The organism is Acinetobacter sp. PK01 (genome assembly GCF_022819285.1).
GTDB classification, from domain to species: domain Bacteria; phylum Pseudomonadota; class Gammaproteobacteria; order Pseudomonadales; family Moraxellaceae; genus Acinetobacter; species Acinetobacter tandoii.
Genome location: NZ_CP094643.1, coordinates 115,343 through 173,013, shown reverse-complemented (window position 1 = coordinate 173,013; position 57,671 = coordinate 115,343). Strand labels below are relative to the sequence as shown.

Sequence of the window (57,671 nt, the reverse complement as noted above, 5' to 3'; positions counted from 1 at the left end):
GTGTGCCTGTTCAGGAGGAATCAAATCGTTTTTCCAATCTGAAATCATCTTCATGGCTTTCGCGATTAATTCTTTGCTTTCCGCACCCGACATATTATCGCGGTGCATTAAGTCCATGAGAATACGCTTACAGTCATCAGCATCTAAAATAGAAAAATTGGCTTTTAATGGCGTATTTTTAAGTTCTAAACGTAATAAATTCAGACCAAAGGTATGGAAAGTAGAAACCGAAAGACCTTTCGCTTCTTCACGTGACAATAACTTAGTCACACGCTCTTTCATTTCACGCGCTGCTTTATTGGTAAATGTCATTGCCGTAATACGGTATGCAGGAATACCACAATGCTTAACCAAATAAGCTATTTTACGCGTAATAACCGAAGTCTTACCCGAACCAGCCCCTGCAAGTACTAACAAGGGCCCTTGAGTATATTTCATGGCTTCAAGTTGCTTGTCATTTAACTGACTTGCCAGTGACATAGTCTTTCCTCTTTTTGATCCGAGCTAGATTATAGACATCAAATACCCAGATGCCTAACCTAAAATGACGATTCTCTGTTCATAAAAAAAGCCACCTAAAGGTGGCTTTCCCGAAACTCAATGATTTCTAAGCAAACAAAACTTCAATTATTTTGTTTCATACACTGTAATTTCTACACGACGGTTTTGTTCACGGCCCGCAGCAGTATCATTGCTCGCGATTGGTGAAGAAGAACCATAACCACGCGCAGTCATACGTGAGCTTGCAATCCCTTGAGAAGATAAGTAGTTCAATACAGAGTTTGCACGGTTTTGAGATAATGGGTTGTTAATCGCATCAGTACCAGTGTTGTCAGTATGACCATGAATAACAAGTGCAAGTTTGTTCGCTGTACCATCTTCACGTAAAACACGCGCAACATCATTCAATGCTGTTTGGAAACGTGGTTGAATAGTAGAAGAGTTTGTTGCGAAAGTAACGCTTGGCATTACAAGATTAATCGAACCATCTTTGTTACGATCTACATCAACGCCAGTACCCGCAAGTTCTTCACGAAGACGTTTTTCTTTTTTGTCTAATAAAAGACCAGCACCGCCGCCCACTACAGCACCAATCGCTGCTGCTTGACCCATTTTATCTTTGTCTGCATTTGAATAAGCAAGACCTGCACCCAATAATGCACCTAGACCTGCACCGATTGCCGCTTTGTCATATTCCATTCCTGTGCCAGTAGATTGACAACCTGAAAGAACCAACGCCCCTGCTACTGCTGATGAAATTAATAGTGCACGCATGACATGCCTCCATTTGTGTGTTTTGTTTATGCCTGAAATAGTCGCTGAAAAAGAAGACTTAGACCATTGATTTTTTGTTAATAATATCGCGTGTGGTTACATTTTGTAATAATTAATTTCAATTTTGAATGTGCATTCATCACAATCCCTTCATGTTTGATCAATCATGAAGGATAATTTACCAAACAGAACGCTTGTTTTATTTTCAGAATTTGCAACTATATTCAACAACGATAATGGATGATTTTACTTAGGATTATTTTTTATATGTCATCTCAAGCAAACAAACAACCCATATTAAAAAAAATCACACGTGGACTCACTGTTGGCTCTGTCATGACAGGCAGTACTTTTTTTCATGGACCACCAGTACTTGCACTCGGTTTAACCAAATTATTTAAACAATCGCAAAAAGTCGATAAAACCAATATTCAAATTACCAATAGTTGGTTAGGCGTGAATAACTGGCTCATTGATCACGTTCTACCCCATCTAAAATGGGATATTACGGTCGATGAAAATCTCGACTTGAGTATGCAAGGTCGTTATTTAATGACTTGCAATCACCAAAGTTGGGTCGACACGACAGTAAATCAATATTTTGGACTGACACGAATGCCACTGACACGCTTTTTTACCAAATGGGAACTGATTTTTATTCCCTTTGTTGGACAAGCCTTCAAAATTTTGGGCTTCCCGATGATGAAGCGACATACCAAACAAGAAATTGAAAAAAATCCTGAGCTTAAAACCCGAGACATGGAAGAAGCACGCAAAGCCTGTGAACAATTATTAAGCCAACCTTTTACACTACTAAACTATTTAGAAGGTACTCGATTTACCCCTGAGAAACACAAGAAACAAAACTCGCCTTACCAAAATCTTCTTAAACCCAAAGCTGGCGGACTTGCATTGGCTTTGAATATTTTAGGTGATCAAATTGATGCGCTAGTGGATATGACCATTGTTTATCCTGATGGTGCACCAGGTTATGGCGAATTCTGGCTAGGTGAAGTGGGTCGTATTGCGGTGAATTTACGTAAAATCGAAATTCCTGACTGGGTTCTAGGTGGAAACTATGAAGATGATGATGAATATCGTGCACAATTCCAAGCATGGGTTGCTCATCTCTGGACTGAAAAAGATCAGTTAATTAGTCAAATGAAAGCGCAATATTCAACAACTGCTGAAGTGAGTACGGTGTAATCCTATGAGGCAGAACAAGTCAGTACCCAAATCAAAATATCATCGTGTCGATCCACAGAGCTTGTCATTCAAACTCTATCTGATCTATGACACCTTCATGGTATTCCTGATCATTTTTAACTTGTTCTGCTTAGCTGCCAATTTTTTCTTGATGAGCAATATTGGTGGTTGGTTCCTAAACTCGATTCATTTAGATGAAGTGCTCAATTTTTATCGTACTCATCTCCATCCATGGGTGATTACCACCGAAGCTTGGTTTATTTTGTTCTTAATTACTGAGCTTTTGGTACGTTGGGTGATTGCGGTCATTTATCGCCACCATCGTCGTTGGTTTTTTTTCCCTTTTATTCATTGGTATGAAATTCTAGCCATTATTCCACATCTGCGTTTTCTACGTTTATTCCGTGCAGGGATTATCATTTTTCGTCTGCATGAATTAGGCTATAACGTCATTCCCGAATCAATTCAGAAAAGAGCCAAATTTTACTACCGTGTAATCATGGAAGAACTGTCTGATCGTGTAGTCATTACCGTATTAGACGGCGTGAAGCATGAACTGAATACCAGCTCAACTCATAGAAAAATTATTCATGATTTAGTCGATCATCATCGTACCCTATTTGCGCAAGCTTTAGCTGAACTGTTACAAGAGTCACTGGCGACGGAACTACAGCAGCGTCAGAGCTTGATTGCTCAAAATATTGGTGCAATTGTAAATCAAGCCATTGAGGATACGCCTGAACTTACCCAGCTGTTACGTTTAATTCCTATTGTTGGTGGACGAATTGAACATCAAATCCAGAGCATTGGGCAGCGTTTAGGAGAAAATATTACCTATGGTATTTTAGAACCGTTAGTCTCTGGAAGCCCTGAACAGCCTAATCATACCTATAAGCTGATTGCTGAAAAAGTCAGCGAATTAAATATTGATAATGAGGCATTGGAACAATTGGTTGAATCTGCTGTATATGAAAGTTTGGATGCTATTCGCAAGCAAGTGAAAGTAAAACAATGGTTAGAAGACCTTGAAAAGCTCGATCAAGCTAAAGAATAAGCATTAAGATAAAAAAGTTACAAACTTGGCTAGAGAATTCAAAGAATTTGTTCTAGGATTTGCTCTATTTACAACATCGCTTCGGCATAAAACCAATAGCTTCGAAGTCTTAAGGATAAAATATGGCTGATATTCGGATCACCGGTAGAATGGTTAACTTTAGTAGATTAACCTTCGACACAAATGACCATAATGCCATTCGTCAACAACTGACCCAATTACTTCAAGACAGCACAACTCATGGTGCGCTTGTTATTTTAGACAGTACCGTTGAACAAGAACTGATTGCCCTGATTCAACTACTGCTTGACTTAGATTTACAACCTATGGCGGTAATTGAAGGTTTATTGGGCGATGAAGCACGTGCCATTCAATTTCCAGTACTCCCTGCCGACAGTAAATCATTACAACGTATTAAAGCCACTCAAGAACAAGTGGTTGAAACTGTTGTCCAAGCACCCGAAGCAACAACAGAAAATACGCAAAAAGTAGCACCATTTCCGCGTAATATTGGACATATTACCTCGTATCACGATGAAATCTTACGTACAGGTCAATGTTTAGTGCAAGATCATGGCGATATTATCGTCAATGCAGGTATAAATAGTGGTTCAGAAGTAATTGCTTCAGGAAATATACATATTTATGGTAGTGCTCGTGGTAGAGTTATCGCAGGTGCTGGTGGAAACAGTGCTGCTCGCATTTTTTGTCACTCACTTGAAGCTGAATTGGTTTCAATTGCAGGGACATATTGTGTCGCCGATGATATTCCACCCCATGTCTTAAAGAAGTCTGTACATATTTATTTAAATGAAAACCAAGAGCTGGAATTTAAAGCTCTGGAATTTTAATGTATAAATAAACACCAAAACCCCGCTAATTAAAGGGGGGATTTACCATAACAGGAGTGGATTCGGTGGCGAAAATTGTTGTCGTAACATCAGGCAAAGGTGGCGTAGGAAAAACTACGACCAGTGCATCTTTTGCAACAGGTTTAGCCCTTCGTGGTCACAAAACTGTTGTTATTGATTTTGACGTAGGTCTACGTAATCTTGACCTCATTATGGGCTGCGAACGTCGTGTTGTGTATGATTTTGTGAATGTTTTAAATAACGAAGCACGATTACAACAAGCACTTATTCGTGATAAAGATATTGAGAACTTATACATTTTACCTGCATCACAAACGCGCGATAAAGATGCGTTAACCGATGAAGGCGTTGCACGTGTAATGGACGAATTATCTCAAGAATTCGATTACATTATTTGTGATTCTCCTGCAGGGATTGAGCGTGGTGCTATTCTAGCCATGTATCATGCAGATGAAGCGATTATTGTGACCAACCCTGAAATTTCTTCAGTACGTGACTCTGACCGCATTATTGGCATGCTAGACAGTAAAACTAAAAAAGTAGAACAGAATGAAGGACGTATACGCAAACACTTGTGTATTACTCGTTTTAATCCTGAACGTGCAGACAAGCAAGAAATGCTCACTATTGATGACATTTCAAAAGACATTTTACGTGTACCTACACTGGGTGTCGTGCCTGAATGTAAAAGCGTTTTACAAGCCTCTAACGAAGGTAAACCAGTCATTTTGTTCCAAGATGCAGAAGCTGGACAAGCTTATGAAGACTTGGTTGCACGTTTCCTTGGTGAAGAACGTCCTTACCGTCACATCACAGTCAAACCTAAAGGCTGGTTAGCACGATTATTTGGAGCGTAAATATGGCAGGATTCTGGAGTAAATTATTCAGTAGTGATGACAAACCATCTAGCGCACAAATGGCGAAAGACCGTTTGAAAGTCATTGTTGCGTCTGAACAAGGCTTAGGTAAACGCTTAAGCCAAGATAAAATTGACCAAATGAAAAAAGAAATTATGCAAGTGGTCAATCGTTATGTGCGTGGAGTGGATGAAGAACATATCCAAATGTCTGTTCGTTCTGAAGCCAATATTGAAATGCTAGAGATGAATATCAATTTGCCTGAAGAGCGATAATCTGAAATCTGATTAGTCAAGCAAATTGATTCAAGGCAAAATAGCATCAGCTATTTTGCCTTTTTAGTTTGAAAAGAATATACCAAGGAGTTTGCAATGGCATTATCTCAGCCAGCAACGTTTAATGAAGAATGGTCGGATGAGCGCGTTTTTGCCTATTTAAATCAGCTTCCTCCTACAGGAGTTAATGCCGACTTTCATGTTCTTTACCACGCATTCAAACATATGCGCCCAACGGACTACGAGCGCTTGTTAACTCAATTCGTTGCAGATGGTCGCAATGTCAATGCAACCAATCCTCAAGGTCAACGTATTCATGATGTAATTGCTGAATACCCACGCCAACGAGATGGATTCTTAGAAGTCTTGGCAAAATTTGCTTAAGTCTTAAAGCCTACCTCGTGTAGGCTTTTTTATGCTCTGCTTATAAATGAACTAGAATAATAGCCCCATCAACAATGGAAAGGTCAACGCAAATAAAAGTGTTTGCAAACTAATAATAGCTGCCATGAGTTGACTATCACCATTAAAGAATCGCGTTAGAATATAAGATGCCGACGCCGTAGGTAAAGCAAAGAAAACCACCAAAATCGCTATATGTAATGGTGCTAAGCCGAAGCTTTGTGCCACAAAATAAGCCAGTATAGGTACTCCAAGTAACCGCGATACACTATTCAACATAACACGCCCGAAATCTGGTTTGAGCTGACTAAATTGTAATGCAGCCCCGACAGAAATCAGACCTAATGGCAGACTACTACTTGCCAACAATTTCAATAATTGCGATATACCTTCTGGCATCAACAAGCCAGAACAATTAAATACAATACCGAATAGACAAGCGGTAATGAGCGGATTCTTTACAATCGACATCAGCGTAAAACGCAACTGCCCCTGCGCACTTTGGGTAAATGAGCAAACCGAAATAATATTGACCAATGGAATTGCCACAGCAATGATCATAGAGAACAATTGCATGCCTATCGAACCAAACATTAAACCCATCAATGAAAGCCCAATATAGGTATTGAATCGAATCTGGCTTTGGATATAAACCCCGAAACGAAGAACTGGAATGTGGAAATAAAACTTCAGTCCCCATAACAACAGACTGATTAGAATAATGAGTATGCCCAGTACAATATAAAGCATGACAACCGAACCTAAATCTAGCTTTACACTCGAAAGATTGCTAAACAATAAAGCTGGGAAAAGAATGTAATAATTTAATTTTTCAGAGTTTGCCCAAAATGCCTCCTGCAAAAAACCTGTCTGCTTAAACACATATCCCATCCCTATCAGAAAAACCAACGGAAACAGTGCCATGATTATGTTCATTCATTTCTTCCAATTGCTGCACATCAGTCAGCTTTGACTCATTTTGGAAACAGAATATAATCCTTATTCTCCCTCATAATAAAATGAGTATTTGCTCATACCCTCAAATGACTTTTAGCCAACTTGAAATCTTTTTACTGGTTGCTAAACATCAAAGTTTTAGCAATGCAGCCAAACAACTCGGAATTTCTCAATCTGCGGTTTCACATGCCATAAAAAGTCTAGAGCATTTTTGGCGTGTACAACTGTTTAGCCGTGAACAAAATAATGTAGTCCTCACCGAGATTGGACAGCAACTTCGTATCAATGCGCAGGAAATTTTAAATACAGCACAAGTCATGCAGCAGCAAGTTGCTGCGACACATGGCCTACAACAAGGCAGCTTAAGAATTGGTTCATTTGGCGCATCTGCATCGATTCATCTACTGCCTGAACTACTGCAAGCTTTTAGGACTGAGTACCCTCAAATTGAAGTTTTTGTGGAAGAAGGCACCGATGATGAAGTCACCCAATGGATTTTAAACCAACAAGTGGATGTCGGATTTGCAGTTTTACCCAACCATCAATTGGATACTTTTCCATTGATTAAAGATATTTTTATTGCCCTTATTCCGAACTCCTACCCCATTGCGCAAATGAGTCAGGTAGATATTACTCAGTTAAAACACTACCCTTTTATTTTGACCAAGGCGGGCAGCCAGACGCATATTGAAAAACTGCTTAAACAATATGACATACAGCCCAAGATTCAATATCAACTCTCACAATTATTAACCATTCTAAATATGGTCAATCAGCATGAAGGCATTTCGATTGTGGCGGATATGGCCATGACGCCAGAGCTGCTTGCACTGCATCCGAATGTGGTGAAACGTCCTTTGCTACCGAATACACAACGTGAAATCGGGCTCGCCGTCCGCAATCAAAAGCTGATCAGTCCTGCCACACGTGCCTTTATTGAGCTGGCTCAGACTATGTTCTATGATTAAATTCAAGCGCATAAAAAAGCCTGCTCTTAAGCAGGCTTTTTAACAGATGAGCACTAGGCGAGAATATCCCGCTTACCATTCGCCCCCATCGCACTTACAATGCCACTTTCTTCCATTTGGTCGATAATACGTGCCGCTCGGTTATAACCTAGACTGAATTTACGCTGTAGTGATGATGTCGAAGCTTTTCGTGTTTCTAAAACAAAAGCCACACATTGATCATACAAGGCATCTCGATCTGAACCGCCATCACCCTCTTCAAACCCACGTGACGTCGGCTCCTCATCATATGGAGTCAAAATTTCATCAACATAATCAGGGTCGCCACGTTCACGCCATGCATCACAAATACGGTTGACTTCATCATCAGAAATAAAAGCACCATGCACACGTTCAGGTTCAATTTTACCTGGACCTAAAAACAGCATATCGCCATGACCCAACATGTCTTCCGCGCCACCGGCATCGAGAATGGTGCGAGAGTCAATTTTACTATTAACACGTAATGCAACACGAGTCGGAATATTGGCTTTAATCAAACCTGTGATTACATCAACCGAAGGACGTTGTGTTGCTAACAGCAAGTGAATGCCCGCAGCACGTGATTTCTGTGCCAAACGGGTAATCATTTCCTCGGCTTTTTTGCCCACCTGCATAATCATATCGGCAAATTCATCTGCCACAATCACAATCGAAGGTAAAGGCGTTAAACGTGGTGCGCGCTCACCCACAACAGAATCACTGGCCTTCCATGTTGGATCAATCAAGTCTTCCCCGTTCGCCAACGCTTCTTCCACCTTACGGTTATAGTCCGCAAGTTTACGAATTTTAAGGAATGACATGAGCTTGTAACGACGTTCCATTTCATTTACACACCAATTCAATGCATTAACTGCATCTTTCATGTCTGTCACAACAGGAGTAAGTAAGTGTGGAATGTCATTATAGTTAGCCAATTCCAACTGCTTCGGGTCAATCAAAATAAGACGTAATTGGTCAGGGGTATATTTCAATAGCATCGACAAAATCATCGAGTTCACAGCGACAGACTTACCTGAACCTGTGGTGCCTGCAACCAGCATATGTGGTGCTTTACCCAAATCGGTAATCACTGGATTGCCTGAAATATCCTTCCCCATCGCCATGGACAATAAGCCCGCTGGGTCACGATAGGCTGGCGTTTCTAGTAATTCAATTAGACGGACCATTTCACGTGCACTATTCGGTACTTCAATTCCAATATATGGCTTACCTGGAATTACTTCGACCACACGTACCGAAGCCATCGACATGGATCGCGCCAAGTCCTTCGAAATATTGGTGACTTTGGATGCTTTGACCCCTGGGGCTAAATCCAATTCAAAGCGCGTCACGACTGGTCCTGGTTGTGCCTCGACCACTTTGGCTTTGACATTGAACTCTTGCAGTTTAATTTCAAGTAATTCCGAAAGACGTGCCAATTGTTCAGCCGTGAAATTGACTTTTTTATTCGGATCAACACGATCTAGCAAATCCAATTCTGGTAGCGTAGATAAATCACGACGTTTTTGGGCAACCTGCATAGCACGAGACATTGGGCGTCCCGCAGCATCCGTCAATGCTGCATCAAAGTCAAAATCATCTTCTTCTTGAGGTTTGCCAGCAGTTTCTTGCCATGCTTCGATGAACGCCTCTTTAGACAATTCAGCCTTAGTCTGCTCAATAAAACGCTCTGGTACTTCTATAGCAGTCTGCTGTATCGGTGTTTTAACAAAGGCTGATGATTGAGCGTAGGAAGATGCTACACGTGGCTCATCTACTGTGGCTGTCTGTTGTTCTTCTGCATCAAAATCGTCCAGAAAACGATCTAATTCATCGTTCAACATATGCGCCTTTGTTGCCCCAGCAGCAACACCTACCGCAGTAGAGATACTCGAAATTGGAGCTTCTGCAACGGCAATATCAGGAATTGCGGTAGCTTGAATAGTTTGAACTTCGCTACGTTGGAATGGACTATGTACATCCGAAGCTGCCTTACCACTAGGTACAGCAGCAAGTAGCTCATCAAAAATCTCATCATCGTCCCAATCAAGATTACTTTTGACTGGTTTCGGAGAAGATTCTATCTGAACATCAACGGGATATTGACGCTCTACTACCGAATTGAAATCATGCTTAGGAACCACAGTTTCATCTTCAGCAGCTTTTAATAATGCTTCAATGTCTTGTTTATGTAGTTGATCATTATTGGTATTTAAGGCACGCCAAACTTCACCTGTCGCAATGGTGCGCTGGCTATCTTGTTCAAGTTGATGTGCTTTGGCGATAGTTTTTTCAAACTCTTCATCGTCGTCTAAATCGAACTCAGTTGGTTGATTCAATTGAGACTCTTTCTGCACCATATCATCAAACAAACGCTCTGCTGCCACACCTGCAATAAATGGTTGTTCTACAGAGGCTTGAGATGGTTTGCTATGATCCGATTCTGTTTGATCAGCAACCTTGCTTGGAGCAACTGCAATCACCTGTTTTTTGACTTGAGGTGTGGTACGATCAAAATCAGATTCGCTCTCGGGCACGTTTTTATAAAATAAATCTTGTAAATACGCAGGTGTAGCTCGCAAGGTATCCCACGTTTTGTTCCACTTTACCCCAAAGGCCAAAGTAAACAACACTACCCAAAACACCACTAAAAACAGTGCGGCACCATAAATGGTCAGCAGTTGACTCAGACTTTGCCCCAACTCATAGCCAATAATCCCACCAGAAGCATTGGCTAAAGTATCTGCAGGTACTTCCCAAAATAAAAATAAGAGTGTTGCCGTTGCCAACAAAATGAAAAACTGAGCAGCATAACGAAATGGTCGGTTCAAAAAGCTACGTGGCCACCAAACCTGAATCGCTTCAATAAATAAGAAAAGTGGGATGAGTAAGCTTGCCCAACCTAAAAATCCAAACAATAAATCTGAAATCCATGCTCCAGCGACACCGCTTGCATTGGAAACCTGTTGGGTGTCACTCGAAATATGCATCCAACCTGGATCAAAAGGTGTATAAGTGACTGTTGCAAGGAACAGATAAATCCCAAATGAGACTAAAAATAACGTCATCATTAAGCGCTGTGCATAAGCACCTGACACCGCAGCCATACTCTGTCCTGTAAGCATTTTTTCATTCATGTTTTTTTGGAAAACAACCTGAATTTGTTTCTTAATAAAACCTGATATTATGCACCTGTTCACGTAAAAAAGATGCAAGATTATGAGGGCTTGTTGTTAACTTTATTCTATATAGCTCAAATCGATTTGTATGATCAATATTACCCACATTGAACACACACAACTGTTATACACTTTCACGTATAATTTCATAAATTTTGAAAGAAAAAAAGGATGTCGCGAATGAGCGCTCGTCACTCACGATTAATTATTTTAGGTTCTGGTCCTGCAGGTTACAGCGCTGCAGTTTATGCTGCGCGTGCCAATTTAAAGCCAATGCTGATTGCTGGCTTGCAATTGGGTGGTCAATTAACCACAACGACCGAAGTCGATAACTGGCCAGGTGACCCAGAAGGTTTAACAGGTCCAGCGTTGATGGAACGTATGCAAGCCCATGCAGAACGTTTTGGCACAGAAATCGTGTATGACCACATTAATGAAGTTGACCTCAGTGTTCGTCCATTCGTCCTTAAAGGCGATATGGAAGAATTTACTTGTGATGCACTGATTATCTCAACGGGTGCAACTGCACAATATTTAGGCTTAGAATCTGAAGCAAAATTCATGGGGCAAGGCGTGAGTGCTTGTGCAACTTGTGATGGTTTCTTCTATAAAAACCAGAAAGTCATGGTGGTTGGCGGCGGTAATACCGCAGTCGAAGAAGCCCTCTACCTGTCTAACATTGCTTCACACGTGACGCTTGTGCATCGTCGTGACAGCTTACGTTCAGAGAAAATTCTACAGGATCATTTATTTGAAAAAGAAAAAGAAGGCAAAATTAGCATTCTTTGGAACAATCAAGTTGATGAAGTTTTGGGTGATAACACAGGTGTAACTTCTGTACGCTTAAAATCAACTGTAGATGCAAGTACACAAGATATTGATGTCCAAGGTTTATTCGTTGCAATTGGTCACAAACCGAATACGGGGATGTTTGAAGGTCAACTCAATCTACGTGATGGCTATATTCAAGTGCAAAGTGGTACCTCTGGCAATGCAACAGCAACATCGGTTGCAGGTGTATTCGCAGCAGGTGACGTTGCAGATAGTATTTACCGTCAAGCCATTACTTCAGCAGGTTCGGGCTGTATGGCTGCACTTGATGCTGAAAAATATCTGGATGCTCTAGGTTCATAATCCTTTGCATCTACGATGAAAACCGTCCGAAAAGGGCGGTTTTTTTATGTATGATAGCGTAAAGAATAATCCCTGAATTTAATCATGCAGCATACTTTAGCACCTTCTGAATATTTATTTCCCGATCCCATAAACTCAGACCCAGAAGGACATGGACTGATTTGCATAGGTGCTGACCTCTCCCCTTCTACGCTTTTTGAGGCCTATACACACGGTCTTTTTCCATGGTTTTCTGAAGGTGAACCTATTTGCTGGTGGTGTCCCGAGCCACGCTGCATTATTCGACCTGAGCAATATCATCCGAGTAAATCCTTGCTGCGGAATATGAAAAAGCATGACTATAAAATTACCATTAATCATGCTTTTGAATCGGTAATTCGCTCCTGTGCCCTGCCTCGCAGTTATGCAAATGACACGTGGATTTCCGAAGATATCATTCAAGGTTATTTAGGTATGTTTTCAGCAGGTTATGCCTATAGTGTGGAAGTATGGGAACAAGATCAGCTTGTCGGTGGGCTGTATGGAGTAAACATTGGCAAGGGCTGTTTTGGTGAATCCATGTTCAGCACACGAACTGACGTGTCTAAAATGGCATTTTATACCCTAATGTTACTTGGGCAAGAAAACCAGTTACCTTGGATTGACTGTCAATTGGTTAATGATCATTTACTCAGTCTTGGTGCTTGTACGATTTCTCGACAAGCGTATTTAAATTCGTTACAAGATATTATAAAACAACCCCCTATCGATTGGAAAAAGTATCAAGAGGGTGTATTTTCAAGTAAAAGAATAGCGTTATCTTCGCAATTAATCGAATGAAAACAATAGAGGGATCTTTATGAATTCATATCACCCGAAGTCCCTGTTAAATGATTTACAGTACTATATTACGCCACCACATGAATGCAGTTACCTTGAAAAGAAATCTGCTCGCATGGTTTTTCTAGATCCAGCCCATCGGATTGATGTGGTCACGTTGTCTGAACTTTCACGTGTCGGTTTTCGTCGTAGTGGAGACTTTGTTTACCGTCCTGAATGCCATTTGTGCCGTCAATGCTTGTCTTGCCGCGTTCCCGTCCAAGAGTTTCAAATGAACAGCAAGCAAAAAAAAGCTTGGAAACGCAATCAAGATCTCACAGTCAAAATTACTCAACCGAAAGATGCGAGTGATGTACATTATGCGTTGTATGAACGCTACATTCGTGAACGCCATGCCGACGGTGATATGTTCCCCCCTAGCTATGACCAGTTTGAAAAATTTCTGATTCATACCTGCACTGAAAGTTTTTTTCTGGAACTGTGGAAAGATGAGCAGTTGCTCTGCGTTTCGACCTGTGACCAACTTGATGATGGTGTGTCTGCGGTATATACCTTTTTTGATCCCAATGAAAATCGTCGTTCATTAGGGGCTTTTGCCATCATGAAACAAATCCAATATGCGCAACAACAGCAATTGGACTATGTTTATTTGGGTTATTGGGTGCCCCATTCCAATAAAATGAATTATAAATCGCAATACACGCCTTTAGAATTATTGCTTGATGGACAGTGGCGTCGTATCAACCGCTCACTCAGTGCAGAAGAAATCCAACTTTTGGGAAACTCATTAATGACCACACTTCCTTCAGGATGGAATAATTCAATCATTAAATAGATGTATTATTTTGATGGAGTTTATTCACTCCATCAAAGAATGCTTTGAATCATAATTTAAATAACTGAGAAAAATCGTCAGTACATGCTTTAACCATAATAATCGCATGTTCACGCCCATCATTCGGGCATGGATAATAATTCTTACGTAAATCGATCTGATGAAAACCAGATTTTTCATACAGTGCAATCGCAGCTTGGTTGCTTTCACGCACCTCTAAAAAAATTTGCACAGGTTGATTCTTAAGTAATGCAATTGACTCATCTAACAGCCGATATCCTAACCCTTTACCCTGCTGATTGGGATGAATAGCCATGAGCAATAAATTCGCCTCATCTAAAACTGGCTGCAAAATACAAAAACCCACAACTTGTCCAGCCTGCTCAATCACCGTACTTTGGTAACTGTGCACTGCATCCTGAAATTGGTTCAACGTCCAAGGATGACTTTGTACCAGCTTTTCAATTTGAGCAACCGCATTGACATCAGTTTGTTGCATTAAACGAATCATGCACGTTCATCTTATCGATCTAAATAGACCTGCATTATAAAAATATTTCGCAGAGAAACGAACAAAAACAGGGATATTTTTCATATCCCTGTGATCTTTAAAGCCCATCACCAAAGACTAAAGCCCTAGCTTTGCTTTCCAATTGGCCAGCAAACTTACCGTATCCAAATGATTTGGATGGAATCCTGGTTTAAAATACGCCAACATCTCACGTCCCATTCCCGTAATAATCCCTTTCGATGGACTATAACCATAAACATAGATATCTTTTAATGCCTTTAAATTGAGTTGATTATCTTGTTTTAACAAGCGTAGAACAAAATAACTTTGCACAACAAATAAGGTCGCCATGGCAGCAATTAACGAGCCACAACGTGCTAGATAGGCTTTCACTCCAGTTCCAAATACACCCTCAAACACATCATAAGCCACCGCTTTATGTTCATTTTCTTCGATCGCATGCCAGTACCACATAGTCGACATGGTTTCGTCAGTCATGAGTTCCTGAATATGGCGATTAATCAGTAATTGCGAAGCAATCGTTGCCGTAAAATGCTCTAAAGCAGTGGTTCCCATCAAGTCGATCATTTCTTGGGTAACGCCCACAGGTTTAAATAGCATTGCAGCTGTCTTGCGGAAGCCTTGAATGACTATATCCGTTTGTTGTTCTAAACGCGCGACATCATGTCCGTACTTTTGCGCCGAAGCATTAAAACCTACATGTTCTTGCGTATGCATCGCTTCCTGCCCAATGAAAGCACTGATTTCTTTTTGCAGCACCTCATTCTCTTTAATTGCAGGGTGATAACGTACTGCACGCACACTATCTATGAAAAATTGCTCACCTGCTGGAAAAAGCGCAGACAATGCTGTCATGAAATGTGTAAGCCCCGCCGAGCCATTCATCCAGTATTCAGGTACATTTTCAAAATTAAAATTCATACGACGTACAGGAAAACTTGCACCCGCACGATTGGTAATTTTTACCTTAGCATTCATTCTGAGACTCCTACAGACCCATGAGGTCTAACCATCTTTATGCTTGTTTTTCTTGATTCTAATATTACGGTTTTTACCACCAGCGATAAGGGCAGATAAGGTCAGCGAAGTATCAGTTAAGGACAGTTTTGAGCGTGAATTGTCTGACAATCTTTTTTTCTACGGCTAATTCCTACAGGCTATATGAATATATGTTTCGTATGAATAAATTCTCAGAATGTCTAAGTCATGGATAGAAATACAAAAGAATAGAATTTTATCTACATAAAAAAAGCGCCCCAAAGGAGCGCTTTTTTCACACAATAAAGTGATTATGCAGTTACTTTCGCAACAACACCAGCACCTACTGTACGACCACCTTCACGGATCGCAAAACGTAGACCTGGGTCCATTGCGATTGGGTGGATTAATTCTACTGACATTTCAACGTTGTCACCTGGCATTACCATTTCAACGCCTTCTTGTAATTGGATTGCGCCAGTTACATCAGTCGTACGGAAATAGAATTGTGGACGGTAACCGTTAAGGAATGGAGTATGACGACCACCTTCTTCTTTAGAAAGTACGTATACTTCTGCGTCGAATTTAGTGTGCGGCTTGATTGTACCTGGTTTAGCAAGTACTTGACCACGTTGTACGTCTTCACGCTTAGTACCACGTAGAAGAATACCACAGTTCTCGCCCGCACGGCCTTCGTCAAGAAGTTTACGGAACATTTCAACACCAGTTACAGTTGTTTTAACTGTATCTTTGATACCAACGATTTCAACTTCTTCGCCTACTTTCACGATACCAGCTTCTACACGACCTGTTACTACTGTACCACGGCCTGAGATAGAGAATACGTCTTCGATTGGCATCAAGAATGCTTTGTCGATAGCACGTTCTGGTTCTGGAATGTAAGTGTCAAGCGCTTCAACAAGAGCAAGAACTGAAGACTCACCATACTGACCAGCGTCGCCATTAAGCGCAGCAAGAGCAGAACCACGGATAACTGGAGTGTCATCGCCTGGGAAGTCATAAGTAGAAAGAAGTTCACGAACTTCCATTTCTACTAATTCAAGTAATTCTTCGTCGTCAACAAGGTCGCATTTGTTTAAGAATACGATGATGTAAGGTACACCAACCTGACGTGAAAGAAGGATGTGTTCACGAGTCTGTGGCATTGGACCATCAGTCGCAGCACATACAAGGATCGCGCCGTCCATCTGAGCAGCACCAGTAATCATGTTTTTAACATAATCGGCGTGGCCCGGGCAGTCTACGTGAGCGTAGTGACGGATTGGAGAATCGTATTCTACGTGTGAAGTATTAATTGTAATACCACGTGCTTTTTCTTCAGGAGCAGAGTCGATTTGTGAGTAATCTTTCGCTTCACCGCCGTAAGTTTTTGCACAAATAGTTGCAATCGCAGCAGTTAAAGTAGTTTTACCATGGTCAACGTGACCGATTGTGCCCACGTTTACGTGTGGCTTATTACGTTCAAACTTAGCCTTAGCCATTTGATTTTCCTTTTTAAACTACTCATGCAGGATTACTGCATGAGCAACTGGTTATTAACTAAAAAATTAGTTTGGGCTTATAGTAATCGAAAGATTACTCGTCGTCACCTTTTTTACCGCCAGATTGGAACTTAGCGATAATGCCTTCCGCCACGTTACGTGGAGTTTCAGCGTATTTAGCGAATTCCATTGAGTAAGTCGCACGACCTTGAGACATAGAACGCATTTGAGTCGCGTAACCAAACATCTCAGCTAATGGAACTTCTGCTTTAATTGCTTTTGTTCCACCAGGAAGATCGTCCATACCTTGAACCATACCACGACGACGGTTTAAGTCACCCATGATATCGCCCATGTAGTCTTCTGGAGTTTCTACTTCAACTTTCATGATTGGCTCAAGCAAGATAGGATCCGCTTTCATGAAACCATCACGGAATGCGTAAGAACCAGCCATTTTGAACGACAATTCGTCAGAGTCGACATCATGGTAAGAACCGTCGAATAATGTCGCTTTGATACCCACAACAGGATAGCCAGCCAATACACCATTCTTCATACGTTCTTGAATACCTTTATCAACCGCGCCGAAGAATTCTTTAGGTACTACACCACCAACAACTTCTTCAACGAATTGGTATTCTTTACCAGCTTCTTCAACATCAAGCGGTTCAAGACGTACATATACGTGACCAAACTTACCTTTACCACCAGTTTGACGTACGAATTTACCTTCTTGCTCAACCGACTTTTTGATCGTTTCACGGTAAGCAACCATTGGTTTACCAATGTTCGCTTCAACACCGAATTCACGCTTCATACGGTCAACGATGATGTCAAGGTGAAGCTCACCCATACCCGCAATAATCGTTTGACCAGATTCTTCATCTGTACGAACGCGGAATGATGGATCTTCTTTCGCCAAACGACCTAAAGCAATCGACATTTTTTCTTGGTCAGCTTTAGTTTTTGGTTCAACAGCCAATGAAATTACTGGCTCTGGGAATTCCATACGCTCAAGAGTAATGATGTTTTTCTCATCACATAATGTATCACCAGTGGTAACGTCTTTAAGACCTACACACGCTGCAATATCACCTGCACGGATTTCATCAAGATCTTGACGTTCGTTCGCATGCATTTGCACGATACGACCAATACGTTCACGCTTAGACTTAACTGGGTTATAAACTGGGTCACCTTGTTTAAGTACACCAGAGTAAACACGTACGAATGTTAAGTTACCTACGAATTTGTCGTTCATGATTTTGAACGCAAGCGCAGAGAACGGAGCTTCGTCAGATGCTTCACGAGATGCTTTAGTTTCATCTTTGTCGTCAAGAATACCTTCAATCGCTTTAACTTCTGTAGGAGAAGGTAAGAATTGAATTACTGCGTCCAACATACGTTGAACACCTTTGTTCTTGAATGCAGAACCACAAAGCATTACTTGAATTTCAGATGCTAATGTACGAGCACGTAAACCAGCGATGATGTCTTCTTTAGAAAGATCACCTTCTTCTAGGTACTTGTCCATTAACTCTTCAGAAGCTTCAGCAGCAGCTTCAACCATGTTGGTACGCCATTCTTCAGCAGTATCAACTAGGTCAGCAGGGATGTCGCCATATTCGAACTTCATACCTTGAGACGCTTCGTCCCAGATAATCGCTTTCATTTCGATAAGGTCAACAACACCAGCAAATGTATCTTCAGCACCAATTGGCACAACGATTGGCACAGGATTACCGCCCAAACGTGTTTTCATTTGTTCAACAACACGGAAGAAGTTTGCACCTGTACGGTCCATCTTGTTCACGAATGCTAAACGAGGCACTTTATATTTGTTCGCCTGACGCCATACAGTTTCAGACTGAGGTTGTACACCACCTACCGCACAGTAAACCATGCACGCACCGTCAAGAACACGCATAGAACGTTCAACTTCGATTGTGAAGTCTACGTGTCCCGGTGTATCGATTACGTTGATACGGTGTTGTGGGAATTGGCTACTCATACCTGACCAGAAACAAGTCGTTGCAGCAGAAGTAATGGTAATACCACGTTCTTGCTCTTGTTCCATCCAGTCCATTGTTGCTGCACCATCGTGTACTTCACCAATTTTGTGAGATACACCTGTGTAGAACAAAATACGTTCAGTCGTAGTTGTTTTACCTGCGTCAATGTGCGCAGAGATACCAATGTTACGGTAACGAGAAATTGGGGTTTGACGAGCCATGATTTCTAGCATTCCTAAATTTTGTTGTTAAAACAGGACGCTTTAAGCTGCATAGCAACTTAAAGCGATTTGATGACAATTATGTGAAAACATAAGAGTCTTTGTCCTGATTAAGGCCTGTTTTATCCGCTTAGAAACGGTAGTGAGAGAAGGCTTTGTTGGCTTCAGCCATACGGTGCACATCTTCACGTTTTTTAACAGCTGCACCTTTACCTTCAGCTGCATCAAGCAACTCACCAGCAAGACGTAAAGCCATAGTTTTTTCAGAACGCTTAGCAGCAGCATCTACTAACCAACGCATAGCCAAGGCAGTACGACGGGATGGGCGCACTTCCATAGGTACTTGATAAGTAGCACCACCAACACGGCGTGCTTTTACTTCGACCATAGGACGAACTTTTTCAAGAGTAGTCTCGAAAAATTCAACTGGGTCTACTTTGTTTTTTTCTTGAACGCGGTCTAAAGCACCGTAAACGATACTTTCAGCAATAGATTTTTTACCATCTTGCATTACGTGGTTCATGAATTTAGCGATTGTTTGGCTACTGAACTTAGGATCCGGAAGGATTTCACGAGCAGCAACTACGCGACGTCTTGGCATTTTAAACTACCTATATATATGACACTTCAGGTTAATCCAGCAGTAGTACAAAGTGTCGTGTACTTTCGCTGGCCTTACTACACGTCGCTTGAATTTCACAAAATTAATGCAGAAATCAGACAAGCGAGACGATAAAGGATTGCAGTTCTAGCGAACTAAGATTTTAATCTTGAAAGATTATTTCTTAGGACGTTTAGTACCGTATTTAGAACGTGACTGGTTACGATCTTTCACGCCAGCACAGTCTAAAGAACCACGAACGGTATGGTAACGTACACCTGGTAAGTCTTTAACACGACCACCACGGATAAGAACAACACTGTGCTCTTGTAGGTTATGGCCTTCACCACCGATATAGCTAGAAACTTCAAAACCTGAAGTTAAGCGAACACGGCAAACTTTACGCATTGCTGAGTTAGGTTTTTTAGGTGTAGTTGTGTAAACACGTGTACAAACACCACGACGTTGTGGACAAGCCTTCAACGCAGGAACTTTAGATTTTTCAACTAAAGTCGTACGACCCTTGCGGATCAACTGATTTGTTGTTGCCATATGGCAATTCTCCCGTTAATAAAAAGCCCCAAAAAATACTACTTTTTGAGGGCATGCAATTGTAAGTCAAGATGCAAAAATGGTCAACCTAAGCAAAGCATCAATCCATCAGCCTTTCGGCTTTTCTTGTCATTTTTTAAACACTTTTCGTTGTTTACTGTTCAGTCGGTGGCGTAGTCTTTTTTGTAACCCTTTTTGTTGGAGTTTTACGTGGACGTTTTCCCACGACAACAGGCTCTGCCAATGGATTTTCAATTTGCTCTACTACACCATCCACAATGACCTCAACTGCTTGAGGACTTAGAGCAGATTGTTGTTGAGCTTTATCGTGAGGCTCTACCAGATGATCAGCTAATTTTTCCAAGCCTTGTTCTATTTGCTGCTGTTGTTCAGTTTCATCGCTCGGTTTTGTGGTGGTTTTTTTCTTGACGCGTACTTTGGCAATATTTTGATGATTTTCCAGTTTAAACTCTGCAATATCATTGAATGACGCGGCCTCAACCAAACTTGGCTGTACAGTTCCAGTTAATAACTTAGGTGTTGCCTGAGCCAATAAAGTTAATGATCGCTCGTAAGCAGCGACCACCGAGAGTTCAAGGTCTTTGTGTTGCTGGAGATATTGGCGTGCTTGAGCAAAAACTACTTGTGCTTTGCAATTGACGTCCTCAATTAACTTCCAACTATATACTGCACTTAAGGTTGCACTTGCCACAGGCGTGAATTTACTCAGGAAGCTATAATTTGGAACTTTATTCATCCAAGCCCATGTATAATCCCCCTGCTCATTGTGTAGCCATTTTTTAAGCAATTCAAGATCATTGCTAGAGCCCAATAAATACTGCAACTGCCCAATGTCATGTGTTTGCAACATTTTAGACACTGTTTTAATCGCCATTAATAAAGCTTGTTTCTCAGCAATGAGCCCTAAATCAATTTGTTTAAAAATAAACTGAACGATCTCTTGCTCGGTATCTTTATTCAGTTCAAAACCATAAGAGCGTCCGACTTGATAAATTGTTCTCAGTGACAAAATTAAAGACAATGGAATATCCACACTGGAGCCAATGGTACCTGTTGCACCTGTGAGCATACCTTGTAAAGAGGCAATCCATTTGTTTTGTTCAGCCAAAGCCTGACTAATCCGTTTAGAACGATCAATATCTTGCGTTAAGGTTTCCAGATCGCGCACGCCTGCCTGATCTAAAACGTCATCAACAGAACCAATATCTGAACTAAAGGCATTCAACTTTTCAAAAAAATAGTCACTAATTTTGTCGGTATACTGTGGTGCAACAAAATTTGCCACATTATTCACTTTAGAATAATGACGTCCTAAAAGTTGTCGGGAAACTTGCGGAAAATGCTCACGTAAAATCTGCTGTGCATCTTGATACTTTTTCCTTTCAAAAGCTGGTTTAGAATGTGCTTTCCCTTCAATAAACGCTGAATTTCCCGCACCTTGTGGATATGCTGCAACAGAGCCTGGTGCAACATGTTGCAAAACATCTATTCCTGTTTGGCTGAGCTTTTTAGCCACTCCAAAGGCATTTGAGAGGAATCCTGTTGATTGTTTATTATTAGCTTCTGTCATTCTCAATCCTTCTTTTTCAATTCTTTCATTTCTCGCTAAATACTAGGTATAGTCTAAGTTTATCTCAACATCAAACTGTTTCTTTTAGTTAAGAACTTTGACTAAATTTGTTTTTTTTCTTTCCACCAAATACACATCATATTTGCCATAAGAATTCAAAAATCTTTCTGCTATCATGATTGCAAATCAAACATATGAAGACTTGTAGCATAAAGGCTCTCCCCTGATTGCATATAGTCATTCGAAATATCACCATATAAGGGATCTGTAGATGAAACGTGTTGTAATTACTGGTATGGGCATCAACTCATGTATCGGTAACACTTTAGAAGATGTCACTCATTCATTGCAAAACGGGATTTCTGGTACACGTTTTAACCCGACTTATGCTGAACTTAATTTCAAAAGTCACATCAGTGCAGCAGCAGAACAAGATTTCGACCACATTGACCGTAAATTAAAACGTTTTATGGGTGTGTGTGCGATGTACGCGTATAACGCTGCGGTTGCTGCGGTTGAAAATGCTGGTTTGACTGCTGAGCAAATTGGTGGCAATCCACGCTATGGTATTACAGGTGGTTCAGGTGGTGGCTCAACTGCTTCTGTCATTGAAATGAAAGAATTGCTCGACACCAAAGGTGCGCGTAAAGTTGGTCCATTCTTCGTACCACGCAACATGTCAAACACCATCACTGCGAACGTAGGCGTTGCATTTAAAATGCAAGGTGTTGCACACACCATTACAAGCGCTTGTGCAACTTCTGCTGATGCTATTGGTTATGCTTACAACCTGATTCAATTGGGTAAACAAGACCTCATGCTTGCAGGTGGCGGTGAAGAAGATCACTGGTCACAAAGCTTATTGTTTGATGCAATGGGTGCGCTTTGCTCAAAGTACAACGATACACCAGAAACAGCTTCTCGCCCGTATTCAGCAGACCGTGACGGTTTCGTGATTGCTGGTGGTGGCGGTTTCGTGGTTCTTGAGTCACTTGAACACGCTCAAGCACGTGGTGCCAACATCTTAGCTGAAGTTGTGGCATATGCTGCGAACAGTGATGGTGCAGACATGGTTGCTCCATCAGGTGAAGGTGCAACGCGTTGCGTACTTATGGCACTTGAAGAAGCGAAACAGCATGGCGTAGACAAGATTGACTATGTGAATACACACGGTACATCTACACCTGCTGGTGACGTTACTGAATTGTTAGCAATGGAACGTGCATTTGGCGAAGGTCAAGTTCCTCCACTAAGCTCAACCAAGTCAATGACAGGTCACAGTTTGGGTGCTGCTGGCGTACAAGAAGCTATTTACTCTGTATTGATGATGCAAAATGACTTCATTGCACCGAACATCAATGTGACTGAACTTGATGAAGGCGCAAAACCATTTGATATCGTACTTGAAAAACGCGATACAAAATTGAATACTGTGATGAGTAACAGTTTCGGTTTTGGCGGTGTAAATGCTTGTCTCATTTTCAAAAAATGGGAAGGTTAATTTAAGAAATCTTGATCATTCATTGCTGATGCAGTGAATGATCAACTTTCCACACTGCCCTTAAAAGGGTGAATTGATGGATGCTCCTTCTGATGCTTTCCTTTGGGTAAAAGCATTACATATCATTGCAGTCGTTTGTTGGTTCGCTGCACTCTTCTACCTCCCCCGTTTATATGTCTATCACGCCATGAGCGATGATGCAGTCAGTCATCAGCGTTTCGAAGTGATGGAGCGTAAACTCTATCGTGGCATTATGTGGCCCGCGATGATCGCAACCCTCATTACGGCACATTTTTTGGTGGATTGGGGAGATGCAACGCGCCATTACCATGAAGCATTGTGGTTTTACCTGAAAGTCAGCTTAGTTGGCCTATTGGTGATTTACCATTTTGTCTGCGGTTATTACCGTAAGAAACTCATTGGTAATGCACATTACAAGTCACACAAGTTCTGGCGCTTCTTTAATGAAATGCCGACCCTCATTTTATTTGCTGTGGTGATTTTAGTCGTGGTGAAACCGACATTTTAAAATCCCCGAAATGAAAAGCCCTGATTAGTTCAGGGCTTTTTTATATCTATAAAAATCAACAGCACACCCAAAAAGCAGAGCTATTAGCGTATCCAAGCTTGACGTATTTTTAAATTGAGCGGAGTCGAATAATACTTTTCAATTGCCCAACTCATTATAAACACTGCAATAAAATAAACTGGCAGCAACATCAGCTTTTCAGCCGCTAAAGTTTCTTTTGGGAAATACACAACTTTCATAAAACCCAAAACAATTAAGTGAAACAAATACATTTCATAGCTACGCTGTCCAATCCAAACTAAACTCCGTGCAGCGTATGAGACAGGTTCAACTTTCGGGTCTTGTACAAAGCAAAACATCAGCAACGCTGTAAGTAACGCAAATACACTGATACCCCATATACTCACTTCTTTGATCGGTGCATAAAAATATAAAGCGGTCATCAAAAATACAGTCACCGCAACAATCACTTTTGGATTGTAAATGACGCCTTTAAAATACTGTGCATACATTGCGGTGAGGCAGCCAATCGCAATTCCATCAAAACTAGAAAAGTAGTGATACAGATAAGCGCCACTTTCTTCTGCAAAATGCAGGGCACGAAAATAAGGTGCATACGCGATAATAAGGAGCAGAAAAACAATAAACCCTTTGCCTCGACCAAGCACTAAACACAGTATAGGAAAGGCTAAATAAAAGACCTCTTCTACTGATAAAGACCACAATACCCCTAGGGCATAATTGATCCATCCAAATTCAATAATCAATATGTTCATCCAAAAGCTAAAAGCTGAAAGGACGGTCACCGCATAAGATACGTCTACACCATTCGGTGACTGATTCATGAATGGTTTAAGTTCCAAAGCACCCAGTACGGTGACAATTGCAACCAATAACACCAGACACGGCATAATTCGAGCAATACGTCGGATATAAAAATCTTTCAGCTTAATCTGCGCCAAAGATCCGCTGCGTTGCAAAGTATGTTGGGTAATCAAAAAACCTGAAATGACAAAAAACATGGTCACACCATAATTACCATTTCTTGCAATTAAGGTACTTAAGCTTTCACCCCCAATTGGGATACCGAGAAACGTATCGTGTAATTTATAAGGAATATTAAAATGATGAACCAATACCAAAAGGATGGACACTCCACGCAGGATGTCGATTTTATAATTACGCATAGATCATTGTTAAAATTTTAAAGTGCTTCATTAAAAATGAAATGGCTCGAGTTAAATAGCTTTTATAAATAAAATCATACAATTATCTCATACTTAATTAGAGTACATTTACTTTGTTTAGACAAAAAGAAAACCCTGCTGATGCAGGGTTTTCTCTCAGATATCGCAAGCTAAGCGATGCGTTTTACTTAGTTATCAAGTTGCTGCGCTAACATACGTTTTTTCACACGTGGCAAATACAGTACTCGATAAGTAATGGTCAAAATAATGAGCCAAACTGGACTAATAATTAAGGCACGTAAGGTATCAGGTTCTAAACTTAAAATAATCAGGGTAAAGAATAGGAAAATCAAAACCACATAAGACATCCATACCCCACCCGGCATTTTGAACTTCGATTGTGCATGTAATTCAGGGCGTAATTTACGGTAGCGTAAATAGCACACCATAATAAGCCCCCAAATACTGATAAATAGAATTACACACAACGAACTTGCCAAGGTGAATGCTTCTACAGTATTCGGAACGAAATACTGCAATGCTGCGCCTGCCATAATAAAGAGACATGAGAACAGCAAGCCTTTGGCGGGTACAGCTCGGCTAGATAATTCACCCAATCCTTTTGGTGCCTGACCACCTAAAGACAAACCGTATAGCATACGACTGGTCGAGAACACGCCACTATTCATTGATGACATTACCGAAGATAATACCACCAAGTTCATAATCACTGCTGCACCACCAATCCCTGCATGTAAAAACAGGCTGACGAATGGACTTTGATCCGCTGGAATTTCATTCCACGGTGTTACTGACATTACAATAAATAACGCCAACACATAGAATAAAATGATTCGGGTTGGAATGGCATTCACGGCTTTGGGTAAGTTCTTTTCTGGATCTTTCGCTTCAGCAGCCATTGTTCCAATTAATTCCACACCTACAAAAGCAAAGAGTGCAATCTGAAAACCTGCCAAGAAACCACTTGCACCTTTAGGGAACATTCCACCATGTGACCAGACATTGCTAAAACTTGCGATTGAACCCTGTGGTGCTTGGAAATGACTGAACACCATAAAACCACCGATGACAATCAATCCTAAAATGGCGAGAATTTTGATTAATGCAAACCAAAATTCAATTTCACCAAATAGCTTGACGGTTAAAAGATTCAGTCCAAGTACCAACAATACACAACCTGCACTGATCAACGCTTGCCCTATGGGCGTAAACGCCATATCGGGCGGTAACCAGAAATTCAGATAATTGATAATCGCCGCAAGGTCAGCAATACCGACCAAGACCCAACCGAGCCAATACGACCAACCGATATAATAGCCCGCCGCAGGACCAATTAAATCGTGCGCCATATCTATGAAAGATTTGTAATGCAGATTGGAAAGTAGAATTTCACCTAATGCACGCATGAGGAAAAAGAACATACCGCCAATGATCATATAGATCAGTAAAATTGAAGGTCCAGCGAGGGAGATGGTTTTCCCTGAACCCATAAATAAACCTGTACCAATAGCTCCGCCAATTGCAATCAATTGTAAATGACGATTAGAGAGCTTGCGTTGCAACTCATGGGTTGCTTGTTCAGCTTTTGGCTCACGCACTGTGGTCATAACTCAACATCCTTTTTTTAATTCCTTTACCGGACTTAACCCAGATCTAGCTCCTCACGAGCAATACAATTAACCTAGGGTTAAGTCTGTGTCCTTAACAATGTAATCATTAACCTTCGTGGTTAATTAGCTGATCACATTGCTCATTGCTTACGTCCTCCATTCCATGGAAGAGCACTTACTTTTGTGCCGCAATTACTGCAATTTCAATGAGCCATTTTGGATTGACCAAATCGGCCTGAATCGTGGCACGTGCAGGCGTTGCATGGTCTTTCAACCAATCAATCCAAATTTCATTCACCACTGAAAAATCCGACAAATCTTTCAGAAAAAGCTGTGCTGAAAGAATTCGGCTTTTATCACTATTGGCTTGTGCCAAAAGTTGATCAATGGTGTTTAATACATCTTGAGTTTGCCCTTTGATATCTAAATCAGGATTTTTTGGCACCTGACCTGATAAATACACCACGTTGTTAAAAACTGTCACGGCGCTCATCACAGGGGTGGTATTGAAGCGCTGAATATCCTGTTGTGACATGATTAATTCCTTATTCCTGAATTGAAAAATTGACGCGTGCTGTGACTGCGCACATTAGTTCATAGCCAACAGTACCTGAGGTTGCTGCAACCTCATCTATCGGCAATACCGCCCCAGTGCTCGATTGACCCCATAACACCACTTCGCTACCTATCTGCGCATCGGGAATTGGATCAAGATCAACTGCGAGCATGTCCATGCTGACACGCCCTAAAGTACGGGTACGAATAGAGTTCACCAATACAGGCGTACCTGTCGGTGAAATACGTTGATAGCCATCGGCATAGCCACATGCCACAATCCCGACGCGAATTGGTCGATCTGCGACAAAACTAGAGCCATAGCCAATGCTGTCGTTTGGATTTAACTGTTGAATGGCGATGATTTCACTGCGCAAACTCATACTCGGTTGTAAATTCCAATCCTGAATAGTATGCGTTGGAAAATCTGGAGAACTGCCATATAGCATGATGCCGCTACGTGCGTAGTCTGAGCGTAGCTGGGTCGAGTATCTTAAAATGGCCGCACTATTGCTGATTGAACAAGGTGCTGGATACTGCTCTAAAATCTGCTGGAACACTTGATGCTGATATTCAATCCCCGCCTGCCCTTGACGCTCGCCATCAGCGTCGGAGAAATGCATCATGTGTACCAATTCTTTAACCGAAGCTAAATCCTTCAGTTTTTTCCACGCGCCGACATAGTGTTCTGGTGTGAATCCTAAACGATTCATGCCATTGTTCATTTTTAAGAACACTTTGAATTGTGCTGCAATGGGAAACTGTTGTAACCATTGAATTTGCAATTCATTATGCACGGTAAAATTCAATTGATACTGTGCACAATCATATAAATCTTGCGCTGAGAAAATGCCTTCCAGTAACAGGATTTCCCCTGTCCAGCCCAAAGCACGAATGCGCTTTGCTTCTTCGATATCAAGCAATGCAAAACCATCGGCAGATTTAAATGCTTGATACACGCGTTCAATGCCATGCCCGTAAGCATTGGCTTTGACCACAGCAAAAACTTGGCTATCTGGCATTGCGGCACGCGCAATTGCCAGATTATGTCTGAGTGCGGATTGATGAATCACCGCGGTAATTGGACGTGGCATAACCCTTCTTCCCTAAAATCTAAATCATTTCCTTATTTCAGAAATTATGCTGCGTGCAAATAACGCTCAATCGATAGACCATCAATGCTGATGTCTGGTTTATGGTTCATCACCAAGTCACTGATTAGCTTGCCTGAACCACATGCCATGGTCCAACCTAAGGTGCCATGTCCTGTATTCAAGAACAGATTTTTAAAGCGTGTTGCACCAATGATTGGCGTGCTGTCTGGCGTCATCGGGCGTAAGCCTGTCCAGAACGTTGCATTCGGTAAATCACCGCCTGGGAACAAATCTTTGGTGACCATTTCTAGTGTGCCACGGCGGTCATCATTCAACTTCAAGTTGAAACCGCTTAACTCTGCCATACCACCGACACGGATACGTTGATCAAAACGGGTAATCGCAATTTTGTAAGTTTCATCCAATACGGTTGATTGTGGTGCAAACGCAGGATCAATAATTGGCACTGTCAATGAATAGCCTTTGACTGGATAGACAGGTAAATTCAACTCAAGTGGTTTTAAGAAATCACGTGAATAACTACCGAATGCCAACACATAACGGTCTGCGGTCAATACTTGACCATTTACCACTACGCCTTTAATTTCATCGCCTTCAACCACTAAACGCTCGACGTTCTGGTTAAACAAGAACTTCACACCGTTAGCTTTAGCAATATCTGCGAGTGAATTGGTGAACTTATAGCAATCGCCCGTTTCATCATTTGGTAAATGTAAACCACCGACCAATTTATCTTTGGCAAAGCCCAGTGCAGGTTCTACGCGAGCCAAGTCATCTTTCAATAACAACTCATGCGGTACACCACACTCTTTTAATACTTGAATATCACGTTGTACCGCTTCTAATTGCGCTTCATTACGGAACACCTGTAATGTGCCTTTAGAACGGTTTTCATAGCTGATGCCTGTGTCTTTACGCAATTCGCGCAAACAATCACGGCTATATTCTGCTACACGGGTCATACGTTCTTTGTTGACTGCATAACTTTGCGCATTACAGTTTTTCAGCATTTGTGCCATCCACTGTAACTGCCACATGCTACCATCCATGTTGATTGCTAATGGCGCATGATGCTGAAACATCCACTTGACCGCTTTAAATGGAATGCCAGGTGCGGCCCAAGGAGTCGAATACCCTGGTGAAATTTGCCCTGCATTACCAAAACTTGTTTCTTCTGCTGGACCTGATTGACGGTCCAATACAGTCACTTCTGCTCCCTGCTGCGCAAGATAATATGCACTTGCTACACCAATTACACCACTACCTAGAACAATTACGCGCATTTCCTTTATCCCACTGCTTCACCAGTTTATTTAACTAGTATATTTCCGTATCAATAGTGAATTTAACTGATTTAATAGGTATAGTTGAGATATATTCATGCCATTTTCACTAAATAAAGGCTAAAAACAGAGAAAAACTTATGCGTAAATTAGACCGTGTAGATCGCCTGATTTTGGATATTCTGCAAATGGAAGGACGAATTGCGATTAGTGAATTGGCTTCTCGGGTCAATTTATCCACCACGCCTTGCTCGGAACGAGTCAAGCGACTGGAACGTGACGGCATTATTACTGGCTATCATGCACGGCTGAATCCTGCACTGGTCGATCGCAATTTACTGGTATTTTTAGAGATTAAACTCTCTGCCAAATCGGGAGATGTTTTTGACCAAGTCGCACGAGATTTGGTCGAAATTCCTGAGGTTTTGGAATGTCACTTAATTTCAGGCGAATTCGATTATCTGGTCAAAGCACGCTTAAAAGAGATGACTGCTTATCGCCGCTTATTGGGTGATTTATTGAAAAAACTCCCCTCATCTGCTTCATCGCATAGCTATATTGTGATGGAAGAAATTAAGGAAACTTTGTATTTAGATATGCGCTAAGGCTTGACTGAATTATGCTAATCTCAAGCAGCTTTATTTTAGAAATCACTTATTTTTCATTTTCTAATTTTTCTTAATTTTCATATCTTTCTTTTTTAGGAATTTTTGCATCATGTTGAATAAACTCATGTCGAGCTTAGGTCTACAAGGCATTCAGGTAGACACCCGCATACACAACAGCCAATTACAAGCAGGTCAAGTCCTGAATGGAGAAGTCATTTTTACGGGTGCTTCTTCCAAGAAACATATCAATGGCATCTACTTAAAATTAATGACCACAGCCGAAGTCGAATCAAATGACTCAGAATACAATACCCATTTGACGATAGCGGAATGGCATATTAGTGGTGCATTTGAATTACAAGCCAACCAAACCCACACCTTCCCATTTTCAATTCAATTGCCATTTGAAACACCGTTGACCGATCTGGCTTGTCGCAGCAATAAAACCCGTGTTTGGCTACATACTCATTTAGATGTCGATTGGGGGCTAGATGCCACCGATAAAGACTATCTACAGATTACCCCGACGCCTACTATGCACAGCTTTATTCAAGCCATGCAACAATGTGGTTTTCACTTGGTGACTGCCGATGTTGAAAAAGGTCAACTTCGTGGCAATGGGTTTTACTCAACCCTTGGCTGCTATCAAGAGCTAGAGTTTAAACCTGCGCAGTTCTTTAGCGGTATCAATGAAATTGAAGTGTCCTTTGTGGCAGAACAGCATCAAACGCATGTGTTATTAGAAGTAGATCGTAAATTTAGAGGGGATGGCTTTAAAAGTTTTAGCATTCCACATCAACATGCCAATTCCACAGTTTTAGCCAATGAAATCCGCAGAACATTAGGCATATAAAACCAAGCACCTTACTTTTCAACAAGGGAAAGTGAGGTGCTTAAATGGATCAATGATTGATTAAATCAGGTTCAACAAATCGGCAAAACGTTGAATTCGAGCCTTGGGTTGAGCTGCATCAAGTTCAGCCATAGAGCCATAACCATATTCGACGGCAATGGTTTCAATGCCATTACTACGTGCGCCGAAAATATCATGCTCACGGTCACCCACCATCAAACATTCTTCGGCTTGAAGCTGCTCTTGTTCTAAAATATAAGCAATTAACTCACCTTTATTGGTTCGTTCACCATTTAGTTCACTGCCATAAGGGTATTCAAAATACTGTAATAAATCAAAATGATCTAAAATCTGACGTGCATAAACTTCGGGTTTTGCAGTTGCCAAGAACAAGCGATAACCTTTGTTTTTTAATGCTGCTAAAGTTTGTGCAACATCTTCAAAAACATGATTTTCAAATAAACCTGTGACCGAGAAACGCTCGCGATAGCCCAATAAGGCTTGATCCGCTAACACATCATGAGGGTCAACATTTAAAATTTTAGCCAAAGATGCTTTCAGTGGCGGACCAATAATCCAGTCAATATTCTCTAACTCAGGAATTGGGTGCCCCACTTTTGCCAAACCATAACGTGCAGAAGTGGTGATCCCGACTTTGGGATCTGTCAGTGTTCCATCTAAATCAATCAAGATATTCTTAATCATTGTCCAACCCAACAAATTACGCTCGAGACTTCGCTCAAAGTTGCCTATACTATCGCAAATCTCATGAATGAAGGAAATGTACATGCGCCCGACTGTACTGTGCTTTTCGGGTTTAGACCCTTCTGGCGGTGCTGGCTTACAAGCGGATATTGAAGCGATTGGTCAAAGTGGTGCGCATGCCGCAATTGCATGTACCGCACTGACCATTCAAAACTCACAACAAGTTTTTGGCTTTGAAGCCACCTCCAAAGAATTACTTTTGGCCCAAGCACATGCCGTCGTCGGTGATCTACCGATTCAGTGTGTGAAATCTGGGATGCTCGGTACCACCGACAATATTGCAGCGCTGGCTGAGTTTTTACGTGAACATCCAGAATATCGTTATGTGCTTGACCCAGTGTTGGTCGCAAATAGTGGCGGTTCTTTGGGGGATCAAGCGACACTGGTCAAAGCCTTTGTCGAACTCATTCCATTGGCCACTATTCTTACTCCAAATACCGTAGAACTGCGTGCTTTAACGGGCGAACAGGACTTGGAAGCTGCCACGCAGAAACTGTTTGCGATGGGTGCAAAAGCGGTTTTGGTGAAAGGTGGGCATGAAGATACTGCCGACTATATTCGCAATGCCTTATATATTGATGGGGAATTTGTATCTGAAAGCCATTGTCCTCGTTTGGCAGGTGAATATCATGGTTCAGGCTGTTCACTCGCGAGCTTTATTGCAGGTCGTCTCGCGATGGGCGATGAGTTAAAGATTGCGGTACAACATGCAGAAACATGGTTATTTGGCGTATTAAAACAAGCGGAAACACCTGTACCGAATGGACAGAAAATTCCAAAACGTTTCTAAATTTTCGCTTTCATTTATAAAACCCACAGCTCTTGCTTGAACTGTGGGTTTATTTTTATTCACTGTGTTTGAGCTTTAAATTCTCAACATGTTGACGATTGGTTTTCCACGACTTTTCCAGTACTTCTTTTTCAATCCGTAATTGAATCCGCTTCAACTTCATCGGTGAAATCATCACCTCTTGAAAAGTTTTCACATAATCCGTCCAAGCTGCTCCACGAAACACATTCTGAGGCATTTGCGTTTTAAATTCACAATCAGGCATAAATACCACCAGAGAATGAATAAACTGAGGCCCCACAATATCCGATAACACCGCCTCTAACACCTTTTGATGTTTATAATTTTGATGTAATGGATTTTGAAACTTAAAACTCTTTTTATAAATTTTCTGTGTCCATGTTTTTTGATGCTGGCTGCCAAAAATCCAGCCTTTATAATTTTTAGTTTCAATCACAAAAATACCAAAAGGACTCAGTAGAATATGATCAATTTGGGTAGTCTGGTTCTGTTCATCTGGTAAGGTGCAATCGTTGAGTAAGGTATAACTGTCTCGATCTAAATACAGTTTGACATGGGCTGCAACGGCAAACTCCCCCATTTTCCCTTTTAGGAAAGGTTTAAATGCTTTGATAATGCCTATAACGATAAACAGCAATAATATCCACCAAAATGTGGACGACAGCAGTGCAAAAATCTGTGCAATCATTTTACTTAAAATTATAAAGAACTTAGTTTTTCAATTTATTTCAGTTGTTCAATTTTTAAAAGAATCTCTTTATTGCTCAATCCACCTGCAAAACCCACCAATTTACCGCTTGAACCAATCACCCGATGGCACGGCGCAATAATGGAAATTGGATTTTTACCATTGGCTGCTCCCACAGCACGTACTGCTTTGGGATTGCCCAATTGTTCTGCAATGTCTTTATAACTGCGGGTTTCACCAAAGGGAATATTCAACAAAGCTTGCCAAACCTGCTTTTGAAATTCTGTTCCTTCAAAATCTAAAGGCAAATCAAACTGCTGACGTGTGCCTGCAAAATATTGCATGAGCTGCTGTTGTGTTTGCAGCAAGATTGGATGATCGGGCTGTTCGACCAATTCGGCCAACCGCACACGTTTGGGATTTTCATTTTCCCAGAGTACTGCAACCAGCGCGGTATCATGTGCAACTAATTTTAACTGTCCAACAGGAGAAGCCATATACATAAATGCAAGTTTCATTGTCTGCCCCTGCGGTATTGAGAAATAAGTAGAGGACTGATTATGAAGATGAAAGCTTCATCAATACAAGCCCTGAAATAATTAAGATGGCGGCAAGCATCCGCATAGCTGTCGCAGGCTCACCTAAAATAAAAATACCCACCAAAAAGGAACCGATTGCACCTATTCCCGTCCAAATCGTATATACTGTACCCAAGGGTAAAGTGCGCATCGCATATGCCAATAAAGCAAAGCTTAAGATCATAAAAATGAGGGTGATAATACTCGGACCAATTCGGGTAAAGCCTTCTGACAGCTTCATGGAATATGCCCACACGATTTCAAAAATACCCGCAAAAATAAGTACAATCCAAGCCATGGCGACCTCCAAATTTAAATTAAAAATCAGGTCGTCCTGAGGAATTTTCTTGGTGCATCTTTAAAGTTTAAGCACCAAGGGAGGTCGTTCCTCCTTATAATTACGCTCAATTATACTCAATACTGCGCTTTTATGGTGCGAAACTACAATGCAATAACATTAAATACACCTATAAAAAATAAGGCTTTAAAACCGAAGTTTTAAAGCCTTATGAATTTATTAAACTGAATAAAATGTGAGTAAACTCAGATCTTAGAACTTGAAACGAATGCCTGCACCATAAAGCCAGCCTTTTTCAGAGCCACTCTCGGCCTGCCAAGGTGTAGCATCGTTACCTTTTGAATATTCATACGCAATGTCAATATAAGGCATCACCCTTTTATTCATTTCATAACGCGTTTCCAAACCTGCTGTGACACCACTCAAGCCTGTTTTTTTGGCATATTTAGAATCATCACTAAACACAAGATTTAAATCTAAATAGGGTTTGAAAATAAGCTTTTGTGTCAGTAACAAATCTCGCTCGGTTTCGAGACTAAAGCCTGAATAATGATCTTCACCTGCATATAGATAGGCATCTGTTTCAAAGAAATACGGCGCTAAACCATGTAAACCAATTACGGCATCCCATTTTTCTTCCGTATCTTTACGATGCTGATCTAACTCAACTTTTTCGACACGGTAACGTGTACCCATTTGCACATCCCAAAAGTCTGAAATCATTCGGCTATAAAGTGCCTTCACCTCATATTCGACCGCATGTGATTCCTGCTTATCTAAGTGTACTTTAATAAAAAGCTTATTTTCATCTGTACCAATGCGGGTTTCAAACTCAGATTTTAAAGTGCCTGTTCCCCCTTCATCAATCAACCACTTATTATCAAAAGTATTGACCATATAAACCTGTGCACCGTGTTCTGCACGGTGATCATGTACTTGATGATCGGTTTCAGATGACAAAGATTCAGCTTGAATTTGTTGATGATGTGAATGCTCAGTTAATTGCGACGCTTGTACTGGTTTGACCGAATCAGGAACGGAAGTCATATTAGAAGATGCCATCGGTTGCATACTGGAATGATGCATATTCGGCATCTCATGCATCATTTCAGAATGATCCATCTCAGCTTGCTGAACCTGTGATTCGCTTTGCTGTTGATGCACGGTATGGTCTTGCTGTGCTTGCGCTAAAGTCAACTGACTCAGCAACAACAAAGAACCTGCTAGTACAGTCTGTGGAAATAAATTAATGCTGCGCATGTTGATCTCCCTGCTGTTCAGTGTTGGCTTGTTTTTTTTGAGTATCGCGAGATTGTTTTTGTGCAGAGGGTTCTTTTGAACTAACGGGCATTGTCATCTGCTGCATATTGGCATGATCCATATGCTGCATCTGGTGCTGCATTTTAGAGTGATCCATCTGATGATCTTCTGATTCAGTCATGGACTGATGTACAGTATGTACCTGTTGTTCCTGTGCAAAAGCCACTTGGCTCAATAATAATGAACTAAGGAGAACCATTTTCGGTAATAAATTAGTGATGTGCATGTTGCTCTCCTTGTTGTTCTGTACTTGAGTTTTCGGCTTTAGATTGGCTCGCTTTGGATATCGGTGTGGTCGATACTTTCCCGTCTGTCACATTGGCAACAATCAATTTATTCATCATGCCTGCACCCATGTGATACAGCAAATGACAGTGAATCGCCCATTCACCGAGCTCATCCGCAGTTAATAATGCCGTCACAGTTTTTGCAGGTGGAACCACAATGGTATGTTTATTTGGCATATCAACTGCTGCTTGCCCATTTTCTAATTGCATAAACATGCCATGTAAATGCATCGGGTGCGCCATCATGCTGTCATTAATAAATTTAATGCGAATACGTTCGCCATACTTCACTTTCAGTGGCTCAGCATCACTAAACTTTTTCCCGTTGATGGTCCATATATAGCGCTCCATGGTGCCGCCTAAACGAATCACCAGTTCACTACTGGCTTCACGGGTATCTGGTTGTGGGGTTAATGATTTTAAATCACTATATTGCAAGGCCTTATCACCTGCTGGCGTAGAAGCATTTGCCCAACCTTCAACCACAGTATTCTTCAGAGTCGATGTCATCTGTTGATGCTGTGAATGATCCATACCCTGCATCTCTGCATGATTCATTTTCGAGTGATCCATACCTTGCATTTCTGCGTGGTTCATCGTTGAATGATCCATACCTTGCATCTCTGCATGATTCATCTTCGAATGATCCATACCTTGCATATCTGCGTGGTTCATCATTGAGTGATCCATACCTTGCATCTCTGCATGATTCATCGTTGAATGATCCATACTAGAAGATTGATCACCACTGCCATGTCCCATATCTGCCATATTCAACAAGGCACGTGGTCGAGCTTGTGGCATCTGTATAGCTGGCTTCACAGGAGCTAGTTCATTCTGCAAAGTGGCAATGGCAAAACCAGAACGATCAATAGATTCTGCTTCAATCTGATAATTCGCTTGTTTTGGCGCAACAATCACATCGTAGGTTTCCGCCGTTCCAATCCGAAATTCATCGACATTCACTGGCTGTACAGGTTGACCATCCGCACTGACAACTGTCATTTTTAAATTTGGAATCCGCACATCAAAAAAAGACATAGCAGAAGCATTAATGAAGCGTAAACGGACTTTTTCATTCGGCTTAAATAGTCCTGTCCAGTTTTGTTCAGGCGTTTTACCATTGACCAAAAAGGTATAACCCGTCACATCGGACAGATCCGTTCTCAGCATCCGCATCTGGTTCCACATGGAACGGTCAGACCATGTAGCTTTGAGTCCATCACGCTGAACTTGCTGCCAAACACTACGCAAAGTTTCACGTTGGTTCTGATAATATTCAGCGGAGATTTTTAAGTTCTTTTGGATTTGATCGCTTTTTTGTTCATGAAAATCTGACAGCATGACCACATAATCACGTTCAGCTTTTTCATGTGCTGCTAAAGGCTGTTTATTTTTCGGATAAATGACCAAAGCGCCATATAAACCATCTTGTTCTTGCCCTTTAGAATGAGCGTGATACCAATAAGTCCCATTTTGGCGAACCTTAAAACGGTACACAAAATCTTCATTAGGTTTAATGCCTTTAAACCCATTAAAACCAGGCACACCATCCATCAAACCTGGCAACAATAAACCATGCCAATGTAAAGATGAATCCTGATTTTTTAAATTGTTATGTACGTGAATAACCGCATCGTCACCTTCTTCAAATTCAAGCAAGGGGGCGGGAAACTGACCATTCACGGTAATACGTTTTAGTGGCTTACCAGTTACATTGACCATCCCTTCATCAATGGTCAAATGATATTCCTTGACTGCGGCAAGGGTCCATGATGATGAAAATACACATAGCCCAATCAAGAGGCTTTGACGAAATAAAATAGACATGACTTAACCTTTATTCGAAATTAATAAAAATTCTGTTTTCTGAATAAAGTTAAGCTTTGGGAGGGCGTAAAATTTCTTGCCAATAACCAATTAAATGCTGAGCCGTATAACGGCTATGTAGATTGGTTAATGTCTCTGCATGAAAATATTGAAGTGGATCAGTAACAGCAGTATCAAGCCAGACGCTTAAGGTCTGGCAATGTAATTGAGCACAATCAGCACATTGTTTCACTTGAATTGTGCTACTTAAATGGCTTTCACAATCACTGTTCTTCTGTATATCTGAATGTAGTGCATGTTGTTGATGTGGTTTAACTGATTCTGCGCTATGACAATCAGGCTGTTTCTTTTGCACAGTTTGGTGTTGGCTATGTAGAAGCTCGGCATTCACCATACTCTGTTGCTGCAACTGCTGTTGTAACATTTGGGCGTGCATTGGCATTGCTGATGCATAGACAAGACTACTCCACCCCATGGCAAAAACCATGAAGCACACAAACCAAGACTGTCTGCGGAGATTCGTCAACACCTTAATCATCCTAGATTGAGAGATAGAAGGTCATTACAGCAAAATGCATCTATACAGCATACCCAACAAATCAGTTAGACACAATTTTTTCTCATTTTTCGCTCATGCTTCATCTTGCGTTGATAAAAAATTTACTCATATTTACTATTTTTTAATCTGTATAACTTTTAAGCTGAGCTGAATAAAGCAGCTATTTTTTCAAACCTTGATTAGAATAAAAAAGAGCACAAATGTGCTCTTTTTATACATATAAAGTCTAATCGATAAACACTTGATGCAAAATTGTTTATTGTTTAAACGAGATATCCATATAGTTATCTACATAGATATCTACAAGCTTACCCACAAAGTTATCCACAACCTGAACAAATTTTAGTTCTAAGCGTTAAACTGTGACTGAACCTACTTTCGAAAGTTCATCACGCATTTCATCAATTACAGCTTTATAATCAGGTTTGCCAAAAATAGCTGAACCCGCAACGAACATATCTGCACCCGCTTCTGCAATTTCACGAATGTTGGCTGGGCCAACACCACCGTCAACTTCTAAACGAATGTCACGACCTGAAGCATCAATAATCTTGCGTGCCTGACGTAATTTTTCCAAGGTCATTGGAATAAATTTTTGTCCGCCAAAACCAGGGTTAACACTCATCAATAGAATTTGATCGACTTTATCTAATACATAATCCAAATAATGTAATGGTGTTGCAGGGTTAAAGACTAGACCTGCTTTCGCACCACCCGCTTTAATCAACTGTAAAGAACGATCAATATGATCTGTGGCTTCTGGATGGAAAGTAATGATATCGGCCCCTGCTTCCAAGAAATCGCCAATCATACGATCCACTGGAGACACCATTAAATGCACATCGATTGGAGCTTTAATGCCATAGTTTTTTAATGCCTTACATACCCCTGCACCAAAAGTAAGATTCGGTACATAATGATTATCCATTACATCAAAATGCACCACGTCAGCACCTGCCTCTAATACTTTTTCAACATCTTCACCTAGACGTGCAAAATCAGCAGATAAAATTGAAGGTGCGATTAAATAAGGCTTAGACATGGATCAACCTGAGAGTTCATGAATTTAATGCCGATATTATAGCAAACTGCGACCAAGGTCTGTGACATTTCATTTTTGCAACGTTGCGTTGCAATGGACTACTGTTCAAGCACAGCAAATTTGTTATGGTAAAGCTCCAACATCATGGTCGAAAAAAATGAAAAGTAGCAGTCAAATTGCCACATTAGAATCTGCCCGTATCGCTAAGCGCTTATATAATCACTGGAAACATAAATTTGAAGTGAAAGAATCTGAGCAACAATTTGAGATTATCATGCCTGAAGCTCAGGTTAGCCTTATCCCGCATGCAGAATATTTAGCGGTTGAAATTACTGCATCCGTAGACAAAATGGATCACTTGGAAAAAGTTGTGCTGGATCATTTAAGCCGTATGGCACAGCAAGAATTCGAAGCAGAATGGCAGCGGAGTTAAACTCCGCCCGTTTGGAAAAGTTAGTTAAGATTCAAGTTGGACGGCATGGAATTGAAGATGATCATCCATAAAACTTTGAATAAAATAATAACCATGATCATAGCCCGCATGTTCACGCAGGGTCAAAGTTTGCCCGACTTGCACACAGACTTGTTGGAATAATGCAGGATTCAACTGGCTATAAAATTGATCATCCAAACCTTGATCAATCAAAATTTCATTAAATAAAGTGCCTTTTTCGCCCACTAATGCGACGGCATCATGCTGCGCCCAAAGTGCTTGGTCATTACCTAAATAGGTAGAAAATGCTTTTTCTCCCCAAAGACATTGAGTCGGTGCACAAATAGGTGCGAATGCTGACACTGATTTAAATTTGTCAGGATATTTAAATGCTAAAGTTAATGCGCCGTGCCCACCCATCGAATGGCCAAAAATACCAACACGGTTTTGCTGAACTGGGAATTGTTGCAACACTAATTCATAAAGCTCATGAACAATAAAGCTTTCCATTTGATAATGTTCAGCCCATGGCGCCTGCGTCGCATTAATATAAAAACCTGCACCTTGACCAATATCCCAATGATCACCTTGTGCGACGTAATCACCACGCGGTGAAGTGTCAGGCATAATCAGAATCAAACCTAATTGTGCTGCCATACCTTGAGCATGCGCTTTAATGGCAAAAGTTTCTTCAGTACAAGTTAAACCCGCAAGATAAAATAAGGCAGGACAAGCCTCTCCCTCTAATGCTTGTGGAGGTAAATATACGGCAAAACGGCTATCGCCTTTTAGGGTTTTGGAATTAAAACGATAAATGCGTTGCTCACCATCAAAACAGCGATTTTTTTGTAATAATTCCATCTTGAGTTCCTTTTAAGGTGTATGCGCAACCGCTTGCGCTTGAACTGGTGGTGTCGTTGTTGTCGGTGGGAACAGACGTTGCTCTAATTGTGGCAGCATCAATTCCATATTTTTACCAATCGACCATTGTGGTTCAGAAGGATCAAAGCCCTGTGCAGTTTCCCATTGCGCGACAGTATCTTTGGCTTGTGCAAAAGCATCTTTCATCGAATGTTGTTCACGCATGGCCTGATCAAAGAAAGCACGACCAAAATAAGTATAATCCGCTTCATTCGAGCAACCAAATGAAGCTCGATCAGCTGCGGAAGCCGTAATAATCAAGGTATTATCATTCTGTAATGCCGAGACAAAACTGCCTGAATAGCACGCTGAAATCACAATGACGCGCCAACGGATGCCCGAACGGTCTAACGCATCTCTTAACCATTTTGGATCGACTTGTGCCAAATCAAGTGGCGCATTTTCCATTTCAAATTCATTCTGTAAACCATGCGAAGTCATATAAAGGAAAAGCACATCACTTTCACGGTTCATCTGCTGTCCAATACGCTTGAATGCCAGCTCCATACTGGTTCGTGAAGCAATTGGAATTTCAGTCCGTGTCGCAGGATTGTTCACCAAAATCATGGAACGACCAAAGGTCCCAAAACGTGTATCGAATTGTTCACGAATGCGTTTTACCTCAGACATAAAGACGTCTTGGTAACTGGCGCCTGCCACCCCTAGGAAGTACCAATGTGACTGAGCAAATTCACCATATTCAATCGCTTGCAGGTTTTTATTCAGTAACCGACTTTGTGCGTAAAAGGCATCTTCTGCAAAAGTTGGCGGGACATCTTCAACTTTCCAAATCGGTTGGCTCTTCACTGACATCTGCCACACCACCAAAGTAAATAGTGTTGCCAACATAATCAGCGCACGTTCCCACCATGGCCATTTTAATTCACGGGCGAACACCCAAACCACCGCCAGACTTTGCCAGACAAACAGCACCATAAAAATGGTCGGCAAATAATCATAAAAAGCATAAGGCAGGATATCAATCATGCCCAAATATTGGATAAAACTTTGTAGCAGTGCGATATGGGTATCTAAAACCAACCACAATAAAGCGGGAACCAACATTAAACGTGGATTATTTACCCGCTGGGATAAAAAAATACCAACAATCAGTGCAATGAAAGGCCATAGCGCATAACTGACCAAACCTTGCGAGTTAAACTCACCGACTTCGCCCGCACTGAGCCAACTAAATAAGGTATTGGCACAACCGCCTAAGATCCCCCAGAAAATCAATTGTAAAATTGAAGGATGGACAATTTGTAATGCACGTCGTGAACCCAAAAACAGCCACAATCCCGCCATTTGGTTGCTTTTAAAATCGTGCCAAAAATTAATGGAGGGCTTAAAATCAATCTTCATAAGGTTTTCAGGTGGCTAGTGCTACTCGCTTTATTGCATAGCTAGTTTATGCTTGATCGGTTTTTTATCAATATTATTTTTAACTATATAACAAATCTTTGCCCAATATTGAAACAATTATCCTAAGGTCTGATGATCAAGCTGAAAGTAAGCATCAAAACGGCAAGCATCCCCCTGCCATTGCGTATCGGGTTGCTGGTCATTCAAAAATACCGCCAAACGAGGACGCTTGACCACCACACGTTTTGCAATCTGTTGAGCCAGAGGCAACAGTTGATCCCCCAAATCCATTTCACCATGCTCTGGCAGCAGTAAATGTAACAGTTGCATCTGCTTTTTGACCTGAGCTTGCTTTTTAATGGCTTGTTGATTTTGATCACGCTGTGGGAACATTGGATCTAAATACACCACATCACTGTGCTGCTGTTGCTCTGCACATTGCTTTAAATAATCTGCTGAATCTGAAAAAACCAAATCAATCCGTGCTGCGATCGGGGCAAGATAAGAATCGGTCAATGCTTGCTGTCGCGTATCTTCTAGTAGGGTAAATAAAATCGGGTGGCGTTCTACCAAAGTAACCGTTGCACCTAGTGCCGCCAACAATAAACTGTCATGTCCTAAGCCCGCAGTCGCATCAATTAAACGTGGTTTTTCCGCCAACTGACAAGCACGGGCAATCATTTCTGATTTGAGCGATGCACGTTTTAAACGTGGAATTTCTGCCTTCCAATCGGGCTGCATTTTCATGCCATTGGCACATAACCAAAGCCCCTGCTCATCTACGCACAAAGCCAATTCAGGATTTAAACGTAAAAAACGCGCATTCAGTTTTTCAATGAATTCAAGCTGAACCTCAACTCCACGGGATGCAAGCACAGCCGCATAGTGCTGTGCCTGAGCTTGAAACTGAGGTTCCGTAAATAAATGCATTACCAAGTGACCCAACCTGTCCACCAAGTTGCCAAAATAAATAGACCGAAGCCGATACGGTAATACGCAAATGCAGTGAAGTCATGTTTAGACACATAACGAATCAAGGCACGGATGACAATAAGTGCAGAGATAAATGCCACAATAATTCCGACAGCCAGAACAGCCATATCATTACTGTGCAAATCAGCACGCATTTTATACATATCCAGTAAGCCTGCACCCATTAACACAGGAATACCAAGGAAGAAAGAGAATTCCGCTGCTGCTTTACGCGATACGCCTAAAAATAAAGAGCCAATAATGGTTGAACCTGAACGTGAAGTCCCTGGGAACAAGGCTAAACATTGAATTAAACCAATCAAAGTCGCTTGTTTATAAGTTAAATCATCAACTTCCTGAGTTTGAATGCTGTGTGGACGGCGTTCAGCCCATAAAATAATGAAACCACCGACAATTAAAGCTATCGCAACGGTAATCGCATTAAATAAATAAGCTTTAATAACATCGCCAAAGGTTAAACCCACAATCACAATCGGTATAGAGGCAATAATTAAGTTAATGCTTAAACGGCGACCTTGTTCTTGACCTTTTAGACCACCAATTAAAGCACCCCAAAGTTTACCCCAGTATTCATAAATTACGGCTGCAATCGCACCAATCTGTACGGCAACTGCAAACATATCTCTTTTTTCAATCGACCAGAAATCTAAAAGTTGACCTGCTAAAATTAAGTGCCCTGTACTTGAAATTGGTAGAAATTCAGTAATCCCTTCTACCAAGCCCATTATGGCCGCTTTAAATAATAATAAAAGATCCATATCTAACCTTAAGTTGCTTTAATTTGTTCTGGAATTTTTTTCCATGCATTATCACGTAAATACACTGGAAGAGCTTCTTCTGCCTTGACCCATTGTGCTTTGAGCGCCGCTGCACGTGCAATTTGAGCAATATCTTGTGCCGTTGCGACCACATCTTTGAATTCTAAAGCATCAGGTTGAATTAAAGCTGAACCTGAACCCACCAAGGTAAATTGAGTGATGCTGGCAGCTTGTTGATAATCTAATAATTGTTCTTCATCAACTTCCTGCATAATGCCTTGATCGTTCAGTTGAAAACTCGCGATATACACTTCATTCATACGTGCATCAAGTACTGCGGTCACAGCCGTCAAACCGTGCAGACGATAAGCAGCTTGCGCTAAAGCTTGTAAAGTTGATACAGGAATTACAGGCAAATCATGTGACCAAGCGAGTGCTTGTGTAACAGCGGCGTTAATGCGCACACCACTGAATGAACCTGGACCACGACTAAAAGCAATCGCTGTTAAATCTTCTGTCGTTACACCTAATTGAGCATAGCCCTGCTCAATCATTGGTAAAATGGTTTGCGTTTGAGCCTTTGCACGCGTATCTAATTGGAAAAACAGCTCTTGATTTTCATCTACGATAGAAACAGAACATTGTTCATTGGCTGTTTCTAATGCCAGCAATTTCATGCTCAACCTTGCTTCAACTTTATCTTAAAAAACGAGGGCTATCATACTCTACTCAATTCTTGGACGCGAGAATTTCCCTATTTAGATACAAAAAAACCAAGCATTCGCTTGGTTTAAAAAACAATGCTTTTGTTAGAACTCAAAAATTTCCAGTTGGGTAAATTTCTTATAATGTTCAGCATAATGCAATGCACTGAGTTTTAATTTCGCTTCAACATCAGCATCCAGCATTTTTACCACTTTCCCGGGCGATCCCATCACCAAAGAGTTATCAGGAATCACCTTTCCTTCCGGAATCAAGGCATTTGCTCCAATAATGCAATTTTTTCCAATCACTGCATTGTTCAAAATCACGGCGTTAATTCCAATTAAAGAATTATCACCCACCGTACAGCCATGTAGCATAGCTTGATGTCCAATGGTCACATAATTCCCAATGTGCATCGGAATCCCTGCGTCGGTATGCAAGACCGCATTTTCCTGTACATTGGTAAAATCGCCCAAGTGAATACGACTGTTATCTGCGCGAATAACTGCCCCAAACCAAACACTGACCTGTTGTCCTAATTCAACTTGGCCAATTACGGTTGCATTGTCTGCCACCCAACCATCAAAAGGAACATGCGTGGCTTTGGGTGCATGTCCGGCAAATTTGTACATCATGTTCATTTACGTCCTTTGGTTTTGAGTAATGCCTGCTGGGCATAGAATAATGGCGAATTTAATAAAAAAGGCCATTCTTTTTGATAATTCAATCCATATTGAAACAGTGAAATGAGCATCCTTGCCGTGAGCCCCCAGACGATTTCATCTTCAACCCGCATACTGGGAAAATACAAAGACTGTTGTGCATAACGGACTTCATGTGGCGTTGGCGGTGCTTCCATCAAATTTTGTAGAGAAGCAAAAAATATTCGATCAATTTCTGAAGGCTGAGCTATCAGTTCAACCTGAGGTGGAATAAGCCCAACAATCGGTTTGACCAACATACCATTACGGGCTTTTTGCATAGGTAAATCCCCAAGCAAGCGCACATCAAACGGGTTTAAAGCCGTTTCTTCTTGCGCTTCTCTTAGCGCGACCACAATATTACTGGTGTCTTGCGGGTCTCTTTTACCCCCAGGAAAAGAAACTTCTCCTGCGTGATTAGACAAATACACCGAACGGCGGGTTAAAAGCACTTTTGGGTCAGCTTCATCAGTAATCGCAATTAACACTGCAGCTTCAGCTTCTCGCTTACGGGTCGAAAATCTTAAATGCTGTTGTAATATATGTGTTAATGAACGATTATCCATATCACTCACCTCTATTCTTCTTTATTTCATCATAGCTGAATTTTGATCGGATTGGAGAGAATAGATGTCAAACTTGTTTTTTTCAGTTATGCTGAGTGGCAACTTTATCATTGACGATGAATATGAACTTCTGCGGAAATTGTGGACATAAAACGACTGAAAAAATTCCACTTGGCGATCATCAATTACGTCGCGTTTGTACAGAATGTGGTCATATTCATTATGTAAATCCCAAAGTCATTTGTGGTGCTTTGGCACTCTGGGACAATAAAGTCTTGCTTTGCCGCCGTGCCATTGAACCACGTTATGGTTTGTGGACCTTACCCGCAGGTTACATGGAACTGTTTGAAACCATGGAACAGGGTGCTGCACGTGAAACTCGTGAAGAAGCACAAGCAGAAGTCGAAATTGAGCAACTTTACTGCATGTACAATATTCCGCGTATCGGGCAAATTTATGTGTTGTTTAAAGCCCAACTGGTCGATGGAACTTTTGGTGCAGGTGAAGAAAGTATTGAATGTCGCCTGTTTGAAGAACATGAAATTCCATGGACAGAATTAGCATTCCCAAGTGTAGAACAAACACTTAAGCACTATTTTGCCGATCGAAAAACCAATCAGTTTATTACACATTTAGAAACCTTAGGTACACGCTTAGACCATACTGGCTAAACCAGCTTAATGCATTGATAAAAACAAAAGCCGATTCGTTTGAATCGGCTTTTTTATTCAGAATCTCGAGATTTAGCTTTTGGCTTTAACGCTATAGCAAGGCGCCAAACTCATTTCTAAAGTTCCGCCACTTAATTTCGCTAAAGCGGTGTCATCCGTCGTTTCATCGGTATTATTGGCATTATATACTTTTTGAAAACTGGCATAACTGTTCGCCCATTTGACTACACCACCAGCAGAGTCGGTAAAGGTGATACGCCCTGTACTTCCCGTCGATGCATTTAATAAATTCTGTAAGTGAACTAAAGCACCACCCACCACGATTTTTTCACCTGTGGCAGATATTTGAATAGTTGAGTTCACGCCAATCAAAGCACCATTGACTGACTTTAATGCTTCATCGCCTAAAATCATACGAATAGAAATGGCACGATCATCAATAAATGCACGTGATGTTGTGCCTAAGCGATATTGCTGCACACCATTACTGTCTTTCAGATTACTACTCACTGTTGTATCACAGCTTCCTGTACTCATATCAGTATCGGTCGCAGCAGGCTTCATATTGGTTCGTATGTCGCCTTTCTCATCAATCACAATACCTAATTTTAGACTTGGTACACTGGTATCGGTGAATTTGAACGTTAAATCTGCATACAATGGGAAAATGTAATTTTCACCAGTTGAGACATTATTACTCGATTTAAATACTTGTTTATCTAAATAGGTAATTGGATAAACTTTAAAAAGATCTAAGGAACCTTTAAACGTATCTGAGATACCATAACGCTGTTGCCATTGTCCGAGGTCTTTCAAGTCCTCAGCAGTGACCGTAGTTTTTTGTGTCAGTAGTTTGTAGAATTTTTCCTTACCCGCAATCATATAATCGTTATACAGCTTCCCTTGATTGATAATCAGATCATCAGAATTCGGGTCATCCACACCAATATAATAATTTTGATCAATGCGTTTATTCAGCGGGTTAATCCAATGATTTTGTGGCAATGCCGTCATACGGGTGGGTTTATAGCTCCGGAGTAATTCGGCATTTACTCCGGCTATCGAAGTCAGTCCTGATTTTGCCAAACCTCTCCATTGCAAACCGCTGCCGAAGGTATAGCCTTGACGGTCCGTCAACAACATAAAATGCCCAAACAAATGTTTAGTGGTCGTGTCATTCGCAGCACAAACGTCTTTATTACAACCAGTTAAACCATCCGACCCTGTTAAACTACTAATCACACTGCCAGATGTCGAGAATAGAGAAAATTCAGGCTGATATACCGCTGCATTGCTAATATTCAATAATTGACTGACCACTGCAAAAGCTTCTGCATCTGAAATGACTGAGACATCCAACCACGGTTTAATGATGGCGGCGTACTCTCCATTCACCATCTGTTGTGCGGTTACAGAACTGGTAATTTTATCTAAACTTTCACGGATCGAATCATTCATATACAGCGCTTGAATATCCGTTTTCGTGTTTATACTTTTTTGCTGTAAAGCCAATGCTTGAATAATTTTAACCAAGTTCATGGCTGTTTTGACTGTAGCATCACTTGGATCGAGTACAGTCGCATCACGGTTAGTCATCCCTTTAGCAATATCTAATACCGTCAAACGCGGAATTTGATCGGTACTGACCAAGGCAATATTACTGATTGGGAAAGACCCTAAAGCAATCCGTTTATCCGCTTTACCCAATAAGAACACATTGACTTTATCACTATAATTACAAGTGCCTGTGGCAACGCCATTCTTCAAATCCATTAAAGTCACAAAGGTATTTTGCGTATCACTACTACAGGAAAAATTTAAACCATCAAAAGGATAATCCAGTGCGAACTGAATACAATTGCTCGCACCCGCAGTACAACTGCCATTCACCGTGCTGTTATTATTTTTCTCTGGAATAATATTGGCACTTTCCCCACCACAAGCCGTTAGTCCTGACATTAACGTTGAAAGTGCGATGGTTAATAAATATTTATTTTTCATTCCTATTACTCTATTTTTCTAACTAACGAACCGCGGTCAGTTTGATTTGTCCTTGATTGCTTAATGCTTGCTCTTCAACATCCACTGCTGAAAGTAAAGGGGTCATAAAAATATATCGAGTTTGTGCAGGTAGCTGTAACATGCCGTCTATCACAGCATGGCGATATTTGTTTTCGGCACGGTCCTGATTTTTAAAACCAGTCACGCCTTCAATGACACAACCAGACTCATCCAGAAAAGCCACTAAAGGCCAGTAATAACTCGGTTGATTTTGACTTGAGGCATAAGAACTGAGTTGCACATTTTTAATGCCCGTCTGCACTTCCACCACTTCATAATCAAAATGGTCCTTTAACGGTTGGCGAGGCCATAAATTGACGTCTTGCTGAGCTTTGAGTAATTTTGCTTTTTGTATTTTTTTATCGCGATAACAGCTTTGCCCCAAACTCTGTACCACTTGATCTTTTGCAATGGGATAATACTGGGTCGATAAAGTAATCACTGAGTTTTCAACTGGATTATTCTTCTTAAATAATCGGTCAAGTACACCTTGATTCACCCCTTTTTCACGTTCAACCACTTGCAAACGAGGTGGACCTAATTCTTTATCCATCACACCTTCAGGCATGACATAAAAGCGTTTTTTATTTTCTAAATTAAATTCTTTCCCTTCTAAATATTCATTTTTCACATAACGATCCCCATTGATGTCTAAAAATCCATCTTGCAAGGGTTCGGAAGACATCGAACTGGTTTCTTGTTTGCTTTTTAATTGTGTGGCTTTTTCAATGGCCACATTGGTTTCAATTTTATGAAGTGCTCGCTCAACCTGTGCAGAAGTTGCTTTCTGAGTTACAGCGGATTGAACAAATTCCACAGGCGGTGTTTGAGGCGTGGTAATTTGCTGACTGAGCTGCTCATTCACTTGTTTTGGAATTTCAGTAGATTTTGCTGTTACAGCGACTTGTGGCTCAACATCGTTTATTATTTTTGCATGATCTGTTGATGGAATAGATTTACTTTTATCAACTATTTCTGACTGTACTACGACAGGATTTTTTTGCACTTCAGCAAGTTGAGGTTTAGTTTTTACTTGAGATTCAACTTTTTCAACGGCAACAGTTGGTGGTACAACAACTTGTACTTTTGGCATCGGTTGAACCACCTGAACAGACGGTACATCCTTTACTTTCATTTTTTCTCGTTCCGTTTTTTGCTTTGATGGAAGCTCAACCTGAGATTGAGCTTCCACTTTTTGGGTTTCAGCAGGCACACGTGGAATCACCATTGGACGACCATCTGGCCCAATGATGGTATAAAACTCACCCGCATTTACAGACAGTGCCATCATCCCACATAAAACCCAAGTCGATGATGACACCCACGTAAACCGCTTAGCTTTATTGTTTTGTCTTACCATTTTGTACGATAACTCAAGCCTAAAATAGTGATATTGGTTTCGGTTTTTACGTTTAAGCCCGCGTATGGGTTGAGTAAAATATTATTCACCCCAGTTTGGTTCGATAAAGTACTGGTATTGGCAGGAATACTGTCTTTACTGCGTAAATAACCAATGGATAAATCTAAGTCTGTATCGGCATCGAAGCGATAACCCACACCCAAACCAAATAATTGCGCATTATTAATAGGCACCATGGTATTGCGTTTGTCATCAGGGATGGCGCTGGTTCTTGGTTCATATCCAGCCCGTAACTTCAAACGATCAGTTGCCGAATATTCAATCCCGATGCCATAGTTCCAAGGGGAGTCAAACTTCAAAGGCAATGACAAACTGTTGTCAGTAATCTCTGGCGAAAGGAGTTTGGCAATTTTTAATGCCGAGATAGAACGGTCAAACTCAAATTTGAACTTGTCCCATGCGCGATAATCTGTCCAGCCCACATCCACATTGACTTGTAAATCGGGCAGAAGCATATATTTGATCCCTGCCTGAATATGCTGTGGATATTCAAAATCCATCGACACTAGACCTGATTCAGTCGCAGGAATACTTTGTGGAAAACCTAAAATTGCCGCAAGAATCTGCCCTGTAGGCGAAGACATCAAACCATTGATTAACTCACGTGGCGCTTTTGAGTTATCAATCGTGTATTTCCCCTTCAAACGCATTTTTGAAGCACTTTGATACACCATACCAAAGCTAAATTCGTCGGTGGGTTCCCACATCACCCCAAGGTTAAAACTCGGACTCAAGGATTGCTCCATCGCGACCTCCATCCGACCAAAACGGCCAAATGGATTCATTCCTTCTTGAGCATTACAAATTCCGAGTAATAAAATATCGGTAATCACATCCGAGTTGTCTTTAAATGGGGTACAAACCACCTCATCAATCATGCGTAACATCCCAATCATTTCATTCGGGAAACGCAAATCTGTTTTTAAAGCAAAAGCTTGATAAGACATGCCCACGGATGCACCAATGGAAAGTTCATCATTGACTTCATAAGCGATCGATGGTGACAAATAGGTAAAGCGCTCCAATGCCACCTGTTGTCCCATAAAGTTACTTGGATTACCGTTTTCTGCACCAAATCCAGCCACTAAGGGTGCATAAAATGCTGTGGCAAAAGTAGTTTTCGAACCAGGTGGTTTATATGCTGCACCCGCCGTTGGTGCAAGCATAGGCATACCTTCACCTAAATCGACGACTTTCTTTAAAAAAGGCACATACAGACTGATATATTCTACATCGCCATTTACAGAGCCTTTGTAATCTGTACAGATGTCTGAAGCCACTTCAGGACCATCATTACACACCAAAGGGTCATCTGAATAACCAAAAACGTTATAGCCTTCAGGTACTGAATACTGACGTTTGATATTAAAGTCTGCCAGAATCCCCTGTACATCGGTTTGCAAACCTTCAATTTTCGTCAATGCCGCAGGGTTATAATGTACCGCACTTACTCCTGGAGGATCGGCTGTGACCGCATTCCCCATCGCAAGTGATCGAATATCTACTGACAAATTTTGCCCGAGTTGAGCAAAAGCCATACTTGAACAGCCCGATAAAACTATCGCTGAAACTAACGGGCTAAGTCGTACCTTGTACATGCGACTGCCCTCTTAGCTGATTTTTTTACCGAAACCTGCAATATCTAATGGGAAGGACAAACCTAAAGAGACATCAGGTGCATCTTCTGTTAAGCCAATACCTAAAGTGCCATTCACAATGGTGTCTGGTGACACACGTACGCCCAATGAAATCGCAAAGGTTGAACTGGTTTGATCGGCTGGTGAGTAACTTTCACCTGAGGTATATGTAAATTCTGCACCCGTATTGAAACTCTGCTGGTATGACATGGTCATAGACACATCATAGTTAAATGAATAGGCGAAACCGAATGAAAAACCTCCGCTAATACCGGGATCAAATTCTTCAATGACTCGCGGACCACGACGCTGATCTAAACCTGACTCTTTGAAACCATAGTTCGCAGATACAGAAGCAAAAAGTACTACAGGATCAATATACTTACGTGTGCTGGCACCTACACCTGCTGAATAATAACCTTTACCGGTCGCCAAGTCGGAAGTTGGATTAATTTCATAAGGACTATCGCCTGTTTTGGTCGAGATGTTTCCAAATAAAATTAAAGGTAAACGTCCAGTTTTAAGCGGAAATGGTTCCCAACGTGTACCTAAAGAGATATCCCCTAAGCCTGCGGTAGAGGTATCTTTTAAATTATCCGTCTTTGCAACGAGAGGTAATGAAGCTGTAAAAGTTAAATTATCGAGTATCCCGTACTGTACAGTAAAAGTATTGGTCAAGGTGTGGCTGGCATTTTCCTGTACGCGTAATTGATACAGACTACCTTGTGCCATTTCTAAATCTAATTGGGTATCGCGATAATAGGTATAATCCACATCATAAAATGCAGAAATATCCCCTTTTTTAATTAAAGAATATTGACGCTCGTTTGAGGTAAATACTTCTTCAAGATTGGTCTGTTTAGTCGCATCACCTTCTTGTTGCTGCAAAGCACTCGAAGCTTGTTGTGGTGGTGTGGTATTGGTTTCTACACTTGATGCAACTGCTGTTTCTTGAGCTCCAACGGTTGTTCCCTGTGTTTCAGCTGTCATATCGGCTGCATAAGCAGTCCCCATCAAAATTTGAATACTTAGCACCAATAAAGTTTTATTCATCCATTGATTTTTCATTTCCGTCCACTCTATTCTTTTTTTATTTGCTTTAAACCGCTCTATTTGCTCTTGTAATATAGGCGTAAATGTTGATCGACATATTGGCCGTTCATCTCTGATTCTGGGTTATTATTGACAATTCTTGAGATCGTTGCCCCACGATCTGCCAATTTTTCCATATAAAACTGAGGATATTGAATATCAACCAGTGCATAACGGTTTACTGTTGCATCCTCAACATGGCGCATATCACTATCCTGTAATGCCAATAAATTTTTACGTTGTTCTGGTGGAACACTAATTAGAAATAAAGTGTTATTTTCCCAAACTTGCTTAAAGCGTTCCTCATCAAAACTAATGTTTCCCAAAGCAGGATCTGCTACATAAACACGACCATCTTTATAGGCTTTAAACACCACAAAATGTTTAAACCCTGCATAAGAAATTGGAACAATGGCTGGCTGTCCCTGTGCGACTAAATCTGAAAACTCACCTTTATACCCACCACTTTCTAAACCTAGTGCCGCGACAAAACGCTTCATATCCAGTAGTGAAAAGCTGCGACGCTCAATGATTCGCTCTGACTCTCCAAACTTGAGTAAGCCAGTCATGGTCTGTTGTTCCGTCAACTGTGTACCGACATAACCATTGAGCAATGTCGTTAAGGCAGCAGATCCACAGCTATAGTCATAGGCTTGACGTACAATGCCACGAAATTGATCAATTAATGCAGGTTGAATTTGAACGGTTTCACGGTGCATGCGGGTAAAGGAATCTTGCCGTGAATCCAATGTTTCAGTGTAATAAACTGCCTCAGGAGGTTTTTCTTTTATTTCAAAGGCTTGTGTGGCAAAATAATACATCAATGCCGAGCCCAATGCGATCTCTAACATATTCCCTAACTTTCTGGTGTTCGGCATGACGTGCCTGAAATTTATTATTTTTCTAGAGTAAAAACTCTATACTTCCTTGTATTTTGACAACATACCTGTTTTTTCAAAAAAGAAACAGCTTTTTCTTACATTTTTAGATGAACTGAATGGTTTTTTGTAAAAAAAAAGCGCGTGAATTCACGCGCTTTTTCTACGAAAGGATTAGTGACCAGAAATCGTAATCACTGCACCTGGTGTGTAAACACCTAAAGATGGGCTGAAATAGGTTTGTAAACCTTGTACTTCCACATCACCAATTGATGCGGCAGCTTGACTACCCAAATGTACACCTTTCACATAGTTATCTACTGCACCGCTAGAGCTGATAATACGTAAATAGCCTTTGTTTGCACCTTCTGTACCAATCACGCTGATTGATTGATTCAAGGTTAAATCTTTCGCATTAGCATCCGCAACTTTAATGCTGTCAACGAAGATTTGACCTGCTGCACGGTTACCAGTCGTACCATCACCAGTCCCTTGTTTGGTTGAGTTATCCAAAATACCGAGGTTGGTAATTTCTAAACCACCGATCATCTGTGCATTCAACTTCACCATCGCCCCTTGTGGTGCTGCACCCAATTGAATATTGGCAGACATAGGACCTGTTTTTAAAGATAGACCCGATAAAATTGCATTGTAGTTAGCATCATCTCCACCACGACGAATGTTGGTTGAAGCTGCTGTTGGAAGCGCACCTGAACCTGTTACGCCAATTTCCCCAATTTTAATATCTAAGCCAGAAACTTGTGCACCAATGTTCAGGAACGCACCGCCTGTTCCTGAAGTACCTGCATCCGTGTCAATGGTTAAGTCTGCAAGGTTACGTGAAGCGAGTAAGTATGCACCCGCATTATCATAGTTAGCACCAATCACAATACCTTTAGTTGCCGTAGCACCTGTACCATTGCCCTTAATTACAATGGCACCAGCAGTTGAAGTACCACCCAATCCCGCTGTTGCAAGACCGTCATTGTCATGAATGAATAATTTTTCAATTTCGACTTTAGAAATGCCAATACCGATATTTAAACCATCTTGACCCGTTGCCGCGCTTAATGAAGCATCATCCATTGCTTGCATAGCCATCGCATTCGCGCTAATAGCCATTGAAGAAACTAAAACAAGTTTAGTCAATTTTTTCATGTTCCACTCTCCCAAGAGTATTCTTTTTCTTTAATGTCAACCACTCGATGTATCTGTTGTTTTATTTGTTTTTCGACAACAGTACATAGTTCCTTGAGTGATCCGTTGGCACCCATAACGTTATAGGTCTGTTATTTTTTGTTCAACTGCTGTTGGTCGCAATGTGAATCTTGCCGACAAACGGTATTTACTATGTTGTTTCATTCACATTCGAGTAAAATATAAAATATTGTTTTAATGCCAGCTTTATTAAGCATATGACCACCCCCTCTATTTTCCAAAATGTTATTTTTAATCAACCTATTAATGTTCAAGAAATTCTGCTACGTCTAGATGATCTTCCGCATTTAATTTATTTAAAAAACAATCAAAGCCCGGTCATTGCTTTTCTCCCAAATCAATTTGAATGTGTAAAAAATGGCATCTGTCAAACTTACCAAAGAAAACAGATTGACCAATATGAACGGATTGAATCAAATTTAAGCTTCAATCAGTCCGAAGATATTCAGGTAAATTCTGATGGATTTCAGGGTGGCCTCATGGGCTTTATCAGTTATGATTTTGCCAGTGCACAACACGTGAATATTCACTCAAGAAATCAACCTAGTTTATGGCTTGGGGTATTTCAAACTTATTTAAAATTTCAGGATGATGCTTGGTATTTTTATAGTCATGAGCCAGAAGCTGAACAACTTTTCGAATTCATTCAAAATAAATTAGAATCGACATCGTCAAGTCCCCAATTACAACTTACACAAAGCTGTCATGCACGTTGGAATAAACAACAATATCAAGCGGCTTTTACACAAGTTCAAGAATATATTAAGGCTGGTGATTGTTATCAAATTAACCTGACCCAAGAATTTAAAGGACAAGCTGAAGGGCGTTTACTCTCTGTGGCACAAGCGTTCTGGCAGTTAACGGATGCACCTTATTCAGGTTATTTAAAAACTGAAGACTTCGAATTACTGAGCTGCTCTCCAGAGCTGTTTATCGAATTTTTAGCAGAAAAAAAACTGGTAACTAAACCGATTAAAGGCACTATGCCACGTTATGCAGATGCAGAGCGCGATGCGCAATCTAAACACCAATTGCAACACTCTCCTAAAGATCAGGCTGAAAATGTCATGATCGTAGACTTGTTACGCAATGATTTAAGTGTTTATGCAGAAACAGGGACAGTTAAAACACCTAAATTATTTGAGATTGAATCATTTAATCAAGTGCATCACATGGTCAGTGAGGTTACAGCAACCCTGAAGCCGAACGTCAAAGCTTTAGATGTGTTATTGGCAGCGCTACCTGGTGGCTCCATTACAGGCGCACCAAAAATTCGTGCCATGCAAATCATTGAGGAATTAGAAGGCGCGCCACGTGGGGCTTATTGTGGATCTTTGGGTTATTTTAATTTTAATGGCACAGGTTCATGGAATATTTTGATTCGTTCTATTCAGAAATATCAACAGGATATTTCTTTGTGGGCAGGCGGTGGCATCACGATTGCCTCTGACTGCGATGCTGAATATCAAGAATGTTTTGATAAAGTTTCTGCCATGCTGGATTTGCTCAACACATGGCAGAAGCCGCAATCTTAAGCCAAAATATCTTGCTTTAAGGTTTCAACCAAACGCTGATTTTGCTCATCGGTACCAATGGTAATACGCAAGAATTGATTAATGCGTGGCTTATTGAAATAACGCACGATAATGCCACACGCACGTAATTCAGCAGCTAACTCACCTGCATCTTTATTCGGTAAAGATGCAAAAATGAAATTGGCTTTAGATGGCAATACCACGAAACCAATCTCTTGTAGTTCATTGACCAATTTTTCACGACTACGAATGACTTTTTCACATTGCTGTTCAAAATACGTCTGATCTTCAAAAGAGGCCACGGCTGCAGCAATCGCAAAGCGATCCATTGGATAAGAGTTAAAACTATTTTTTACCGCTTCTAATGCAGCAATTAAATGCGGTTGTGCAATGGCAAAACCTACACGTAAACCTGCCAGTGAACGAGACTTAGATGTGGTTTGACAAACCACCAAATTCTCATATTTTTCCACTAATTTAACCGCAGATTCAGCACCAAAATCGACATAAGCTTCATCAATGACCACCACTGAATCAGGGTTGGCTTGCAAGACTTCTTCAATGGCTTGCAAACCTAAGGCAATACTGGTTGGTGCATTCGGATTAGTGATAATAATGCCGCCATTGGCTTGCTTATAATCATCGACCACAATCTCAAAAGCATCATTCAAGGGTAAAACTTTGGTTTTGACACCAAAAAATTGACTATAAACAGGGTAAAAACTGTAGGTAATATCAGGATAAAGGATGGGTTTATCTTGGACAAAAAAAGCCTTAAAGATATGTGCCAAAACTTCGTCTGAACCATTTCCAACAAAAACATTTTCCAATGCAACATTTTGTTGTTTAGCAATCGCCTGCTTTAAAGCGGAAGCATCAGGATCTGGATATAAACGTAAGGCATCCGCAGAATCTACTAGTACCGCTTGTACAGCTTCTACGACTTTCGGGGATGGTGGGTATGGATTTTCATTGGTATTTAATTTTAATAAATTTTGAATTTTGGGTTGCTCGCCTGGTACATACGGTTCTAATTCACGTACTTCAGGGCTCCAAAAACGCATTTGTTCAGTAGTGATTGACATCTTCATTTCTCTTATCTTTTTGTGTCCAAGACTACTCATCTAAGCTGAGGCAAAAGTTTTTAATGTTGCTTGATGGATTGAATCCTGCATACATCTCTAACATTGCTGTTCTAACTCTACCTAAACCTTATTTAGACTGTAAATCAGACGTTGGACAAATCATATTAAACTCAAGCTCTAGAGTTCTGTCTGCTCAAGATGCTCCCTTCTCCATATGAGATGCAGAAGGGAATATCAAACCTAATCTTGATAACGGTAGCGTGCCGAGCGAGCATGAGCATCTAAACTCTCTTGCTGAGCCAAGATATCAGCGGTTTTTGCCAGCGGTTTTACCCCTGCTTTAGAGCACATA

General features: G+C 41.0%; 58 protein-coding genes (2 of these 58 running past the window's edge). 18 read left to right on the top strand and 40 right to left on the bottom strand.

The window, feature by feature from the left end:
* Positions 1-480, bottom strand: the 5' end (the start) of a protein-coding gene (locus MP622_RS00825) for a UvrD-helicase domain-containing protein (protein ID WP_016167264.1). It extends 1,560 nt beyond the left edge of the window; the window shows 480 of its 2,040 coding nt (coding positions 1-480); the start codon lies at positions 478-480; its stop codon lies beyond the left edge, outside the window.
* A 147-nt stretch (positions 481-627) separates the two neighbouring features.
* Positions 628-1,275, bottom strand: coding sequence for an OmpA family protein (locus MP622_RS00820; RefSeq protein WP_016167265.1), 648 nt, complete (start codon positions 1,273-1,275; stop codon positions 628-630).
* A 267-nt stretch (positions 1,276-1,542) separates the two neighbouring features.
* On the opposite strand from MP622_RS00820, the gene MP622_RS00815 reads away from it, so the two are divergent.
* The 6 genes from MP622_RS00815 (at position 1,543) to MP622_RS00790 (ending at position 5,923) form a co-directional block, all read left to right on the top strand.
* On the top strand, positions 1,543-2,481 hold the full coding sequence (locus tag MP622_RS00815) for an acyltransferase (RefSeq protein WP_104441500.1): 939 nt from the start codon (positions 1,543-1,545) through the stop codon (positions 2,479-2,481).
* 4 nt (positions 2,482-2,485) lie between these two features.
* On the top strand, positions 2,486-3,535 hold the full coding sequence (locus MP622_RS00810; RefSeq protein ID WP_243792040.1) for a preprotein translocase subunit SecA: 1,050 nt from the start codon (positions 2,486-2,488) through the stop codon (positions 3,533-3,535).
* A gap of 122 nt (positions 3,536-3,657) precedes the next feature.
* Complete coding sequence (gene minC, locus MP622_RS00805; RefSeq protein ID WP_016167268.1) at positions 3,658-4,386, top strand: septum site-determining protein MinC; 729 nt, start codon at positions 3,658-3,660, stop codon at positions 4,384-4,386.
* Positions 4,387-4,451: 65 nt separating this feature from the next.
* Complete coding sequence (gene minD, locus MP622_RS00800) at positions 4,452-5,264, top strand: septum site-determining protein MinD (RefSeq protein ID WP_016167269.1); 813 nt, start codon at positions 4,452-4,454, stop codon at positions 5,262-5,264.
* 2 nt (positions 5,265-5,266) lie between these two features.
* The gene (gene minE, locus MP622_RS00795; protein WP_016167270.1) at positions 5,267-5,539 is read left to right on the top strand and encodes a cell division topological specificity factor MinE; all 273 of its coding nucleotides are present in this window, start codon (positions 5,267-5,269) and stop codon (positions 5,537-5,539) included.
* A gap of 96 nt (positions 5,540-5,635) precedes the next feature.
* Entirely contained in the window at positions 5,636-5,923 is a 288-nt protein-coding gene (locus tag MP622_RS00790; protein ID WP_016167271.1) for a PA4642 family protein, read from the top strand.
* 51 nt (positions 5,924-5,974) lie between these two features.
* On the opposite strand, the gene MP622_RS00785 is transcribed toward MP622_RS00790, so the two are convergent.
* On the bottom strand, positions 5,975-6,877 hold the full coding sequence (locus MP622_RS00785) for an AEC family transporter (RefSeq protein WP_243792039.1): 903 nt from the start codon (positions 6,875-6,877) through the stop codon (positions 5,975-5,977).
* 107 nt (positions 6,878-6,984) lie between these two features.
* Here MP622_RS00785 and MP622_RS00780 point away from each other — a divergent pair, with 107 nt between their 5' ends.
* Positions 6,985-7,866 carry a LysR family transcriptional regulator gene (locus MP622_RS00780; protein ID WP_243792037.1) on the top strand — a complete coding sequence of 294 codons (882 nt, stop codon included), beginning with the start codon at positions 6,985-6,987 and terminating at the stop codon, positions 7,864-7,866.
* Between the two features lie 53 nt (positions 7,867-7,919).
* Here MP622_RS00780 and MP622_RS00775 read toward each other — a convergent pair whose 3' ends face one another.
* Entirely contained in the window at positions 7,920-10,994 is a 3,075-nt protein-coding gene (locus MP622_RS00775) for a DNA translocase FtsK (protein ID WP_243793421.1), read from the bottom strand.
* Positions 10,995-11,246: 252 nt separating this feature from the next.
* On the opposite strand from MP622_RS00775, the gene trxB reads away from it, so the two are divergent.
* The 3 genes from trxB to MP622_RS00760 all read left to right on the top strand — a co-directional run bounded on the left by trxB (position 11,247) and on the right by MP622_RS00760 (position 13,854).
* Positions 11,247-12,200, top strand: a complete 954-nt coding sequence (gene trxB, locus MP622_RS00770; protein ID WP_016167275.1) for a thioredoxin-disulfide reductase — start codon at positions 11,247-11,249, stop codon at positions 12,198-12,200.
* Positions 12,201-12,284: 84 nt separating this feature from the next.
* Positions 12,285-13,019, top strand: a complete 735-nt coding sequence (gene aat, locus MP622_RS00765; protein WP_044738239.1) for a leucyl/phenylalanyl-tRNA--protein transferase — start codon at positions 12,285-12,287, stop codon at positions 13,017-13,019.
* Positions 13,020-13,038: 19 nt separating this feature from the next.
* Positions 13,039-13,854 carry an arginyltransferase gene (locus tag MP622_RS00760; RefSeq protein ID WP_044738240.1) on the top strand — a complete coding sequence of 272 codons (816 nt, stop codon included), beginning with the start codon at positions 13,039-13,041 and terminating at the stop codon, positions 13,852-13,854.
* Between the two features lie 49 nt (positions 13,855-13,903).
* On the opposite strand, the gene rimI is transcribed toward MP622_RS00760, so the two are convergent.
* The 7 genes from rimI to MP622_RS00725 all read right to left on the bottom strand — a co-directional run bounded on the left by rimI (position 13,904) and on the right by MP622_RS00725 (position 21,843).
* On the bottom strand, positions 13,904-14,365 hold the full coding sequence (gene rimI, locus MP622_RS00755) for a ribosomal protein S18-alanine N-acetyltransferase (RefSeq protein ID WP_044738241.1): 462 nt from the start codon (positions 14,363-14,365) through the stop codon (positions 13,904-13,906).
* Between the two features lie 117 nt (positions 14,366-14,482).
* A complete protein-coding gene (locus tag MP622_RS00750) occupies positions 14,483-15,364 on the bottom strand; it encodes a metal-dependent hydrolase (protein WP_243792035.1) in 882 nt (293 codons plus the stop codon).
* Between the two features lie 311 nt (positions 15,365-15,675).
* Positions 15,676-16,866 carry an elongation factor Tu gene (tuf, locus tag MP622_RS00745; protein ID WP_016167280.1) on the bottom strand — a complete coding sequence of 397 codons (1,191 nt, stop codon included), beginning with the start codon at positions 16,864-16,866 and terminating at the stop codon, positions 15,676-15,678.
* Positions 16,867-16,960: 94 nt separating this feature from the next.
* Positions 16,961-19,099 carry an elongation factor G gene (gene fusA / locus MP622_RS00740; RefSeq protein ID WP_044740820.1) on the bottom strand — a complete coding sequence of 713 codons (2,139 nt, stop codon included), beginning with the start codon at positions 19,097-19,099 and terminating at the stop codon, positions 16,961-16,963.
* A 130-nt stretch (positions 19,100-19,229) separates the two neighbouring features.
* Positions 19,230-19,700, bottom strand: a complete 471-nt coding sequence (gene rpsG, locus MP622_RS00735; RefSeq protein ID WP_016167282.1) for a 30S ribosomal protein S7 — start codon at positions 19,698-19,700, stop codon at positions 19,230-19,232.
* A gap of 177 nt (positions 19,701-19,877) precedes the next feature.
* A complete protein-coding gene (rpsL, locus tag MP622_RS00730; RefSeq protein ID WP_002050319.1) occupies positions 19,878-20,252 on the bottom strand; it encodes a 30S ribosomal protein S12 in 375 nt (124 codons plus the stop codon).
* Between the two features lie 154 nt (positions 20,253-20,406).
* A complete protein-coding gene (locus MP622_RS00725; RefSeq protein ID WP_044740821.1) occupies positions 20,407-21,843 on the bottom strand; it encodes an EcsC family protein in 1,437 nt (478 codons plus the stop codon).
* 271 nt (positions 21,844-22,114) lie between these two features.
* Here MP622_RS00725 and MP622_RS00720 point away from each other — a divergent pair, with 271 nt between their 5' ends.
* Both MP622_RS00720 and hemJ read left to right on the top strand, forming a co-directional pair.
* Positions 22,115-23,344, top strand: coding sequence for a beta-ketoacyl synthase N-terminal-like domain-containing protein (locus MP622_RS00720; protein ID WP_016167284.1), 1,230 nt, complete (start codon positions 22,115-22,117; stop codon positions 23,342-23,344).
* Positions 23,345-23,420: 76 nt separating this feature from the next.
* Positions 23,421-23,873: a protoporphyrinogen oxidase HemJ gene (hemJ, locus tag MP622_RS00715; protein ID WP_243792034.1), complete on the top strand. Its 453-nt coding sequence runs from the start codon at positions 23,421-23,423 to the stop codon at positions 23,871-23,873.
* 83 nt (positions 23,874-23,956) lie between these two features.
* Here the strand turns inward: hemJ and MP622_RS00710 are convergent, their stop codons facing one another.
* From MP622_RS00710 to MP622_RS00690, 5 genes are all read right to left on the bottom strand, one after another.
* Positions 23,957-25,060: an acyltransferase gene (locus MP622_RS00710; protein ID WP_243792032.1), complete on the bottom strand. Its 1,104-nt coding sequence runs from the start codon at positions 25,058-25,060 to the stop codon at positions 23,957-23,959.
* Between the two features lie 188 nt (positions 25,061-25,248).
* Complete coding sequence (locus MP622_RS00705) at positions 25,249-26,688, bottom strand: amino acid permease (protein WP_016167287.1); 1,440 nt, start codon at positions 26,686-26,688, stop codon at positions 25,249-25,251.
* Positions 26,689-26,866: 178 nt separating this feature from the next.
* Positions 26,867-27,226: a RidA family protein gene (locus MP622_RS00700; protein ID WP_151505435.1), complete on the bottom strand. Its 360-nt coding sequence runs from the start codon at positions 27,224-27,226 to the stop codon at positions 26,867-26,869.
* Positions 27,227-27,236: 10 nt separating this feature from the next.
* Entirely contained in the window at positions 27,237-28,340 is a 1,104-nt protein-coding gene (gene alr, locus MP622_RS00695) for an alanine racemase (protein WP_243792030.1), read from the bottom strand.
* A 44-nt stretch (positions 28,341-28,384) separates the two neighbouring features.
* A complete protein-coding gene (locus MP622_RS00690; protein ID WP_243792028.1) occupies positions 28,385-29,644 on the bottom strand; it encodes a D-amino acid dehydrogenase in 1,260 nt (419 codons plus the stop codon).
* Positions 29,645-29,784: 140 nt separating this feature from the next.
* Here MP622_RS00690 and MP622_RS00685 point away from each other — a divergent pair, with 140 nt between their 5' ends.
* Complete coding sequence (locus MP622_RS00685; protein ID WP_016167291.1) at positions 29,785-30,249, top strand: Lrp/AsnC ligand binding domain-containing protein; 465 nt, start codon at positions 29,785-29,787, stop codon at positions 30,247-30,249.
* 112 nt (positions 30,250-30,361) lie between these two features.
* Positions 30,362-31,105, top strand: a complete 744-nt coding sequence (locus MP622_RS00680) for a sporulation protein (RefSeq protein ID WP_243792026.1) — start codon at positions 30,362-30,364, stop codon at positions 31,103-31,105.
* 60 nt (positions 31,106-31,165) lie between these two features.
* On the opposite strand, the gene MP622_RS00675 is transcribed toward MP622_RS00680, so the two are convergent.
* Entirely contained in the window at positions 31,166-31,810 is a 645-nt protein-coding gene (locus MP622_RS00675; protein WP_243792025.1) for an HAD-IA family hydrolase, read from the bottom strand.
* A gap of 82 nt (positions 31,811-31,892) precedes the next feature.
* On the opposite strand from MP622_RS00675, the gene MP622_RS00670 reads away from it, so the two are divergent.
* Positions 31,893-32,660, top strand: coding sequence for a hydroxymethylpyrimidine/phosphomethylpyrimidine kinase (locus tag MP622_RS00670; protein WP_243792023.1), 768 nt, complete (start codon positions 31,893-31,895; stop codon positions 32,658-32,660).
* 55 nt (positions 32,661-32,715) lie between these two features.
* Here the strand turns inward: MP622_RS00670 and MP622_RS00665 are convergent, their stop codons facing one another.
* The 8 genes from MP622_RS00665 to rpe all read right to left on the bottom strand — a co-directional run bounded on the left by MP622_RS00665 (position 32,716) and on the right by rpe (position 39,283).
* Positions 32,716-33,369 carry a nuclease-related domain-containing protein gene (locus MP622_RS00665; RefSeq protein WP_243792021.1) on the bottom strand — a complete coding sequence of 218 codons (654 nt, stop codon included), beginning with the start codon at positions 33,367-33,369 and terminating at the stop codon, positions 32,716-32,718.
* Positions 33,370-33,404: 35 nt separating this feature from the next.
* Positions 33,405-33,887, bottom strand: a complete 483-nt coding sequence (locus MP622_RS00660) for a methylated-DNA--[protein]-cysteine S-methyltransferase (protein ID WP_016167296.1) — start codon at positions 33,885-33,887, stop codon at positions 33,405-33,407.
* A gap of 40 nt (positions 33,888-33,927) precedes the next feature.
* Complete coding sequence (locus MP622_RS00655; RefSeq protein ID WP_243792020.1) at positions 33,928-34,245, bottom strand: multidrug efflux SMR transporter; 318 nt, start codon at positions 34,243-34,245, stop codon at positions 33,928-33,930.
* Positions 34,246-34,497: 252 nt separating this feature from the next.
* Positions 34,498-35,505, bottom strand: coding sequence for a copper resistance protein B (locus MP622_RS00650; RefSeq protein WP_243792018.1), 1,008 nt, complete (start codon positions 35,503-35,505; stop codon positions 34,498-34,500).
* The gene (locus tag MP622_RS00645; protein WP_243792017.1) at positions 35,492-35,791 is read right to left on the bottom strand and encodes a hypothetical protein; all 300 of its coding nucleotides are present in this window, start codon (positions 35,789-35,791) and stop codon (positions 35,492-35,494) included. The genes MP622_RS00650 and MP622_RS00645 overlap by 14 nt, the downstream gene beginning before the upstream one ends.
* Entirely contained in the window at positions 35,778-37,682 is a 1,905-nt protein-coding gene (locus tag MP622_RS00640; protein WP_243792015.1) for a copper resistance system multicopper oxidase, read from the bottom strand. Before MP622_RS00640 ends, MP622_RS00645 begins: the two co-directional genes overlap by 14 nt.
* A 49-nt stretch (positions 37,683-37,731) precedes the next feature.
* A complete protein-coding gene (locus MP622_RS00635; protein WP_016167301.1) occupies positions 37,732-38,211 on the bottom strand; it encodes a hypothetical protein in 480 nt (159 codons plus the stop codon).
* Between the two features lie 385 nt (positions 38,212-38,596).
* On the bottom strand, positions 38,597-39,283 hold the full coding sequence (gene rpe / locus MP622_RS00630; protein ID WP_016167302.1) for a ribulose-phosphate 3-epimerase: 687 nt from the start codon (positions 39,281-39,283) through the stop codon (positions 38,597-38,599).
* 157 nt (positions 39,284-39,440) lie between these two features.
* On the opposite strand from rpe, the gene MP622_RS00625 reads away from it, so the two are divergent.
* Positions 39,441-39,716 carry a DUF2218 domain-containing protein gene (locus MP622_RS00625; RefSeq protein ID WP_044740852.1) on the top strand — a complete coding sequence of 92 codons (276 nt, stop codon included), beginning with the start codon at positions 39,441-39,443 and terminating at the stop codon, positions 39,714-39,716.
* 24 nt (positions 39,717-39,740) lie between these two features.
* Here MP622_RS00625 and fghA read toward each other — a convergent pair whose 3' ends face one another.
* From fghA to MP622_RS00590, 7 genes are all read right to left on the bottom strand, one after another.
* Complete coding sequence (gene fghA, locus MP622_RS00620) at positions 39,741-40,577, bottom strand: S-formylglutathione hydrolase (protein WP_044740833.1); 837 nt, start codon at positions 40,575-40,577, stop codon at positions 39,741-39,743.
* Positions 40,578-40,589: 12 nt separating this feature from the next.
* Positions 40,590-41,999 carry a C13 family peptidase gene (locus tag MP622_RS00615; RefSeq protein WP_243792014.1) on the bottom strand — a complete coding sequence of 470 codons (1,410 nt, stop codon included), beginning with the start codon at positions 41,997-41,999 and terminating at the stop codon, positions 40,590-40,592.
* Positions 42,000-42,116: 117 nt separating this feature from the next.
* The gene (locus tag MP622_RS00610; protein ID WP_243792012.1) at positions 42,117-42,929 is read right to left on the bottom strand and encodes a class I SAM-dependent methyltransferase; all 813 of its coding nucleotides are present in this window, start codon (positions 42,927-42,929) and stop codon (positions 42,117-42,119) included.
* The gene (locus MP622_RS00605; RefSeq protein ID WP_016167307.1) at positions 42,929-43,750 is read right to left on the bottom strand and encodes an undecaprenyl-diphosphate phosphatase; all 822 of its coding nucleotides are present in this window, start codon (positions 43,748-43,750) and stop codon (positions 42,929-42,931) included. The genes MP622_RS00610 and MP622_RS00605 overlap by 1 nt, the downstream gene beginning before the upstream one ends.
* An 8-nt stretch (positions 43,751-43,758) precedes the next feature.
* Complete coding sequence (gene tsaB / locus MP622_RS00600; protein WP_243792010.1) at positions 43,759-44,427, bottom strand: tRNA (adenosine(37)-N6)-threonylcarbamoyltransferase complex dimerization subunit type 1 TsaB; 669 nt, start codon at positions 44,425-44,427, stop codon at positions 43,759-43,761.
* Positions 44,428-44,559: 132 nt separating this feature from the next.
* A complete protein-coding gene (locus MP622_RS00595; RefSeq protein ID WP_243792009.1) occupies positions 44,560-45,090 on the bottom strand; it encodes a gamma carbonic anhydrase family protein in 531 nt (176 codons plus the stop codon).
* A gap of 2 nt (positions 45,091-45,092) precedes the next feature.
* The gene (locus MP622_RS00590; RefSeq protein ID WP_171069588.1) at positions 45,093-45,731 is read right to left on the bottom strand and encodes a CoA pyrophosphatase; all 639 of its coding nucleotides are present in this window, start codon (positions 45,729-45,731) and stop codon (positions 45,093-45,095) included.
* 113 nt (positions 45,732-45,844) lie between these two features.
* On the opposite strand from MP622_RS00590, the gene MP622_RS00585 reads away from it, so the two are divergent.
* Positions 45,845-46,393 (top strand): NUDIX hydrolase, encoded by a 549-nt coding sequence (locus MP622_RS00585; protein ID WP_016167311.1) that lies wholly within the window; start codon positions 45,845-45,847, stop codon positions 46,391-46,393.
* A 72-nt stretch (positions 46,394-46,465) separates the two neighbouring features.
* On the opposite strand, the gene MP622_RS00580 is transcribed toward MP622_RS00585, so the two are convergent.
* The 6 genes from MP622_RS00580 to MP622_RS00555 all read right to left on the bottom strand — a co-directional run bounded on the left by MP622_RS00580 (position 46,466) and on the right by MP622_RS00555 (position 54,639).
* Complete coding sequence (locus MP622_RS00580; protein WP_243792007.1) at positions 46,466-48,394, bottom strand: hypothetical protein; 1,929 nt, start codon at positions 48,392-48,394, stop codon at positions 46,466-46,468.
* A 22-nt stretch (positions 48,395-48,416) separates the two neighbouring features.
* On the bottom strand, positions 48,417-49,742 hold the full coding sequence (gene filE / locus MP622_RS00575; protein WP_243792005.1) for a putative pilus assembly protein FilE: 1,326 nt from the start codon (positions 49,740-49,742) through the stop codon (positions 48,417-48,419).
* A 65-nt stretch (positions 49,743-49,807) separates the two neighbouring features.
* Positions 49,808-51,472, bottom strand: a complete 1,665-nt coding sequence (locus tag MP622_RS00570; protein ID WP_104441485.1) for an outer membrane protein transport protein — start codon at positions 51,470-51,472, stop codon at positions 49,808-49,810.
* A 12-nt stretch (positions 51,473-51,484) separates the two neighbouring features.
* A complete protein-coding gene (locus MP622_RS00565) occupies positions 51,485-52,579 on the bottom strand; it encodes a transporter (RefSeq protein ID WP_243792003.1) in 1,095 nt (364 codons plus the stop codon).
* Positions 52,580-52,620: 41 nt separating this feature from the next.
* Positions 52,621-53,454, bottom strand: a complete 834-nt coding sequence (locus MP622_RS00560; protein ID WP_044740841.1) for a C39 family peptidase — start codon at positions 53,452-53,454, stop codon at positions 52,621-52,623.
* Positions 53,455-53,655: 201 nt separating this feature from the next.
* A complete protein-coding gene (locus MP622_RS00555; protein ID WP_243792001.1) occupies positions 53,656-54,639 on the bottom strand; it encodes a DUF6160 family protein in 984 nt (327 codons plus the stop codon).
* A 257-nt stretch (positions 54,640-54,896) separates the two neighbouring features.
* Between MP622_RS00555 and pabB the strand changes: the two genes are divergently transcribed.
* Entirely contained in the window at positions 54,897-56,234 is a 1,338-nt protein-coding gene (pabB, locus tag MP622_RS00550; RefSeq protein ID WP_243791999.1) for an aminodeoxychorismate synthase component I, read from the top strand.
* Here pabB and hisC read toward each other — a convergent pair.
* Positions 56,231-57,319: a histidinol-phosphate transaminase gene (gene hisC, locus MP622_RS00545; RefSeq protein WP_016167319.1), complete on the bottom strand. Its 1,089-nt coding sequence runs from the start codon at positions 57,317-57,319 to the stop codon at positions 56,231-56,233. The two genes, pabB and hisC, sit on opposite strands and share 4 nt — an antisense overlap.
* Positions 57,320-57,559: 240 nt before the next feature.
* Positions 57,560-57,671: the 3' end of a histidinol dehydrogenase gene (hisD, locus tag MP622_RS00540; protein WP_026441186.1), read on the bottom strand. It continues 1,193 nt past the right edge of the window; the window shows 112 of its 1,305 coding nt (coding positions 1,194-1,305); its start codon lies off the right edge, out of view — the gene reads right to left on this strand; the stop codon is at positions 57,560-57,562.

What these genes read in the sequence shown, in the direction of transcription:
- MP622_RS00680 (WP_243792026.1), top strand. Translation starts at nt 30,362, where the DNA reads ATGTTGAATAAACTCATGTCGAGCTTAGGTCTACAAGGCATTCAGGTA.
- MP622_RS00580 (WP_243792007.1), bottom strand. Translation starts at nt 48,394, where the DNA reads ATGAAAAATAAATATTTATTAACCATCGCACTTTCAACGTTAATGTCA.
- MP622_RS00785 (WP_243792039.1), bottom strand. Translation starts at nt 6,877, where the DNA reads ATGAACATAATCATGGCACTGTTTCCGTTGGTTTTTCTGATAGGGATG.
- MP622_RS00625 (WP_044740852.1), top strand. Translation starts at nt 39,441, where the DNA reads ATGAAAAGTAGCAGTCAAATTGCCACATTAGAATCTGCCCGTATCGCT.
- MP622_RS00700 (WP_151505435.1), bottom strand. Translation starts at nt 27,226, where the DNA reads ATGTCACAACAGGATATTCAGCGCTTCAATACCACCCCTGTGATGAGC.
- MP622_RS00810 (WP_243792040.1), top strand. Translation starts at nt 2,486, where the DNA reads ATGAGGCAGAACAAGTCAGTACCCAAATCAAAATATCATCGTGTCGAT.
- tuf (WP_016167280.1), bottom strand. Translation starts at nt 16,866, where the DNA reads ATGGCTAAGGCTAAGTTTGAACGTAATAAGCCACACGTAAACGTGGGC.
- MP622_RS00690 (WP_243792028.1), bottom strand. Translation starts at nt 29,644, where the DNA reads ATGCGCGTAATTGTTCTAGGTAGTGGTGTAATTGGTGTAGCAAGTGCA.
- fusA (WP_044740820.1), bottom strand. Translation starts at nt 19,099, where the DNA reads ATGGCTCGTCAAACCCCAATTTCTCGTTACCGTAACATTGGTATCTCT.
- MP622_RS00665 (WP_243792021.1), bottom strand. Translation starts at nt 33,369, where the DNA reads ATGATTGCACAGATTTTTGCACTGCTGTCGTCCACATTTTGGTGGATA.
- MP622_RS00560 (WP_044740841.1), bottom strand. Translation starts at nt 53,454, where the DNA reads ATGTTAGAGATCGCATTGGGCTCGGCATTGATGTATTATTTTGCCACA.
- MP622_RS00780 (WP_243792037.1), top strand. Translation starts at nt 6,985, where the DNA reads ATGACTTTTAGCCAACTTGAAATCTTTTTACTGGTTGCTAAACATCAA.
- MP622_RS00640 (WP_243792015.1), bottom strand. Translation starts at nt 37,682, where the DNA reads ATGTCTATTTTATTTCGTCAAAGCCTCTTGATTGGGCTATGTGTATTT.
- fghA (WP_044740833.1), bottom strand. Translation starts at nt 40,577, where the DNA reads ATGGAATTATTACAAAAAAATCGCTGTTTTGATGGTGAGCAACGCATT.
- rimI (WP_044738241.1), bottom strand. Translation starts at nt 14,365, where the DNA reads ATGATTCGTTTAATGCAACAAACTGATGTCAATGCGGTTGCTCAAATT.
- MP622_RS00705 (WP_016167287.1), bottom strand. Translation starts at nt 26,688, where the DNA reads ATGACCACAGTGCGTGAGCCAAAAGCTGAACAAGCAACCCATGAGTTG.
- filE (WP_243792005.1), bottom strand. Translation starts at nt 49,742, where the DNA reads ATGGCACTGTCTGTAAATGCGGGTGAGTTTTATACCATCATTGGGCCA.
- MP622_RS00645 (WP_243792017.1), bottom strand. Translation starts at nt 35,791, where the DNA reads ATGCACATCACTAATTTATTACCGAAAATGGTTCTCCTTAGTTCATTA.
- alr (WP_243792030.1), bottom strand. Translation starts at nt 28,340, where the DNA reads ATGCCACGTCCAATTACCGCGGTGATTCATCAATCCGCACTCAGACAT.
- hemJ (WP_243792034.1), top strand. Translation starts at nt 23,421, where the DNA reads ATGGATGCTCCTTCTGATGCTTTCCTTTGGGTAAAAGCATTACATATC.
- MP622_RS00710 (WP_243792032.1), bottom strand. Translation starts at nt 25,060, where the DNA reads ATGCGTAATTATAAAATCGACATCCTGCGTGGAGTGTCCATCCTTTTG.
- MP622_RS00750 (WP_243792035.1), bottom strand. Translation starts at nt 15,364, where the DNA reads ATGAATGCTAAGGTAAAAATTACCAATCGTGCGGGTGCAAGTTTTCCT.
- MP622_RS00650 (WP_243792018.1), bottom strand. Translation starts at nt 35,505, where the DNA reads ATGCGCAGCATTAATTTATTTCCACAGACTGTACTAGCAGGTTCTTTG.
- MP622_RS00820 (WP_016167265.1), bottom strand. Translation starts at nt 1,275, where the DNA reads ATGCGTGCACTATTAATTTCATCAGCAGTAGCAGGGGCGTTGGTTCTT.
- MP622_RS00775 (WP_243793421.1), bottom strand. Translation starts at nt 10,994, where the DNA reads ATGGCTGCGGTGTCAGGTGCTTATGCACAGCGCTTAATGATGACGTTA.
- rpsG (WP_016167282.1), bottom strand. Translation starts at nt 19,700, where the DNA reads ATGCCAAGACGTCGCGTAGTTGCTGCTCGTGAAATCCTTCCGGATCCT.
- MP622_RS00565 (WP_243792003.1), bottom strand. Translation starts at nt 52,579, where the DNA reads ATGAAAAATCAATGGATGAATAAAACTTTATTGGTGCTAAGTATTCAA.
- MP622_RS00725 (WP_044740821.1), bottom strand. Translation starts at nt 21,843, where the DNA reads ATGACAGAAGCTAATAATAAACAATCAACAGGATTCCTCTCAAATGCC.
- MP622_RS00605 (WP_016167307.1), bottom strand. Translation starts at nt 43,750, where the DNA reads ATGGATCTTTTATTATTATTTAAAGCGGCCATAATGGGCTTGGTAGAA.
- MP622_RS00555 (WP_243792001.1), bottom strand. Translation starts at nt 54,639, where the DNA reads ATGAAAAAATTGACTAAACTTGTTTTAGTTTCTTCAATGGCTATTAGC.
- rpe (WP_016167302.1), bottom strand. Translation starts at nt 39,283, where the DNA reads ATGTCTAAGCCTTATTTAATCGCACCTTCAATTTTATCTGCTGATTTT.
- MP622_RS00790 (WP_016167271.1), top strand. Translation starts at nt 5,636, where the DNA reads ATGGCATTATCTCAGCCAGCAACGTTTAATGAAGAATGGTCGGATGAG.
- MP622_RS00615 (WP_243792014.1), bottom strand. Translation starts at nt 41,999, where the DNA reads ATGAAGATTGATTTTAAGCCCTCCATTAATTTTTGGCACGATTTTAAA.
- minE (WP_016167270.1), top strand. Translation starts at nt 5,267, where the DNA reads ATGGCAGGATTCTGGAGTAAATTATTCAGTAGTGATGACAAACCATCT.
- tsaB (WP_243792010.1), bottom strand. Translation starts at nt 44,427, where the DNA reads ATGAAATTGCTGGCATTAGAAACAGCCAATGAACAATGTTCTGTTTCT.
- MP622_RS00685 (WP_016167291.1), top strand. Translation starts at nt 29,785, where the DNA reads ATGCGTAAATTAGACCGTGTAGATCGCCTGATTTTGGATATTCTGCAA.
- MP622_RS00660 (WP_016167296.1), bottom strand. Translation starts at nt 33,887, where the DNA reads ATGAAACTTGCATTTATGTATATGGCTTCTCCTGTTGGACAGTTAAAA.
- trxB (WP_016167275.1), top strand. Translation starts at nt 11,247, where the DNA reads ATGAGCGCTCGTCACTCACGATTAATTATTTTAGGTTCTGGTCCTGCA.
- pabB (WP_243791999.1), top strand. Translation starts at nt 54,897, where the DNA reads ATGACCACCCCCTCTATTTTCCAAAATGTTATTTTTAATCAACCTATT.
- MP622_RS00815 (WP_104441500.1), top strand. Translation starts at nt 1,543, where the DNA reads ATGTCATCTCAAGCAAACAAACAACCCATATTAAAAAAAATCACACGT.
- MP622_RS00610 (WP_243792012.1), bottom strand. Translation starts at nt 42,929, where the DNA reads ATGCATTTATTTACGGAACCTCAGTTTCAAGCTCAGGCACAGCACTAT.
- MP622_RS00570 (WP_104441485.1), bottom strand. Translation starts at nt 51,472, where the DNA reads ATGTACAAGGTACGACTTAGCCCGTTAGTTTCAGCGATAGTTTTATCG.
- MP622_RS00595 (WP_243792009.1), bottom strand. Translation starts at nt 45,090, where the DNA reads ATGATGTACAAATTTGCCGGACATGCACCCAAAGCCACGCATGTTCCT.
- hisC (WP_016167319.1), bottom strand. Translation starts at nt 57,319, where the DNA reads ATGTCAATCACTACTGAACAAATGCGTTTTTGGAGCCCTGAAGTACGT.
- MP622_RS00655 (WP_243792020.1), bottom strand. Translation starts at nt 34,245, where the DNA reads ATGGCTTGGATTGTACTTATTTTTGCGGGTATTTTTGAAATCGTGTGG.
- minC (WP_016167268.1), top strand. Translation starts at nt 3,658, where the DNA reads ATGGCTGATATTCGGATCACCGGTAGAATGGTTAACTTTAGTAGATTA.
- MP622_RS00670 (WP_243792023.1), top strand. Translation starts at nt 31,893, where the DNA reads ATGCGCCCGACTGTACTGTGCTTTTCGGGTTTAGACCCTTCTGGCGGT.
- MP622_RS00585 (WP_016167311.1), top strand. Translation starts at nt 45,845, where the DNA reads ATGAACTTCTGCGGAAATTGTGGACATAAAACGACTGAAAAAATTCCA.
- aat (WP_044738239.1), top strand. Translation starts at nt 12,285, where the DNA reads ATGCAGCATACTTTAGCACCTTCTGAATATTTATTTCCCGATCCCATA.
- MP622_RS00760 (WP_044738240.1), top strand. Translation starts at nt 13,039, where the DNA reads ATGAATTCATATCACCCGAAGTCCCTGTTAAATGATTTACAGTACTAT.
- MP622_RS00675 (WP_243792025.1), bottom strand. Translation starts at nt 31,810, where the DNA reads ATGATTAAGAATATCTTGATTGATTTAGATGGAACACTGACAGATCCC.
- rpsL (WP_002050319.1), bottom strand. Translation starts at nt 20,252, where the DNA reads ATGGCAACAACAAATCAGTTGATCCGCAAGGGTCGTACGACTTTAGTT.
- MP622_RS00720 (WP_016167284.1), top strand. Translation starts at nt 22,115, where the DNA reads ATGAAACGTGTTGTAATTACTGGTATGGGCATCAACTCATGTATCGGT.